This window comes from Streptomyces sp. NPDC005898 (genome assembly GCF_040629635.1).
Taxonomy (GTDB): Bacteria; Actinomycetota; Actinomycetes; order Streptomycetales; family Streptomycetaceae; genus Streptomyces.
Map to the genome: position 1 here is coordinate 56,605 of NZ_JBEXWC010000019.1, position 56,348 is coordinate 112,952.

General features: G+C 73.4%; 49 protein-coding genes and 1 pseudogene (2 of these 50 only partly in view). 26 read left to right on the top strand and 24 right to left on the bottom strand.

The window, feature by feature from the left end; translation table 11 throughout:
* The 3 genes from ABZ385_RS23810 to ABZ385_RS23820 all read left to right on the top strand — a co-directional run.
* Positions 1-683: the 3' portion of an ABC transporter ATP-binding protein gene (locus ABZ385_RS23810; protein WP_358590470.1), read on the top strand. It extends 91 nt beyond the left edge of the window; the window shows 683 of its 774 coding nt (coding positions 92-774); its start codon lies beyond the left edge, outside the window; its stop codon occupies positions 681-683.
* Positions 680-2,284, top strand: coding sequence for a transporter (locus tag ABZ385_RS23815; RefSeq protein WP_358913040.1), 1,605 nt, complete (start codon positions 680-682; stop codon positions 2,282-2,284). The genes ABZ385_RS23810 and ABZ385_RS23815 overlap by 4 nt, the downstream gene beginning before the upstream one ends.
* Before the next feature lie 389 nt (positions 2,285-2,673).
* Positions 2,674-4,047, top strand: coding sequence for a PAS domain-containing protein (locus ABZ385_RS23820; RefSeq protein ID WP_358697904.1), 1,374 nt, complete (start codon positions 2,674-2,676; stop codon positions 4,045-4,047).
* A gap of 37 nt (positions 4,048-4,084) precedes the next feature.
* Here the strand turns inward: ABZ385_RS23820 and ABZ385_RS23825 are convergent, their stop codons facing one another.
* Entirely contained in the window at positions 4,085-4,849 is a 765-nt protein-coding gene (locus ABZ385_RS23825; RefSeq protein WP_358697905.1) for an SIS domain-containing protein, read from the bottom strand.
* 150 nt (positions 4,850-4,999) lie between these two features.
* Here ABZ385_RS23825 and ABZ385_RS23830 point away from each other — a divergent pair, with 150 nt between their 5' ends.
* Both ABZ385_RS23830 and ABZ385_RS23835 read left to right on the top strand, forming a co-directional pair.
* The gene (locus tag ABZ385_RS23830) at positions 5,000-5,692 is read left to right on the top strand and encodes a metal-dependent transcriptional regulator (protein ID WP_358588687.1); all 693 of its coding nucleotides are present in this window, start codon (positions 5,000-5,002) and stop codon (positions 5,690-5,692) included.
* A 508-nt stretch (positions 5,693-6,200) separates the two neighbouring features.
* On the top strand, positions 6,201-7,064 hold the full coding sequence (locus tag ABZ385_RS23835; protein ID WP_358913098.1) for an alpha/beta hydrolase: 864 nt from the start codon (positions 6,201-6,203) through the stop codon (positions 7,062-7,064).
* Positions 7,065-7,176: 112 nt separating this feature from the next.
* Here ABZ385_RS23835 and pdxH read toward each other — a convergent pair whose 3' ends face one another.
* Positions 7,177-7,872 carry a pyridoxamine 5'-phosphate oxidase gene (pdxH, locus tag ABZ385_RS23840; RefSeq protein ID WP_358913042.1) on the bottom strand — a complete coding sequence of 232 codons (696 nt, stop codon included), beginning with the start codon at positions 7,870-7,872 and terminating at the stop codon, positions 7,177-7,179.
* Between the two features lie 326 nt (positions 7,873-8,198).
* On the opposite strand from pdxH, the gene ABZ385_RS23845 reads away from it, so the two are divergent.
* A complete protein-coding gene (locus ABZ385_RS23845) occupies positions 8,199-9,299 on the top strand; it encodes a citrate synthase 2 (RefSeq protein ID WP_358588685.1) in 1,101 nt (366 codons plus the stop codon).
* 94 nt (positions 9,300-9,393) lie between these two features.
* Here the strand turns inward: ABZ385_RS23845 and ABZ385_RS23850 are convergent, their stop codons facing one another.
* The 9 genes from ABZ385_RS23850 to ABZ385_RS23890 form a co-directional block, all read right to left on the bottom strand.
* Positions 9,394-9,984, bottom strand: a complete 591-nt coding sequence (locus tag ABZ385_RS23850; RefSeq protein WP_358588682.1) for a TetR/AcrR family transcriptional regulator — start codon at positions 9,982-9,984, stop codon at positions 9,394-9,396.
* Positions 9,972-10,706 (bottom strand): enoyl-CoA hydratase family protein, encoded by a 735-nt coding sequence (locus ABZ385_RS23855; protein WP_358913044.1) that lies wholly within the window; start codon positions 10,704-10,706, stop codon positions 9,972-9,974. The genes ABZ385_RS23850 and ABZ385_RS23855 overlap by 13 nt, the downstream gene beginning before the upstream one ends.
* 15 nt (positions 10,707-10,721) lie before the next feature.
* Entirely contained in the window at positions 10,722-11,924 is a 1,203-nt protein-coding gene (locus tag ABZ385_RS23860; RefSeq protein WP_358913046.1) for an acyl-CoA dehydrogenase family protein, read from the bottom strand.
* On the bottom strand, positions 11,921-13,795 hold the full coding sequence (locus tag ABZ385_RS23865) for a biotin carboxylase N-terminal domain-containing protein (protein ID WP_358588676.1): 1,875 nt from the start codon (positions 13,793-13,795) through the stop codon (positions 11,921-11,923). Before ABZ385_RS23865 ends, ABZ385_RS23860 begins: the two co-directional genes overlap by 4 nt.
* A gap of 10 nt (positions 13,796-13,805) precedes the next feature.
* Entirely contained in the window at positions 13,806-15,404 is a 1,599-nt protein-coding gene (locus ABZ385_RS23870; protein ID WP_358913048.1) for a carboxyl transferase domain-containing protein, read from the bottom strand.
* Positions 15,401-17,101, bottom strand: a complete 1,701-nt coding sequence (locus tag ABZ385_RS23875) for an acyclic terpene utilization AtuA family protein (RefSeq protein WP_358913050.1) — start codon at positions 17,099-17,101, stop codon at positions 15,401-15,403. The genes ABZ385_RS23870 and ABZ385_RS23875 overlap by 4 nt, the downstream gene beginning before the upstream one ends.
* Positions 17,098-17,991 carry a TIGR03084 family metal-binding protein gene (locus ABZ385_RS23880; RefSeq protein WP_358913052.1) on the bottom strand — a complete coding sequence of 298 codons (894 nt, stop codon included), beginning with the start codon at positions 17,989-17,991 and terminating at the stop codon, positions 17,098-17,100. Before ABZ385_RS23880 ends, ABZ385_RS23875 begins: the two co-directional genes overlap by 4 nt.
* A 275-nt stretch (positions 17,992-18,266) precedes the next feature.
* Positions 18,267-19,337: an EamA family transporter gene (locus ABZ385_RS23885; RefSeq protein WP_358913053.1), complete on the bottom strand. Its 1,071-nt coding sequence runs from the start codon at positions 19,335-19,337 to the stop codon at positions 18,267-18,269.
* 222 nt (positions 19,338-19,559) lie between these two features.
* Positions 19,560-22,334 carry an FAD-binding and (Fe-S)-binding domain-containing protein gene (locus tag ABZ385_RS23890; protein ID WP_358913100.1) on the bottom strand — a complete coding sequence of 925 codons (2,775 nt, stop codon included), beginning with the start codon at positions 22,332-22,334 and terminating at the stop codon, positions 19,560-19,562.
* A gap of 339 nt (positions 22,335-22,673) precedes the next feature.
* On the opposite strand from ABZ385_RS23890, the gene ABZ385_RS23895 reads away from it, so the two are divergent.
* From ABZ385_RS23895 to serC, 7 genes are all read left to right on the top strand, one after another.
* Positions 22,674-24,446, top strand: coding sequence for an ATP-binding protein (locus ABZ385_RS23895; protein ID WP_358913055.1), 1,773 nt, complete (start codon positions 22,674-22,676; stop codon positions 24,444-24,446).
* On the top strand, positions 24,443-24,880 hold the full coding sequence (locus tag ABZ385_RS23900; protein ID WP_358913057.1) for a roadblock/LC7 domain-containing protein: 438 nt from the start codon (positions 24,443-24,445) through the stop codon (positions 24,878-24,880). Before ABZ385_RS23895 ends, ABZ385_RS23900 begins: the two co-directional genes overlap by 4 nt.
* A gap of 2 nt (positions 24,881-24,882) precedes the next feature.
* A complete protein-coding gene (locus tag ABZ385_RS23905) occupies positions 24,883-25,239 on the top strand; it encodes a DUF742 domain-containing protein (protein ID WP_358585849.1) in 357 nt (118 codons plus the stop codon).
* The gene (locus ABZ385_RS23910; RefSeq protein WP_358585841.1) at positions 25,220-25,894 is read left to right on the top strand and encodes an ATP/GTP-binding protein; all 675 of its coding nucleotides are present in this window, start codon (positions 25,220-25,222) and stop codon (positions 25,892-25,894) included. The genes ABZ385_RS23905 and ABZ385_RS23910 overlap by 20 nt, the downstream gene beginning before the upstream one ends.
* On the top strand, positions 25,891-27,252 hold the full coding sequence (locus ABZ385_RS23915) for a cytochrome P450 (RefSeq protein ID WP_358913059.1): 1,362 nt from the start codon (positions 25,891-25,893) through the stop codon (positions 27,250-27,252). The genes ABZ385_RS23910 and ABZ385_RS23915 overlap by 4 nt, the downstream gene beginning before the upstream one ends.
* The gene (locus tag ABZ385_RS23920; protein ID WP_358913061.1) at positions 27,249-28,469 is read left to right on the top strand and encodes a cytochrome P450; all 1,221 of its coding nucleotides are present in this window, start codon (positions 27,249-27,251) and stop codon (positions 28,467-28,469) included. The genes ABZ385_RS23915 and ABZ385_RS23920 overlap by 4 nt, the downstream gene beginning before the upstream one ends.
* Positions 28,470-28,596: 127 nt before the next feature.
* The gene (gene serC / locus ABZ385_RS23925; RefSeq protein ID WP_358698315.1) at positions 28,597-29,715 is read left to right on the top strand and encodes a phosphoserine transaminase; all 1,119 of its coding nucleotides are present in this window, start codon (positions 28,597-28,599) and stop codon (positions 29,713-29,715) included.
* A gap of 70 nt (positions 29,716-29,785) precedes the next feature.
* Here the strand turns inward: serC and ABZ385_RS23930 are convergent.
* Positions 29,786-30,238, bottom strand: a pseudogene (locus tag ABZ385_RS23930) (ABC transporter permease); the annotation flags it as partial.
* A 26-nt stretch (positions 30,239-30,264) separates the two neighbouring features.
* Positions 30,265-31,254, bottom strand: coding sequence for a WD40 repeat domain-containing protein (locus tag ABZ385_RS23935; RefSeq protein ID WP_358913063.1), 990 nt, complete (start codon positions 31,252-31,254; stop codon positions 30,265-30,267).
* An 85-nt stretch (positions 31,255-31,339) separates the two neighbouring features.
* On the opposite strand from ABZ385_RS23935, the gene ABZ385_RS23940 reads away from it, so the two are divergent.
* Positions 31,340-32,059 carry a GDSL-type esterase/lipase family protein gene (locus ABZ385_RS23940; RefSeq protein ID WP_358698318.1) on the top strand — a complete coding sequence of 240 codons (720 nt, stop codon included), beginning with the start codon at positions 31,340-31,342 and terminating at the stop codon, positions 32,057-32,059.
* Here the strand turns inward: ABZ385_RS23940 and ABZ385_RS23945 are convergent.
* A complete protein-coding gene (locus ABZ385_RS23945; RefSeq protein ID WP_358913064.1) occupies positions 32,040-32,918 on the bottom strand; it encodes an MBL fold metallo-hydrolase in 879 nt (292 codons plus the stop codon). The two genes, ABZ385_RS23940 and ABZ385_RS23945, sit on opposite strands and share 20 nt — an antisense overlap.
* 98 nt (positions 32,919-33,016) lie before the next feature.
* Between ABZ385_RS23945 and ABZ385_RS23950 the strand changes: the two genes are divergently transcribed.
* Positions 33,017-33,973, top strand: a complete 957-nt coding sequence (locus tag ABZ385_RS23950) for an AraC family transcriptional regulator (protein ID WP_358913066.1) — start codon at positions 33,017-33,019, stop codon at positions 33,971-33,973.
* A gap of 98 nt (positions 33,974-34,071) precedes the next feature.
* Positions 34,072-34,437, top strand: a complete 366-nt coding sequence (locus ABZ385_RS23955; protein ID WP_358913067.1) for a hypothetical protein — start codon at positions 34,072-34,074, stop codon at positions 34,435-34,437.
* Between the two features lie 54 nt (positions 34,438-34,491).
* Here ABZ385_RS23955 and ABZ385_RS23960 read toward each other — a convergent pair whose 3' ends face one another.
* Positions 34,492-34,902, bottom strand: a complete 411-nt coding sequence (locus ABZ385_RS23960) for a hypothetical protein (protein ID WP_358913069.1) — start codon at positions 34,900-34,902, stop codon at positions 34,492-34,494.
* 83 nt (positions 34,903-34,985) lie between these two features.
* Here ABZ385_RS23960 and ABZ385_RS23965 point away from each other — a divergent pair, with 83 nt between their 5' ends.
* Together ABZ385_RS23965 and ABZ385_RS23970 are read left to right on the top strand one after the other, a co-directional pair.
* Positions 34,986-35,795 carry a helix-turn-helix transcriptional regulator gene (locus ABZ385_RS23965; RefSeq protein WP_358699903.1) on the top strand — a complete coding sequence of 270 codons (810 nt, stop codon included), beginning with the start codon at positions 34,986-34,988 and terminating at the stop codon, positions 35,793-35,795.
* Positions 35,792-36,049 (top strand): DUF397 domain-containing protein, encoded by a 258-nt coding sequence (locus tag ABZ385_RS23970; RefSeq protein WP_358913071.1) that lies wholly within the window; start codon positions 35,792-35,794, stop codon positions 36,047-36,049. Before ABZ385_RS23965 ends, ABZ385_RS23970 begins: the two co-directional genes overlap by 4 nt.
* On the opposite strand, the gene ABZ385_RS23975 is transcribed toward ABZ385_RS23970, so the two are convergent.
* Together ABZ385_RS23975 and ABZ385_RS23980 are read right to left on the bottom strand one after the other, a co-directional pair.
* Positions 36,012-37,142 carry a hypothetical protein gene (locus ABZ385_RS23975; RefSeq protein WP_358913073.1) on the bottom strand — a complete coding sequence of 377 codons (1,131 nt, stop codon included), beginning with the start codon at positions 37,140-37,142 and terminating at the stop codon, positions 36,012-36,014. The two genes, ABZ385_RS23970 and ABZ385_RS23975, sit on opposite strands and share 38 nt — an antisense overlap.
* Before the next feature lie 129 nt (positions 37,143-37,271).
* On the bottom strand, positions 37,272-37,727 hold the full coding sequence (locus ABZ385_RS23980; protein WP_358913101.1) for a carboxymuconolactone decarboxylase family protein: 456 nt from the start codon (positions 37,725-37,727) through the stop codon (positions 37,272-37,274).
* Between the two features lie 75 nt (positions 37,728-37,802).
* Between ABZ385_RS23980 and ABZ385_RS23985 the strand changes: the two genes are divergently transcribed.
* From ABZ385_RS23985 to ABZ385_RS23995, 3 genes are all read left to right on the top strand, one after another.
* Positions 37,803-38,384 carry a MarR family transcriptional regulator gene (locus ABZ385_RS23985; RefSeq protein WP_358913075.1) on the top strand — a complete coding sequence of 194 codons (582 nt, stop codon included), beginning with the start codon at positions 37,803-37,805 and terminating at the stop codon, positions 38,382-38,384.
* Positions 38,385-38,465: 81 nt separating this feature from the next.
* The gene (locus ABZ385_RS23990; RefSeq protein ID WP_358585816.1) at positions 38,466-39,050 is read left to right on the top strand and encodes a Uma2 family endonuclease; all 585 of its coding nucleotides are present in this window, start codon (positions 38,466-38,468) and stop codon (positions 39,048-39,050) included.
* A 49-nt stretch (positions 39,051-39,099) separates the two neighbouring features.
* Positions 39,100-40,089 (top strand): aldo/keto reductase, encoded by a 990-nt coding sequence (locus ABZ385_RS23995; protein ID WP_358913077.1) that lies wholly within the window; start codon positions 39,100-39,102, stop codon positions 40,087-40,089.
* Positions 40,090-40,291: 202 nt separating this feature from the next.
* Here ABZ385_RS23995 and thpR read toward each other — a convergent pair whose 3' ends face one another.
* The 4 genes from thpR to ABZ385_RS24015 form a co-directional block, all read right to left on the bottom strand.
* A complete protein-coding gene (gene thpR / locus ABZ385_RS24000) occupies positions 40,292-40,882 on the bottom strand; it encodes an RNA 2',3'-cyclic phosphodiesterase (protein ID WP_358585813.1) in 591 nt (196 codons plus the stop codon).
* 60 nt (positions 40,883-40,942) lie between these two features.
* Positions 40,943-42,289 carry an MFS transporter gene (locus ABZ385_RS24005; protein WP_358585811.1) on the bottom strand — a complete coding sequence of 449 codons (1,347 nt, stop codon included), beginning with the start codon at positions 42,287-42,289 and terminating at the stop codon, positions 40,943-40,945.
* Positions 42,290-42,419: 130 nt separating this feature from the next.
* Entirely contained in the window at positions 42,420-42,857 is a 438-nt protein-coding gene (locus tag ABZ385_RS24010; protein WP_055532087.1) for a MarR family transcriptional regulator, read from the bottom strand.
* A gap of 185 nt (positions 42,858-43,042) precedes the next feature.
* Positions 43,043-44,491: an NCS2 family permease gene (locus tag ABZ385_RS24015; protein ID WP_358585810.1), complete on the bottom strand. Its 1,449-nt coding sequence runs from the start codon at positions 44,489-44,491 to the stop codon at positions 43,043-43,045.
* Between the two features lie 157 nt (positions 44,492-44,648).
* On the opposite strand from ABZ385_RS24015, the gene ABZ385_RS24020 reads away from it, so the two are divergent.
* Positions 44,649-44,915 (top strand): DUF2530 domain-containing protein, encoded by a 267-nt coding sequence (locus ABZ385_RS24020; protein WP_358585808.1) that lies wholly within the window; start codon positions 44,649-44,651, stop codon positions 44,913-44,915.
* Positions 44,916-45,034: 119 nt separating this feature from the next.
* A complete protein-coding gene (locus ABZ385_RS24025) occupies positions 45,035-47,437 on the top strand; it encodes an HAD-IC family P-type ATPase (protein WP_358913078.1) in 2,403 nt (800 codons plus the stop codon).
* A 17-nt stretch (positions 47,438-47,454) separates the two neighbouring features.
* On the opposite strand, the gene ABZ385_RS24030 is transcribed toward ABZ385_RS24025, so the two are convergent.
* The 3 genes from ABZ385_RS24030 to ABZ385_RS24040 form a co-directional block, all read right to left on the bottom strand.
* Positions 47,455-48,294 (bottom strand): calcium-binding protein, encoded by an 840-nt coding sequence (locus ABZ385_RS24030; protein ID WP_358585804.1) that lies wholly within the window; start codon positions 48,292-48,294, stop codon positions 47,455-47,457.
* 229 nt (positions 48,295-48,523) lie between these two features.
* On the bottom strand, positions 48,524-51,652 hold the full coding sequence (locus ABZ385_RS24035; protein WP_358913080.1) for a molecular chaperone Hsp90: 3,129 nt from the start codon (positions 51,650-51,652) through the stop codon (positions 48,524-48,526).
* An 887-nt stretch (positions 51,653-52,539) separates the two neighbouring features.
* Positions 52,540-53,490 carry a DUF3027 domain-containing protein gene (locus ABZ385_RS24040; RefSeq protein ID WP_358588950.1) on the bottom strand — a complete coding sequence of 317 codons (951 nt, stop codon included), beginning with the start codon at positions 53,488-53,490 and terminating at the stop codon, positions 52,540-52,542.
* Between the two features lie 810 nt (positions 53,491-54,300).
* Here ABZ385_RS24040 and ABZ385_RS24045 point away from each other — a divergent pair.
* From ABZ385_RS24045 to ABZ385_RS24055, 3 genes are all read left to right on the top strand, one after another.
* Positions 54,301-55,710 carry an MFS transporter gene (locus ABZ385_RS24045; protein WP_358588948.1) on the top strand — a complete coding sequence of 470 codons (1,410 nt, stop codon included), beginning with the start codon at positions 54,301-54,303 and terminating at the stop codon, positions 55,708-55,710.
* A 121-nt stretch (positions 55,711-55,831) separates the two neighbouring features.
* Positions 55,832-56,341: a DUF2771 domain-containing protein gene (locus ABZ385_RS24050; RefSeq protein WP_358588946.1), complete on the top strand. Its 510-nt coding sequence runs from the start codon at positions 55,832-55,834 to the stop codon at positions 56,339-56,341.
* Positions 56,311-56,348 carry the 5' portion of a futalosine hydrolase gene (locus ABZ385_RS24055; RefSeq protein ID WP_358588944.1) on the top strand. 673 nt of this gene lie beyond the right edge of the window, so 38 of the gene's 711 nt are visible here — the first part of the coding sequence; the start codon lies at positions 56,311-56,313; its stop codon lies beyond the right edge, outside the window. The genes ABZ385_RS24050 and ABZ385_RS24055 overlap by 31 nt, the downstream gene beginning before the upstream one ends.

A 56,348-nucleotide genomic window follows, 5' to 3' on the forward strand; every position in this document is an offset into this window, starting at 1 on the left:
GCAAGTTCATCGGCCTGGTCGGGCCGAACGGCGCGGGCAAGACCACCACCCTCTCCATGGTCACCGGCCTGCTCAGACCGGACCGGGGCACCGTCGAGGTCGTCGGCCACGACGTGTGGCGCGACCCCGTCCAGGTCAAGGCCCGCATCGGGGTGCTCCCCGAGGGCCTGCGGCTCTTCGAACGCCTCTCGGGGCGCGAACTGCTCGCGTACAACGGCAGACTGCGCGGCCTGCCCGGCGCCGAGGTCGACAAGCGCGCCGCCCAGCTGCTCGACGTACTCGACCTGGCCGGCGCCCGGCACAAGCTCGTCGTCGACTACTCCACCGGCATGCGCAAGAAGATCGGCCTGGCCGCGGCGCTGCTGCACAACCCCGAAGTCCTCTTCCTCGACGAGCCGTTCGAGGGCGTCGACCCCGTCTCCGCCGAGACGATCCGCGGCGTCCTGGAGCGCTACACCGCCTCCGGCGCCACCGTCGTCTTCTCCTCCCACGTCATGGAGCTGGTCGAGTCGCTGTGCGACTGGGTCGCCGTCATGGCCGCGGGCCGCATCCGCGCCCAGGGCACCCTCGCCGAGGTGCGCGGCGCGGCGCCCTCGCTCCAGCGGGCGTTCCTCGAACTCGTCGGCGCGCCCGGCCGGGACGCGGGCTCCGACCTCGACTGGCTGGGCGGCGGCGCCCGATGACGGCCCCCGCTCCGGCCCCGGCGATCACCCCCGTCCTCGTACGGCTGAAGCTCTCCCTGCTGCGCAACGGCCTGCGCCAGTCGGCGGGGCGCCGCGCCGCCTACCTCGCCTCGGCCGTCCTGGCCCTGCTCGTCGCCGCCCTCCAGTTCCTCGGCCTGATCGCGCTGCGCGGCACCGCGCACGCCGCCACCGTCTGCGTCCTGCTCGCCGGGGTCCTCGCCCTCGGCTGGGCCGTCATGCCGCTGTTCTTCCCGAGCGGTGACGAGACGCTGGACCCCACCCGCCTGGTGATGCTGCCGCTGCGCCCGCGCGACCTGGTGCGGGGGCTGCTCGTGGCGTCACTCGTCGGCATCGGGCCCCTCTTCACGCTCTGCCTGGCCCTCGGTGCGGCGATCGCGCTCGCCCACGGCGCCGCGGCCGCCGCCACCGGGGTCCTGGCCTGCGCCCTCACGCTCCTCGTCTGCGTGGCCCTGGCCCGCGCGGTCGCCGCCGCCAACATCCGCCTCCTCACCAGCCGCAGGGGCCGCGATCTCGCGGTGTTGAGCGGCCTGGTCATCGCGGTCGGCGCGCAGGCGGTCAACTTCGGCGCGCAACACCTCGGTTCGGCCGGGCTCGGCACCCTCGACCCGGCGGCGGCCGTCGTGCGCTGGCTCCCCCCGGCGTCGGCACTCGGCGCGATCGACTCGGTGAGCGAGGGCGCGTACGCCGCCGGAGCCGCCCAACTGGCCCTCGCCGCAGCCGCGCTGGCGGCGCTGCTGGCCTTCTGGCAGCACAGCCTGACCCGCCTGATGACCGCGCCGGACGGCTCCACCCTGGCGGCCGCCGCACCGGAGAAGGACGCCTCGCGCCTCACCGGAGCCCTCGGCGGCCTGCTGCCCGCCGGCCGCACCGGCACCGTCATGGCCCGCGGACTGCGCTACATGTGGCGCGACCCCAAGACGAAGGCGGCCTGGGTGACGTCCCTGGCCATCGGCCTGATCGTGCCGGTCCTCAACGCCCTCCAGGGCACCGGCTCGGTGTACCTCGCGTGCTTCGCGGCGGGGATGCTCGGCATCCTGATGTACAACCAGTTCGGCCAGGACACCTCGGCGTTCTGGATGGTCGCGATGACGATCTCCTCGCCCCGTGACGCGTACGTGGAGCTGCGGGGCCGCGCCCTGGCGCTGACGCTGATCACCCTCCCCTACGCCACCCTGGTCACCGTCCTGACCACGGCGCTGCTCGGCGACTGGCCCGTCCTGCCCGAAGCCCTCGGCCTGTCCTTCGCGCTGCTCGGCGCGATGCTGGCGACGGGCGCCTGGGCCTCGGCCCGCTTCCCGTACTCCATCCCGCAGGAGGGCTACAAGAACGTGGCCCCCGGGCAGGCGGGCCTCGCCTGGCTCTCCGTCTTCGGCGGCATGGTGGCGGCGGCCCTGCTGTGCGCCCCGGTGCTCGCCCTCACCATCTGGCTGCACGCCTCCGACGCGGCTTCCTGGACCTGGCTCCTGCTCCCCGTGGGCGCGGCCTACGGCTGGGCGATCGCGGAGGCCGGAACGCGCCTCGCGGCCCCGCGCGTGGCCGACCGCCTCCCGGAGATCCTCACGGCGGTCAGCAGGGGATAGCCCCTCGGGACGCAGACGACCCGCGAGCCGTGGTTCCTGGGAGGCCGGGCGATGCCGGGTCCAGGAAGCCGGCCGGACGTACCGGCGGCTCGCGGGTCGGGTGACTGCTGGGAAATAGGGCCGGCTGCACGCGCTTCACACGTGCCGGTCCGGCGCCGAATTCGATGCGCGACGACGGGCCGCTAGCCCGCAGTCACCTCACGCGTCCGGTTTCGATACATCTGCCGAACCACCTCCCTTCTCGTGTACGTGCCACCCTAGGAACCGCTCCCCGCACCGCACAACCGAATTTCCGGGCAGCACTTTTCCCGCGAGTTCCGGGAACCGGCTGTGGGGTGCGTCACGTTCGAGTTGAATGATCTGAGGACACGGCGGCAGGGGGGTTCGGGGTGAGTGCTTCGCGGCAGAGCGGGACTACTGACGAACTGGGCCCCGACGAGCCCGAGCAGGGCGGCGCCGAGCTGCTCGCGGCGCTGCTGGACGGGATGGACGCGGCGCTGTGCGCGTTCGACGCCGACGGCGTGGTGACGCACTGGAACCGCGAGGCGGAGCGGGTCCTCGGCTGGTCGGCGGCGGAGGCCGTCGGGCGGCGGGGGCTGTCCGGGTGGGCCGTGCGGGCCGCCGACGCCGGGGACGTCGAGGGGCGGCTGCTGTCCGCGATGGACGCGCCGGGGCGCCAGGTGCACGAGTTCGCCCTGGTGACCAAGGGCGGCGGGCGCGTCCTGGTACGGATGCAGTGCGCGTCGGTGCGCGGCGGGGACGGCAAGCCCGCCGGGGTGTACTGCGCCTTCAGCGAGGTCCACGCGCAGATCGACCTGGAGCGGTCCATCGCCCTGAGCGAGGCGCTCTTCGAGGACGCCTCGTGGGGCGTGGTCCTCGTCGACGCCGACCTGCGCCCCGCGGTGGTCAACGAACACGCCGCCCGCGCGCTGGGCCTCGGGCGTACGGCGGTCCTCGGCAGGCCGCTGGCCGATCTGCTCGGGCAGGGCGTGGAGGAGCTGGAGAGCGCGCTGGCCCATGTGCTCGCCGAGGGCGCGCCGCCCGCCCCCGCCGAGCTGTGGGTGTCGGTGCGGGCGGGCGAGGGGCAGGAGGACGGCTTCGAGCGGCGGTGCTGGCGCAGCGGCTTCCTGCGGCTCGCCTCACCGCTCACGGAAGAACCGGTTCCGCTCGGTGTCGGGTGGCTCTTCCAGGACGTGACCGAGGCGAAGCTGACGGAGCAGGAGGCCTCGCAGCTGCGCTTCCGCACCCAGCAGTCGCACCGTGCGGCGCGGGCCGCCGCCGAGTGCGAGGACCCGATGGAGGCGGCCACCGTCCAGCTGGACTTCGCGCTCGCCGGGTTCGCCGACCACGCCCTGGTGGACCTCGTGGCCGGGGAGGACCCGGTGCGCCTGGTGCGGGTCGCCGCGACGCCCGCCGGGGCGCCGGGGCCGTGTCTGCCGGTGGCCATGGCGGGGATACCGGTCCGCTATCCCGAGGGCCATCCGGCTCCGCAGTGCGTGGAGCGGGCCGGCTCGGTGCGGGCGAGCGCGGGCGCGGCGGCCCCCGAGCGGGCCCGGGAGTGGGCGGGCGCCCGGCAGTGGCCCACGGACACGGTGCACGCCCTGTGCGCGGTGCTGCGCAGCCGGGGCCGGACGCTGGGCGTCGTGACGTTCCTGCGGGGGCCGGGGCGCGGCCAGTTCGAGCGGACGGACGCGATGTACGCGGAGAGCGTCGCGGCACGGGTCGCGACAGCGCTGGACCTGGCCGGGGGCCTCGAACACTGACGGCCCCCCCGGGCGCCTCAAGCAGCGTCGGGTGCTTTCAGAAGCGGTAGAAGATTCGGTTGCCGTATTCCTGGAAGACGCGGCCGTTCCAGTCGTGGCCGCCGTCCACGTTGCCGGAGCGGAGCAGCGGGGGCTGGATGCCGCGCTCGGCCAGTTCCGCCACCGCGGCGGCGACCATCGCCTGCATGAGCGCGTTCGTCACCACGCTGGAGGCGGGGCCGAACGGCGCGTCGACCCCGTCGAGGGACAGTTCCGCGTCCCCCACGGCGATCTTGGAGTCGACCACCACGTCGCAGTGGTCCTTCAGGAACGTCCCGGAGGTGTGCCGCGACCTGGTCGCGGTGGCGTAGGCGAGCGAGGTCACGCCGACGACCTTCAGGCCGAGCGCGCGGGCGTTCATCGCCATTTCCACCGGCAGCGGATTGCGCCCGGAGAGCGAGATGATCACCAGGACGTCGCCGGGGCGGGCGGGCGAGGAGTCGAGGACGGCGGCCGCGAGGCCGTCGACGCGCTCCAGGGCGGAGCCCAGGGTCGCGGGCATCACGTCGACGCCGACCACGCCGGGCACGGCGAGGAGGTTCATCAGCGCGAGGCCGCCCGCGCGGTAGACGACGTCCTGCGCGGCGAGCGAGGAGTGTCCGGCGCCGAAGGCGAAAAGCCGCCCGTCGGAGGCGGCCGCGTCGGCCAGCAGCGTGCCCGCGGCCGCGATGTTCCCGGCCTCCTCGTCGCGGACCCGTCGGAGCAGATCGATGGCGGCGTCGAAGTACTGACCGGCCGGTTTGCTCTCGCTCTTGGAGCTCATTCGCCTCACGTTGCGGTCTGGACCTGCGCCCTGTCAACACTGTCTTCGGACGCCCGGGGGCGGGTTTTCCCACGGCGCGGCACGGTTGTCGGTGGTATGCGTCAGAATTGAGGGCAGGGCCAGCGCACGAGCGAATTCTGAGGGGCACCCATGTCGGGGCTGATTGACACCACTGAGATGTATTTGCGCACCATCCTCGAACTGGAGGAGGAAGGTGTGGTCCCCATGCGCGCCCGGATCGCCGAGCGGCTGGACCAGAGCGGACCGACGGTGAGCCAGACCGTGGCGCGCATGGAGCGCGACGGCCTGGTGGCGGTCGCCAGCGACCGCCACCTGGAGCTGACCGAGGAGGGCCGCCGGCTGGCCACCCGCGTGATGCGCAAGCACCGCCTGGCGGAGTGCCTGCTGGTCGACGTGATCGGGCTGGAGTGGGAGCAGGTGCACGCCGAGGCCTGCCGCTGGGAGCACGTGATGAGCGAGGCCGTGGAGCGCCGCGTCCTGGAGCTGCTGCGCCACCCCACCGAGTCGCCGTACGGCAACCCGATCCCGGGCCTCGAGGAGCTGGGCGAGAAGGACGGCGCGGACCCGTTCCTGGACGAGGGCATGGTCTCCCTGACGGAGCTCGACCCGGGCACCGAGGGCAAGACGGTCGTCGTGCGCCGCATCGGCGAGCCGATCCAGACGGACGCCCAGCTGATGTACACGCTGCGGCGGGCCGGCGTGCAGCCGGGCTCCGTGGTGAGCGTGACGCAGTCGGCGGGCGGCGTGCTCGTGGGCAGCAGCGGCGAGGCCGCGGAGCTGTCCGCGGAGATCGCCTCGCATGTCTTCGTCGCCAAGCGCTGAGGACAACTTCCGTTGTCAGAGGGGTAGTTGACAAGCCGCCGCGATCCTCGCGAGATGTCGCGGAGTCCAAGATCCAGTGTGCGGAATCGCAGCGCGCGAGCGTTTCGCGTGCGAGGCTGTCGCGAGAGGCATATGACCTGAAGGCTCTTGACCGTGTCGGCGCCGGGCCTGGCCGCACGGCCGGAGAGGGGGCGGGAGGATGTGCCCGTCCGGTGAGTCCGGAGGTGAGGGTCCCGGCGCCCGAGGGCGCCGGGACCTGTCCTCCCCTGCACTGACCCGGAGCCCCGAGCTCTCGGGGTCAGTTCCCGCGGACCGGTTTCCCCGAGCGGCCCGCCTCCCGATGAAGATCTCCCCTCGGCCGCGCCCGTCAATCCTTGAGCGTGGTCACCCGAACGAGGGGTGTTACCCGCGATCCGCCCGTTCTCGAAAGGGAGTTCGATAGCGTGCGGGGGTGTGGGGCAAGGCCAGGCGTGGATCCCGAGCGGAGTCAAGGGGGGTGCCAGGAATCATGGTGCGGCGCATCGACGTGACGGGCGCGGAGGGCGTACACCTCGCCGCCTGGGAGTTCGCCGATCCTCCCAAGGCGGGAGAGGCCGAGGGGACGCCGGGCGGGGTGCTGCTGCTGCACGGCCTGATGGGCCGGGCCTCGCACTGGGCGGACACCGCCCGCTGGCTCTCCGAGCGGCACCGCGCGGTCGCCCTCGACCAGCGCGGCCACGGCCGCAGCGAGAAGCGGCCCGAGGGCCCCTACACCCGCGAGGCCTACGTGGCCGACGCCGAGGCCGCCCTGGAGCAGCTCGGCCTCGCGCCCGCCGTTCTGATCGGCCACTCCATGGGGGCGCTCACCGCCTGGCAGCTGGCCGCGCGCCGCCCGGACCTGGTGCGGGGCCTTGTCATCTGCGACATGCGGGCCTCGGCGCTCGGCGCGGCCTCGCAGCGCGAGTGGGAGCAGTGGTTCACGTCCTGGCCGGTGCCGTTCGCGACGCTCGCCGACGTCCGCAAGTGGTTCGGCGAGGACGACCCGTGGGTGGAGCGCCCCAACCCCTCGCGCGGCGAGTTCTTCGCCGAGGTGATGGCCGAGGGCCCGGACGGCTGGCGGCCGGTGTTCGACCCCGCCCAGATGCTCAGGTCCCGCGAACCGTGGGTGCACGACGCGCACTGGGAGGAGCTGATGCAGGTCCGCTGCCCCGCGCTCGTCGTGCGCGGCCTGGACGGCGAGCTGGGGCGGGCCGAGTCCCAGGAGATGGTCCGCGTGCTGCCCCGCGGGGAGTACGCCGAGGTGGCCGACGCGGGGCACCTTGTCCACTACGACCAGCCCAGTGCGTGGCGGGCGGCCGTCGAGCCGTTCCTGGACAGGGTCCTGGCCGGGTAGGTCGGTGGGCCGGGGTGTGCGCGGGGTCTGTCGTGGCCTTCGGCCCACTCGTCCTCAAACGCCGGACGGGCTGTCCCTTCCGGCCGAGGCTCGTCTCGAAGGGGCGGCCCGGTCACGGGCTCAGGCGTTCCAGGTGCCAGTCCTTGCCGCCCTTGTCGTCCGGCGTCCGGACGTAGCGCAGGCGGTCGTGCAGGCGGTTCCTGCGGCCCTGCCAGAACTCCACCGCCCGCGGGGTCACCCGGAAGCCGCCCCAGTTCGGGGGCACGGGGACCTGTTCACCCACCGGATAGCGGGCGGCCAAGTCGGCGTACGCGCGGTCCAGTTCGTCCCGGGAGGCGAGCACGGAGGACTGCGCGCTGGCCCAGGCGCCGAGCTGGGAGCCGTGCGGCCGGGTGCGGAAGTAGGCGACGGTCTCCTCGCGCCCGACCCGCGCGGCGGTGCCGGAGACGATGACCTGGCGGGCCACGGGGTGCCAGGGGAAGAGCAGCGAGACGTGGGCGTTGCCGGCCAGTTCCCGGGCCTTGCGGGAGTCGTAGTTGGTGAAGAAGACGAAGCCGCGCTCGTCGAAGCCCTTCAGGAGCACCGTGCGGGAGCTGGGCCTGCCCTCGGCGTCCACCGTCGAGACGATCATGGCGTTCGGCTCGGGCAGGACGTCCTTGGCGCGCGCCGCCTCCTTGAACCAGCGCGCGAACTGCGCCATGGGGTCGGCGGGCAGGTCGGCCTCGACGAGCCCCTCGGTGACGTACTGCTCACGCATGCCGGCCGGCTCGGGGAGAGGTTCGGGGAAGGAGGCACTGGAGTCGGTCACCCGGTCATCTTGCCGTATCGGGGCGGGCGCCCGGCGGGGTGTCCCGCGCCCCGGAGAGGTGACCTGTGGCACTGAGTGCCGCGTTCCATCGCCAAAGGTGACACCAGGGGATATCGTCCTGCTGCCGAATCGGTTGGGTGACCACCAGCCCCACGGGGCATCACCGGGGTGACCGCTTCGGACCGCGAGTCGGCGAACGCGCCGCACAAACGTGAGATCGACCGCGGAACCGGATCGTTTTTCGCCCGATTTTGACGCATGGTCATGAGCTGGTCGCCAACCCATCTCGCACACCATCCTGTCGAACCATCACGAGGAGCCGCCTGATGTCCGACTTCGTACCCGGTCTTGAAGGAGTCGTCGCGTTCGAGACGGAGATCGCCGAACCGGACAAGGAAGGCGGCGCGCTGCGCTACCGCGGCGTCGACATCGAGGACCTGGTCGGCCACGTCTCCTTCGGGAACGTGTGGGGCCTGCTCGTGGACGGCGCGTTCAACCCCGGTCTGCCGCCCGCCGAGCCCTTCCCGATCCCGGTGCACTCCGGGGACATCCGCGTCGACGTCCAGTCCGCGCTCGCGATGCTCGCCCCGGTGTGGGGCCTGCGGCCGCTGCTCGACATCAGCGAGGAGCGGGCCCGCGAGGACCTGGCGCGCGCCGCCGTCATGGCCCTGTCCTACGTCGCCCAGTCCGCCCGCGGCCAGGGCCTGCCGATGGTCCCCCAGCGGGAGATCGACAAGGCCGGGACCGTCGTCGAGCGGTTCATGAAGCGCTGGCGCGGGGAGCCCGACCCCAAGCACGTCCAGGCCGTCGACGCGTACTGGACCTCGGCCGCCGAGCACGGCATGAACGCCTCCACGTTCACCGCGCGCGTCATCGCCTCCACCGGCGCGGACGTGGCGGCGGCACTGAGCGGGGCGGTGGGCGCGATGTCCGGTCCGCTGCACGGCGGGGCGCCCTCCCGGGTCCTCGGCATGATCGAGGAGATCGAGCGCACGGGCGACGCGGTGGCGTACGTCAAGCAGGCGCTGGACAAGGGCGAGCGGCTGATGGGCTTCGGGCACCGCGTGTACCGCGCCGAGGACCCGCGGGCGCGGGTGCTGCGCCGTACCGCCCGCGAGCTGGGGGCGCCGCGCTTCGAGGTCGCCGAGGCGCTGGAGAAGGCGGCCCTGGACGAGCTGCACGCGCGGCGGCCCGACCGGGTCCTCGCCACGAACGTGGAGTTCTGGGCGGCGATCGTCCTGGACTTCGCGGAGGTGCCGGCGCACATGTTCACGTCGATGTTCACCTGTGCGAGGACCGCCGGGTGGTCGGCGCACATTCTTGAGCAGAAGCGGACGGGGCGGTTGGTGCGGCCCTCCGCGCGGTATGTGGGGCCCGGGTCGCGTGGGCCCCAGGAGATCGAGGGGTACGGGGACATCTCCCGCTGAGCCCGGGGGGGCACCGTCTCGGGGGGCCTCGGGGCTACCGCCTCGGGGCTCCGCCCCGGACCCCGCTCCTCAAACGCCGGAGGGGCTGAATCTGTCAGCCGAGCGTCCCCTCCACCAGTGCCGTCCACTGGGCGACGACCCGTTCCCTGCGTGCTCCGTCGTCCGTGAGGAGGTTCGCGAGGCCGAGGCCCCGGGCCATGTCCAGCAGGCCCTGGATGGTCTCGCGGACGCCGGGCACGGACTCGTCGGCGTCGAGGAGCTCCACCGCGATGCGGTGTGTCTCGCGGCCGACGCGGGCCTCCAGCTCCGTCACCCGGGGGCCCAGCTGCGGTTCGTGGGACGCGGCGACCCACAGGTGGAGCGCCGCCCGGAAGAGCGGACCGGTGTAGAGGTCCACCAGGGCGGCGACCACCGGGCCGCGGTCCTGCGCGGGCAGGGAGCGCAGGGCCGTGGAGCGCTGCTCGGCGACGTACTCCACGGCCGCCGTGAAGAGGTCCTCGCGGGTCGGGAAGTGGTGCTGGGCGGCGCCCCGCGAGACCCCGGCCCGCTCGGCGACCACCGAGACCGTCGAGCCCGCCCAGCCGTGCTCGGCGAGGCACGACACGGCGGCCTCAAGCAGTTTTTGCCGCGTCGCGCGGCTGCGGTCCTGCTTGGGCGCCCGGTCGGCGGTGGTCACAGCGCCCATGGGGGCTCCCGTCGTTCGAGGAACGCCCCCATGCCCTCCCGCGCCTCGGTGGAACCGAAGAGCCGCGCGGACAGGGCGACCAGGGCGTCCGAATGCTCGTCGAATGCGTCCAGCACCCTAGCCGTGAGCAGCTTCTTCGTCTCGGCCAGGGCGCCCGGCGCCGCCTTGCGCAGCCCGTCGAGCATCGGTGCGAGACCCGCGTCCACATCGGCGGCGTACGCCGTGACCAGGCCGATCCGCGCCGCCTCCGCCGCCTCGAAGCGCTCCCCGGTGAGGTGGTAGCGGGCGGCGGCGCCCGGGTCGAGACGGGGCAGCAGGGTCAGGGAGATCACGGCGGGCGCCACCCCGAGGCGGACCTCCGTGAGCGCGAACGACGCGCCGGGCCCGGCCACCGCGAGGTCGCACGCGCCGAGCAGCCCGAGCCCGCCCGCCCGCACATGGCCGTCCACCCGCGCGAGCACCGGTTTGGGCAGCTCCACGATCTGCCGCAGCAGCCGCACGAAGTCCCGGGGGTCCGGTGGCTCGCGCAGGTCGGCGCCGGCGCAGAACGTCGTCCCCGTGTGGGTGAGGACGACCGCCCGTACGGCGGGGTCCCCGCCGAGGTCGTGGAGCGCCTCGGCGAGCGCGCCCAGCAGGTCCGCCGAGAGGGCGTTGCGGCGCTCGGGGAAGTCCAGGCGGACGGTGACGATCCCGCGCTGAGGGGAGGAGACGACGAGGCTCATGGGCGGGGCTCCTCCTCAGTAGGACTTGGGCAGGCCGAGGGTCTGGTGGGAGACGTAGTTGAGGATCATCTCCCTGCTGACCGGGGCGATCCGCGCCACCCGGGAGGCGACGATGAGCGAGGCGAGCCCGAACTCCTTGGTCAGGCCGTTGCCGCCGAGGGTGTGGACGGCCTGGTCGACGGCCTTCACGCAGGCGTCGGCGGCGGCCAGCTTGGCCATGTTGGCGGCCTCGCCCGCCGCCATGTCGTCGCCGTCGTCGTAGAGCCTCGCGGCCTTCTGCGTCATCAGGCGGGCCAGTTCGATCTCGATGTGGGACTGGGCGAGGGGGTGCGCGATGGCCTGGTGGGCGCCGATGGGCGTCTTCCAGACGGTGCGCTCCCTCGCGTATCCGACGGCGCGGTCCAGGGCGAAGCGGGCCATGCCGAGCGAGAAGGCGGCCGTCATGATCCGCTCGGGGTTGAGGCCCGCGAAGAGCTGGAGGAGGCCCGCGTCCTGGTCGCCGACAAGCGCGTCGGCGGGCAGCCGTACGTCGTCCAGGACCAGCTCGAACTGCTTCTCGGCCGCCTGGAGCTCCATGGCGATCTGCCGCCGCTCGAAACCGGGGGTGTCGCGCGGGACGATGAACAGGCACGGCTTGAGGCTGCCGGTGCGGGCGTCGTGCGTCCGGCCGACGACGAGGGTGGCGTCGGCGATGTCGACGCCGGAGATGAACACCTTGCGGCCGCTCAGCAGCCAGTCTCCGGTGTCGGGGTCGCGGCGGGCCGTGGTGGTGATGCGGTGGGAGTTGGAGCCCGCGTCCGGCTCGGTGATGCCGAAGGCCATGGTGCGGGAGCCGTCGGCGAGGCCGGGCAGCCAGGTGCGCTTCTGCGCGTCGGTGCCGAAGCGGGCGATGACGGTGCCGCAGATCGCGGGCGAGACGACCAGCATCAGCAGCGGGCAGCCGGCCGCGCCCAGCTCTTCGAGCACGAGGGACAGTTCGCTGATGCCGCCGCCTCCCCCGCCGTACTCCTCGGGCAGGTTCACCCCGAGGTAGCCGAGTCCGGCGGCGTCCGCCCACAGCTCGTCGGGGTGGCCCCCGCCCGCCACGACACGGGTCATGTACTCCCGTCCGTAGCGCTTGCCGAGGGCGGCGACGGCGGCGCGCAGCGCCCGGTGCTCCTCGGTCTCCAGAACGGTGCTGCGTACGGTGCTTCCAGCGGTGCTGCGTGCGGTGCTCATGCGGACTCCTCCGGTTCTGCGGCCTGGACGACGGCGAGCAGCTGGCCGACCTCGACCTGGCGGCCGGGCGCGGCGTGCAGCGCGGTGAGCGTGCCGGAGGCGGGAGCGCAGACGCGGTGCTCCATCTTCATCGCCTCCAGCCAGACGAGGGGCTGCCCGGCCGTGACCGCCGCGCCCTCGGCGAGCCCTTCGGCGACGCGCACGACGGTCCCCGGCATCGGGGCGAGCAGCGAGCCGGGCGCGCGGTGGGCGGTGGGCTCGGGGAGCAGGGGCAGCGCGGTCAGGGCGGTGTCCCCGTGCGCCGTGGTGACGTGCACGCGCTCGCCGTACCGGGTGACGGTGAACTTCCTCCGTACGCCGTCGGCCTCCAGCTCGACGCGGGTCGGCGTCACGGTCAGGACCCGCACTCCCTCGGCGGTCGGGCCGTGCCGGGTGTGGTCGTAGCGGACGTCGTGCTCGGTGCCGTCGGGTTCGGTGCGGTAGCGCTTGCGGTGGGGCTGGGAGGGGAGGTTGCGCCAGCCGCCGAACCGGGAGCGGCCGTGCGCGTCGGCGAGGGCGGCGGCGAGCGGGGCCAGGGGGTCGGGCGCGGCGCCGGTCAGCTGCGCGGCGTGCCGGTCGTAGAAACCGGTGTCCATGCGGGCGCCGGTGAACTCCGGGTGCCGCAGGGAGCGTACGAGCAGGTCGCGGTTGGTGACGGGGCCGTGGACGACGGCCCGCTCCAGGGCGCCGGCCAGTCTGCGCAGGGCCTCGGCGCGGGTGGGCGCGTGCGCGACGGCCTTGGCGAGCATCGCGTCGTAGTGGACGCCGATCGTGTCGCCGTCCGTGTAGCCGGTGTCCAGGCGGACGCCGGGGACGTCCAGGCGGTGCAGGGTGCCGGTCTGCGGGGCCCAGCCGGCCGCCGGGTCCTCGGCGTACAGGCGGGCCTCGACGGCGTGCCCGCGCGCGGGCGGCGGCTCCGCCTCCAGGGCGTGGCCCTCGGCGACGCGGATCTGGAGCGCGACCAGGTCGAGGCCGAACACGGCCTCCGTGACGGGGTGTTCGACCTGGAGACGGGTGTTCATCTCCAGGAAGTGCGCGCGGCCGTCCGCGACGAGGAACTCGACGGTGCCCGCCCCCCGGTACGCGGTCACGCGCGCGGCCCGCACCGCCTGCGTGTGCAGCTCCGCGACCAGGTCCGGTGCGAGGCCCGGCGCAGGGGACTCCTCGATGACCTTCTGGTGCCGGCGCTGGAGGGTGCAGTCGCGGGTGCCGAGCGTCCACACCGTGCCGTGCGCGTCGGCCATGACCTGCACCTCGACGTGCCGGCCGCCTTCGACGAACGGCTCCACGAACACCTCGCCGTCCCCGAAGGCGCCGGCCGCCTCCGCGCGCGCCGCCGCCAACTCCCCCGCCAGGTCGGCGAGGTCGCGGACGACGCGCATGCCGCGTCCGCCGCCCCCGGCCGCCGCCTTCACCAGGAGGGGCAGGTCGGCCTCGGTGGGGTCGCCGAGCGGTGCGACGCCCATCAGCTCCTTGGCGCGCGTCTTGGACGCCATCGCCTCGATGGCCTCGGGCGGCGGGCCGATCCAGACCAGGCCCGCGGCCAGGACCGCGCGGGCGAAGCCGGCGTTCTCGGAGAGGAAGCCGTAGCCGGGGTGGACGGCGTCGGCGCCCGCCGCCCGCGCGGCCCGTACGACGAGGTCGCCGCGCAGATACGTCTCGGCGGGCGCCGCGCCGGGCAGCCGTACGGCCGTGTCGGCCTCCCGTACGTGCAGGGCGTCCGCGTCGGCGTCGGAGTACACGGCGACCGTGGCGATGCCGAGGTCGCGGCAGGTGCGGAAGACGCGGCAGGCGATCTCGCCGCGGTTGGCCACCAGGACTGACTCGATCATCGTCACTGCCTCACATCCGGAAGACACCGAAGCCGCCGCGCGCGCCTTCGTAGGGGGCCGTGTGGATCGCCGACAGGCACAGGCCGAGGACGGTGCGGGTGTCGCGCGGGTCGATGACCCCGTCGTCGTAGAGCCGTCCGGACAGGAACATGGGCAGGGACTCGGCCTCGATCTGCTGCTCCACCATGGCCCGCAGACCGGCGTCGGCCTCGTCGTCGTACGGCTGCCCCTTCGCGGCGGCCGACGCGCGGGCGACGATCGACAGGACCCCGGCGAGCTGCTGCGGGCCCATGACGGCCGACTTGGCGCTCGGCCAGGCGAAAAGGAAGCGGGGGTCGTAGGCGCGCCCGCACATGCCGTAGTGCCCGGCGCCGTAGGAGGCGCCCATGAGGACGGACAGGTGCGGGACACGCGAGTTGCTGACCGCGTTGATCATCATCGCGCCGTGCTTGATGATGCCGCCCTGCTCGTACTCCTTGCCGACCATGTAGCCGGTGGTGTTGTGCAGGAAGAGCAACGGGATGTCGCGCTGGTTGGCCAGTTGGATGAACTGGGCGGCCTTCTGGGACTCCTCGCTGAACAGCACGCCCCGCGCGTTGGCGAGGATGCCGAGGGGGTAGCCGTGCAGGGTGGCCCAGCCAGTGGTGAGGCTGATGCCGTAGAGCGGCTTGAACTCGTCGAAGTCGGAGCCGTCGACGATGCGGGCGATGACCTCGCGCGGGTCGAAGGGGTTCTTCAGGTCGCCGGGGACGATGCCGAGGAGTTCGTCCTCGTCATACTCGGGTGACTCGGCCGGGCCCGGATCAGCGTGCGCCTTGCGCCAGTTGAGGCGCGCGACGACCCTGCGGGCCCGGCGCAGCGCGTCCCGCTCGTCCTCGGCGAGGTGGTCGGCGAGGCCCGAGGTGCGGGCGTGCATCTCGGCGCCGCCGAGCGACTCGTCGTCGCTCTCCTCGCCGGTCGCCATCTTCACCAGCGGCGGTCCGCCGAGGAAGACCTTCGCCCGCTCCTTGACCATGATCACGTGGTCGCTCATGCCGGGGACGTACGCGCCGCCGGCCGTGGAGTTCCCGAAGACGACGGCGATCGTCGGGATGCCGGCCGCCGAGGACTGCGTGAGGTGCTTGAAGAGGGCGCCGCCCGGGATGAAGATCTCCTTCTGGGAGGGCAGGTCGGCGCCCCCGGACTCCACGAGGTGGATCGACGGCAGCCGGTTCGCGTAGGCGATCTCGTGGGCCCGGAAGGCCTTCTTCAACGTCCAGGGGTTGGAGGCGCCGCCCCGGACCGTCGGGTCGTTGGCGGTGATCAGGCACTCGACGCCCTCGACGACACCGATGCCGGTGACCATGGAGGCGCCGACGGGATGGTCGGTGCCCCAGGCGGCCAGCGGCGACAGCTCCAGGAACGGCGTGTCAGGATCGAGGAGCAGTTCGACACGTTCGCGGGCGAGCAACTTGCCGCGTGCCCGGTGCCGTTGGACGTACTTCTCGCCGCCGCCCTCCAGGGCCTTGGCCTGCTCGGCGTCGAGTGCGGCCAGCTTCTCCAGCATGGCCGCGCGGTGCTCGGCGTACTCGGCGCTCGCGGGGTCGAGCGCGGAGGCGAGGACGGTCACAGGAGTACCTCCGGTAGGTCCAGGTGGCGGGCGCGCAGCCACTCGCCGAGGCCCTTGGCCTGCGGGTCGAAGCGGGCCCGCGCGGCCACGCCCGCGCCGAGCAGGCCCCCGACGACGAAGTTCAGGGCGCGCAGGTTGGGCAGGTCGTGGCGTACGACGGTCAGGTCGGCGCACTCCGGCAGCAGCTGCCGCAGGCGGTCCACCGTCAGCTCGTGGGCGAGCCAGCGCCAGGCGTCGTAGGAGCGCACCCACACGCCGATGTTGGCGTCCCCTCCCTTGTCGCCGCTGCGGGCCCCGGCGACGAGCCCGAGCGGGGCGCGGCGGGTGGGGCCCGGTGGCAGGGGTGCGGGCAGGGGCGGCGGCGGCACGTCCTGGAGTACGAGGGTGTCGTGGCCGCCCGGCTCCACCGGACGCCGCTCGCCGTCGGGCAGCACGGCCGTGTGCGGGACGTCGGAGCGGTCCACGTACGCGGCCTCGAAGATCCCGTACGGGTCGCCCTTGCCGGGGGGCGCGGTCACGTGGAAGCCGGGGTAGCTGCCGAGGGCGAGTTCGACCGCGGCGCCGCCGAGGGCGCGGCCCACCGCGTCGGCGTCGGGGTCGCGCACGACGAGGCGCAGCAGGGCGGACGCCGTCTCCTCGGTGGCCGCGTCCGCGTGGTCGGTGCGGGCCAGCTCCCAGCGCAGCTCGGCGGGGCGGGACCCGGCGCGGTGCAGGGCGTCCTCCAGTTGGGCGCGCACGAGCGCGGCCTTGGCCTCGATGTCGAGGCCGGTGAGGACGAAGACGACCTCGTTGCGGTGGCCGCCGAGCCGGGTGAGACCGACCTTCAGGGTGGGCGGCGGGGCCTCGCCGCGCACGCCGTCGACGCGTACCCGGTCGGGGCCCTCCTGGGTGAGCGTGACGGTGTCCAGGCGGGCGGTGACGTCCGGGCCCGCGTACCGGGCGCCCTGGGTCTCGTACAGGAGCTGCGCGGTGACGGTGCCGACGTCGACGAGGCCGCCGGTGCCGTCGTGCTTGGTGATGACGGCGGAACCGTCCTCGTGGATCTCGGCGAGCGGGAAGCCGGGGCGGCGCAGGGCCGCCGGGTCGTGCGCGGCGAAGAAGGCGTAGTTGCCGCCGGTGGCCTGCGTCCCGCACTCCAGGACGTGCCCGGCGACGACCGCCCCCGCGAGCCGGTCGTAGGCGGTGGGCGCCCAGCCGAAGTGGGCGGCGGCGGGCCCGGTGACCAGGGCGGCGTCGGTCACCCGCCCCGTGACGACGACGTCGGCGCCGCCTCGCAGGCAGGCCGCGATGCCGGCGCCGCCGAGGTAGGCGTGGGCGGTGAGCGCGCCGGGAAAGCGGGCGCCGAGGTCGTCGCCCTCGACGTGCGCGACCCGCGTGGGCACCCCGAGCCGCGCGGCCAGGTCCCGCACGGCGCCGGCGAGGCCCGCCGGGTTCAGCCCGCCCGCGTTGACGACGATCTTCACGCCCCGCTCGTGGGCGGTGCCCAGGCACTCCTCCAGCTGCCGCAGGAACGTCTTGGCGTACCCGCGCGCGGGGTCCTTCAGGCGGTCGCGGCCGAGGATCAGCATGGTCAGCTCGGCGAGGTAGTCACCGGTCAGCACGTCGAGGTGCCCGCCGGTCAGCATCTCCCGCAGGGCGTCGAAGCGGTCACCGTAGAACCCGGAGGCGTTCCCGACGCGCAGGGGCGACCGCTTCATGCGCCGGCTCCCGGGGTGCGGTCTCCCGAGGCGACGTGTGCCTGGGACGCGGCTGCCCGCGCCCCGCCTCCCTGCGCCCCGTCTGCCCTCGGCGTGTCTCCTGGCGCCCGGGGTGCGCGACCCGCGCCCGGAGGGCCCGCGAAGGCCTGGGCGATGTCCAGCCAGCGGTCGGCGTCGGCGCCCTCGGCGCGCAGGGACAGGTCGGCGCGGTGCGCGCGGCGCGTCACGAGCAGGCAGAAGTCGAGCGCGGGCCCGGTCACGCGCTGGGCGGCGCCCTCGGGGCCGTACGCCCACGGCTCGCCGGTCACCGGCGCGGTCAGCTCCACCCGGAACTCCTCGCGGGGCGCGCTCTCCCCCCGTACGGCGAACGCGAAGTCCCGCGCCCGTACGCCGATCCGCGCCACGTGCCGCAGCCGCCCGGTCGGTGTCCGCCGCACGCCGAGCGCGTCCGCCACGTCCTGGCCGTGCGCCCAGGTCTCCATGAGCCGCGCGCTCGCCATGGACGGCACCGCCATCGGCGGCCCGTACCAGGGCAGCCGGGCCCCCGGGGGAGCTTCGGCGAGGACCCGGGCCAGCTCGTCGCGCCCGGCACGCCAGCGCGCGAGCAGCTCGGCGGGTGCCAGCGCCGCCCCCTGCTCGGCGCCCTCGTCCACGAACGAGTCGGGCGCCGCGGCCGCCTTGTCGACCTCGGCGGCGAAGGCGCCGGGGTCGGTGGCGGCGAGCAGGGCGGCCCGGTCGGTCCAGGCCAGGTGCGCGATCTGATGGGCGACCGTCCAGCCGGGCGCGGGGGTGGCGAGGGCCCAGCGGTCCTCGCCCAGCTCGGCGACGAGCCGGTCGAGTTCCTCGCTCTCACGGCGCAGGTCGTCGAGCACGGACAGGGCATCGAACACGGAACGCTCCCCTCGGGGCACCAACGGGGTCTCCCCTGCTCGCTCGCCCGGAGCGGAGAGCGTGGGGAGGTGCCTGGGAGCATGGCAGCGCGGCAAGAAACAAGCAAGCGTGCTTGCATGAATTTTGGAGGCGCCGGCGCCACTACGGCGAGCGCGGGCGCCCCGGCCGCCGGGAAAGCCCCGGACGTCAGGGACACCGGCACGCGTCCACCCCCGCGACGAAGGCCGGCGCGCGCAGCCGGGTCCGCCGGGAGGTCGGGACGCGTGCCGACCGCTCAGCCGCGCTCCGGCGTCTTGCGTCGGCCCACCTGCGTGCGCACCGCGCCCATGCTGGCCGCGATGACCAGGGCCACCGCGAGCGCCTCCGTCAGGGAGAGGGCCTGGCTCAGGACGAGGAAACCGGCGAGGGAGGCCAGCGCCGGTTCCAGGCTCATCAGGACCGCGAAGGTGTGCGCGGGGAGGCGTCGCAGCGCGACCAGCTCGAAGGTGTACGGCAGCACGGACGACAGCACGGCGACGACCGCGCCGAGCGCCAGCGTGCCCGGCTCGATCAGCTTCGCCCCGGACTCGGCGATCCCGAGCGGCAGGAACAGCACCGCCGCGACCACCATCGCGAGCGCGAGCCCGTCGGCCTGCGGGAAGCGGCGCCCGGTGCGCGCGCTGAAGACGATGTACGCGGCCCACATGGCGCCGGCGCCGAGCGCGTAGGCGATACCGGCCGGGTCGAGGCCGCCGAAGCCCCCGCCGCCGCCGAGCAGGAAGACGCCGCAGAGCGCGAGCCCGGCCCAGACGAGGTTGACCGCGCGGCGCGAGGCGACGACGGAGAGCACGAGCGGCCCGAGCACTTCGAGGGTGACGGCGGGCCCCATGGGGATGCGGGCGACGGACTGGTAGAAGAGGCCGTTCATCCCCGCCATGGCCACGCCGAAGGCGACGACCGTGCCCCAGTCGGCGCGCGCGTGCCCGCGCAGCTTGGGGCGGCACACGGCGAGCAGCACGAGCGCGGCGAACACCAGGCGCAGCGTCACGATGCCGAGCGCCCCGGCGCGGGGCATCACGCTGACGGCGACCGCGCCGCCGAACTGCACGGAGACGCAGCCGGCGAGGACGAGCCCGATGGGGCCGAACCTGGCGCGCAGGCCGCCCTGAGGCGCCGCGGGAGTACCGGTGGCCCCGGGAGCCCCGGAGACCCCGGGAGCCCCGGGAGCCCCGGGAGCCCCAGAGGCCCCGGAGGCCCCGGAGGCCCCGGAGGCCTCGGCGGTCGTCGCCGCGCCGGCGACTTCCGGCTGCTGGACCAGTACGGAGGCCGCCGCCGGTGCCGCTTCATCACTGCGCGAGACATTCACGCCTGAGCCTTCCTGCCGTTGCCGCCACCCATGATGGAGTCCATCACGTTGGACTCTATCGTCCACTGTAATGGACTCGGACCGGAGGGGCGGAACGGTTTTCGCTGGCTGTCGCCGGGCTCGCCGCCCGCGCCCACACGTCGACGGTACGACCGCGCGCGGGCGGCGGGAAATGCCGATCGGGCGCCGGTTATGCACGGCACGCATAAGCGTGGCCCGTGCTCAACGGGTGGGTCGAAGCGCCTCCGCGAGCACCTCCGCCAGATGCCGCCCCCGTACCCCGCCCAGCTGCTCCAGCTGCGTACGGCACGAGAACCCGTCGGCCAGCACCACCGCGTCGCCCGGTGCCCGGCGCACCGAGGGCAGCAGCTGCTCCTCGGCGCAGGCCGCCGACACCTCGTGATGGCCGCGCTCGAAACCGAAGTTCCCCGCGAGCCCGCAGCAGCCGCCGCTCAGCTCGCCCTCCAGGCCGGCCTTCGCCCGCAGCCGCCGCTCCGCCGCGTCGCCGAGGACCGCGTGCTGGTGGCAGTGCGTCTGACCGACCGCCGGACGGCCGACGCGCGGCGGGTGCCAGCGCGGGGCCAGCTCCTCCAGGGCCTGCGCGAAGGTCCGCACCGACGCGGCGAGCCGCCGGGCGCGCGGGTCGTAGCCCAGCAGTTCCACGAGGTCCGTCCGGAGCGCCGCCGCGCAGCTCGGCTCCAGGACGACGACCGGCGCGCCCGCCTCCAGCAGCGGCGCCATGCGCTCCAGCGTGGCGCGCAGCACCGCCCGAGCGCGATCGAGCTGCCCGGTCGAGACGTACGTGAGCCCGCAGCACACGCCCCTCGGCGGCAGCGTGACGGTGAGCCCGGCCGCCTCCAGGACGTGTACGGCGGCCCGGCCCACGGACGGCGACAGATGCTCGGTGAAGGTGTCGGGCCACAGCACCACCGACGCCCCCGACGCCCCCCGCACCCCCGGCTCCGCATGCCGCGCCCCCACCGCCCCCGGCTCCGCCGTCCCCGCCCCCGACCGCCCCTGCCACCACCGGGTCAGCGTCCGCCGCGCCACCACCGGGACCGGCCGCTCCGGCGCGATGCCCGCGAGCCGCTTGCCGAGCGCCGCCAACGGGCCGATGCGCGCGAGGGCGTTGACGAGCGGGGCGGTGCGGGTGGCGGCGACGGCGCGCAGCCAGCGCGGCAGCCATCCCATCGCGTAGTGGGCGGCGGGCCTGCGCCGGCCCGCGTAGTGGTGGTGCAGGAACTCCGCCTTGTACGTGGCCATGTCGACGCCGACCGGGCAGTCGGAGCGGCAGCCCTTGCAGGACAGGCAGAGGTCCAGCGCGTCCTTGACCTCGGTGGAGCGCCAGCCGTCCGTCACCACCTCGCCCGCCAGCATCTCGTGCAGCAGCCGCGCCCGGCCCCGCGTCGAGTGCGCCTCCTCCCCCGTCACGCGGAACGACGGGCACATGACCTCACCCGGCGAGGTCACCGTCGTCGTACGGCACTTGGCCACGCCGACGCAGCGCCGGACGGCCGCGGTGAAGTCGCCGCCGTCGTGGGGGTAGCCGAAGGCGACGTCGACGGGCTCGCGCGGCAGCGGCGCGAAGCGCAGACCGGCGTCGAGCGGCGCGGGCCGCACCAGGATGCCCGGGTTGAGCAGCCCGGCCGGGTCCCAGGCGTCCTTCACGCGCTCGAAGAGGCGGACGAGTTCGGGCCCGTACATCTTCGGCAGCAGCTCCGCGCGGGCCTGCCCGTCGCCGTGCTCGCCGGACAGCGACCCGCCGTGCGCCACGACGACCTCCGCCAGCTCCTCGGAGAAGCGGCGGAACCGCGCCACGCCCTCGGAACTGATCAGGTCGAAGTCGACGCGTACGTGGATGCAGCCGTCCCCGAAGTGCCCGTACGGGGTGCCGCGCAGGCCGTGTTCGGCGAGCAGCGCCCGGAAGTCCCGCAGGTAGGCGCCAAGACGGGCCGGTGGCACCGCGCAGTCCTCCCAGCCGGGCCACGCCTCGCCCCCGTCGTCCGGCATGCGCGTGGCCGTCCCGGCGGCGTCCTCGCGCACCCGCCACAGCGCCCGCTGCCGCGCCGGGTCGTCGACGACCACGGCGTCGAGGACGTCGGCGGCGCGCACCACCCGGTCCGCACGCGCGCGTGCCTCGGCCGCGCTCGCCCCGCCCGTCTCCACGAACAGCCAGGCACCGCCCCTGGGCAGGGCGCCGCGCTGCGCGGGGTCGCGCACGAGGTCGGCGGCCATGCCCTCCACGGTGAGCGGCCCGTACGGCAGGAGGCCCGCCGCGGCCTCGGCGGCGGCGCTCTCGTCGGCGTACCCGAGGACGGCGAGCGCCCGTGCGCGGGGCGCCTCGACGAGTCGTACGACCGCTTCGGTGACGACGCCGAGCGTGCCCTCCGAGCCGCAGAACGCGCGGGCGAGGTCCACGCCGTGCTCGGGGAGCAGGGCGTCGAGGGCGTAGCCGGAGATGCGGCGGGGCAGGTCGGGGAAGCCGGTGCGCAGCAGGGCCAGGTGCGCCTCGACCAGCGGGCGCAGGGCGTCGGGCGCGCCGTCCCAGCCCCGGCCGAGGCGGACGGGGCCGCGGTGCGGGCCGACGACCGTCAGCCCGTGGATGTTGTCGGCGGTGGTCCCCCAGGCCACGGAGTGCGACCCGCAGGAGTTGTTGCCGATCATCCCGCCGAGCGTGCACCGGCTGTGCGTGGCCGGGTCGGGCCCGAACGTCAGGCCGTACGGGGCCGCGGCGGCCCGCAGGTCGTCCAGGACGACGCCCGGTTCCACGACGGCCGTGCGCGTCCCGGGGTCCAGGGAGACGACGCGGTTCATCCGCCGGGTGAAGTCCAGGACGACGCCGACGCCGGTGGCCTGCCCGGCGATCGAGGTGCCCGCGCCGCGTGCCACGACCGGCACCGCGCGCCGCCGGCACACCTCGAGCGCCGCCGCCACGTCGTCGGCGTCGTGGGGGGCCACCACGGCGGCGGGCACCCGGCGGTAGTTGGAGGCGTCCATGGTGTGCAGGGCGCGCGCCGTCACGGAGAGGTCCACGGGGCCGCGTACGGCCGCGCGCAGCTCCCGCTCCAGGCCTGCGGGATCACCAGGGGCGGCACCGCCGAAATCGCCGCCGGGGTCGCCGCCGAGGTCACCGTCGTGAGGGCTCATGCGGTCCAGGATGCCCCCGCTCCCGGCCGCCGCGGGCGCCCCGCCGCTCCCGATATGTCACGATCCGGAACGGAACATTCCCACTACATGCATCAACTCTCCTATAGTGGCCAGAACTTGAGCAGTGCCCCGGACAAGACCGAGCACGTCCGAGCAGAGTGTGTCGCTTCCGATCGAGGACCCCGATTGATGACCGCGCCAACCCCCCTAGCGCGCCCCGGGACGGAGCGCCCTCCGCTGCGCCCCTCCGTATACGTCCTGCTGGCCTGCCTCCTCGTCACCGCGGTGCTCGCCGGCACGGCCGTCACGCTCGCGCCCGCGTCCGCGCGGACCCCGCTGGCCTGGGGTGCCGGCGCCGCGGCGCTCGCGCTCAGCGCCGCCGTGACCATCGCCTTCCACGCCCTGCGCGGGCAGGCGCTGGCCCGCCGCCGGCTGGCCGCCGAGCGGCAGGAGAGCGCGCGGCTCCAGCGGGAACAGGCGCTTCGGTCGGCCGAGTTCACCCAGGAGCACGCCCGCCTCACGGCCGCGCACGCGCTTGAGGTGACCGACCTCACCGCCGAGAACGCCCGGATACGGGAGGAACTGACCTCCGCGCACGCCCGGGCCCGGGCGGAACTCACCGCCGAGAACACCCGCCTGCGGTCCGAGCTGACCGCCGAGAACACCCGGGTGCGCGCCGAACTCACGCGCCGCGCCCGCGCCGCCGAGTCCGAGCGCGCCGCCGCGCTCGCCGCCTGCGCCAACGCGGCGGGCCGCATGCAGGCGCTGGCCACCGGCATGCTCGCCGACCTGCGCGACATGGAGGGCAGGCACGCCGACGAGGACGTCCTCACCGACCTCCTGCACCTGGACCACAGGACCGCGCAGGCCGGCCGGATCGCGGACTCGGTGGCGGTGCTCACCGGCGCCCGCTCGGGCCGCCGCTGGGCCCGGCCCATCGTCATGGAGTCGATCCTGCGCGGCGCGATGGGCCGCATCGGCGGCTACCAGCGGGTGCGCGTCCACTCGGCCAGCGAGGTCGCGGTCGCCGGCCACGCTGCCGAGGGCGTCATGCACGCCCTGGCCGAGATCCTGGACAACGCGGCGAACTTCTCGCCGCCCACCTCAGAGGTGCACGTCTACATCGAGGACGTCGCGGCCGGCGTCATCGTCTCCGTCGAGGACAGCGGCCTGGTGATGGGCCCGGTGCAGCAACGCCGCGCCGAGCGCGCCGTGTCCGGCGAGGCGACGGGCCTCGGCGGGCTGACCGGTACGCGCCTGGGCCTCGCGGTGGTGGGCAGGCTGGCCCGCAAGTACGGCCTGACGGTGTCGTTCCGCCCGTCGGCGCGCGGCGGCACGGGCGTACTCCTGCTCATCCCGCACGAGCTGCTCTCCCGCCCCTCGGACGCGACCCGTCCCCCCGCCACCACGCCCGCGCAACTCCCCCCGGCGACCCCGGCGACCCCTGTCGCTGCGCCCGCGCAGCCTCCGACCACCCCGGCGACCCCGGGCACCCCCGCACCGGCCCCCGCACAGGTGCCACCCGCCACCGCGCCCGCGACCCCACCCGCGCAGCTCCCGGCGACCCCGGGCACCTCCACACCGGCCCCGGCGCATGCGTCCCCCGCCACCGCGCCCGCGCAGCGCCCGGCGGCCCCGGCCGCCCCCGGCGACGCCGACCCGACGGCGGCCAAGGATCCGGCGGCGGCCCAGGATCCGGTGCCGGAGGCGGTGGTCGCGTCCGAGGCGCCCCTCCCCAAGCGGCGTCGTGGTCGTACCCTCGCCGCCGCCGAGCGGGGCCGGCTCGACAGTGACACCGGGGAGAACCCCCGGCCGCGCCCCGCCGGCGCCGCGAGCACCGCGGCCCGTTTCAGCAGCTTCCGCCAGGCCGTCCGTACCCCCGCCCCGGACACCACCGATCCGTCGGGCGGCCCGGAGACCCCCGCCCCTGCCCAGCACCCGGAAGGCGACATCCCCCGATGACGACCGGCACCACGCCCGCCCCCACCACCGACGACAAGCTCACCTGGCTCCTGGTGGGCCTCCTGGAGCGCACCCCCGGCGCCCGCCACGCCCTCGTGCTCTCCCGGGACGGCCTGAAGCTGTGCCGCACCCCGGAGCTCTCCGTCGACCAGGCCGACCAGCTCGCCGCGATCGCCGCCGGCATCCAGTCCCTGTCGCACGGCGCGTCCGCCGAGTTCGGCGACGGCACCGGCGGGGTCCGCTCGGCGATGGCCGAGTTCTACGGCGGCATCCTCTTCATCGTCGAGGCCGGCGAGGGCGCGCACCTCGCGGTCATCGCCGCCGAGGACGCCGACGCGGGCCTGGTCGGGCACACCATGAGCGAGCTGGTCGAGCAGCTCGGCGAGCATCTGCGCGCGGCGCCCCGCGCCACCGGCGGCCGGCCCACCGCATGAGCGTGGGCCGCCCCGGCAGGGACGACTCCCCCGACCGGCTGTACACCCTCACCCAGGGCCGCAGCCGGTCGGCGCCCGACGCCCCCTTCGACCTGGTGACGCTCGTCGTCGCCGAGTGCGACCCGGTGCCCGGCATGCAGTCGGAGCACGCCGCGATCCTGCGGATGTGCCGCCTGCCGACGGCGGTCGTGGAGATCGCCGCCGATCTCGGCCTGCCGGTGAGCATCACCCGCATCCTGCTGTCCGACCTGCTCGACGCGGGCCGCGTCAGCGCCCGCCACCCCCGCTCGGGCCCCGCCCACAGCCTTCCCGACCCCGAACTCCTGGAGCAGGTGCTCGTTGGACTCCGCAACCTCTGACCGCACACCGGCCGGCACCGGCCGAAGAGCGCCGGCAGCGACCGCCGACAACGGCCTGAAGATCGTCGTGGTCGGCGGTTTCGGCGTCGGCAAGACGACCCTGGTCCGCTCGGTCAGCGAGATCCGCCCCCTCAACACCGAGGAGACGATGACGCAGGCCGGCCGGGGCATCGACGAGACGGGCGGCCTGGCGGGGCTGCGCGCCAAGACGGCCACCACGGTCGCCTTCGACTTCGGCCGCATCACCCTCGACGCGCACAACGTCCTCTACCTCTTCGGCGCCCCCGGCCAGGAGCGCTTCTGGTTCCTGTGGGACCGGCTCTTCGCCGGCACGCTCGGCGCGGTCGTCCTGGTGGACACGCGGCGCCTGGCGGACTCCTGGTACGCCATCGACCGCCTGGAGCGCCACGGCACGCCGTTCATCGTGGCCCGCAACGACTTCGGCGGGCCCGCGCACACCACCGAGCAGCTGCGCGAGGCGCTCGACCTCGACCCGCACGTGCCGCTCGTGGACTGCGACGCGCGTTCGCGCACCTCCAGCAAGAGCGTGCTGATCGCGCTCGTGGAGCACCTGAAGACGCTGTACGCCGCTCAGCGAGATGCCGCGCCGCGGCATGCCGCACCGCAGAACGCCCCTCTGGAGAACGCCCCGTGACCTGCCCCGTGACCGGCGCCGCACCCTCCCCCGTCCCGCTCTCCGGCCCCCGGTTCGCCGCCGAACCCGCCCAGCTGTACCGGGAGATCCGCCGGGACCACGGCCCGGTGGCGCCCGTGCTGCTCGACGGCGACATACCGGCCTGGCTGGTGCTCGGCTACCGCGAGCTGCACCAGGTCACCGGCGACCCGGTGCTGTTCAGCCGCGACTCCGAGCTGTGGAACCAGTGGCCGAACATCCCCGCCGACTGGCCGCTGCTGCCGATGATCGGCCACCGCCAGCCGTCCATCCTCTACACGGTCGGCGAGCGGCACACCCGGCGCGCCGCCGTGATCGCGCACGCCCTCGAAGAGGTCGACCCGAGCGAACTGAAGGCGCACGCCGAGACGTTCGCGGACGAGCTGATCGACCGGTTCTGCGGCAAGGGCGCCGCGGACCTCGTCGCCCAGTACGCGATGCTGCTGCCGGTGCGCGTCCTGGCCCGCGTCTACGGCTTCCCCGACGAGGAGGGCCCCGCCCTCGTCACGGCCATGAACGACATGATCGACGGCCGGGAGCGGGCACTGGCGGGCCAGCAGCATCTGGCGTCGTCGATGGTGCGGCTCATCGCCGACAAGCACGAGGCGCCGGGCGAGGACGTGGCCTCGTACATGCTCCACCACGGGCAACCGAACGCCATCGGGCAACCGAACGCCACCGGCCAGCCGGACGCGACCGGACAACCGGACGTGAGCGGACACCCGGACGCGAACGGGCAGGCGGATACGAACGGGCAGGCGGACGCCTTCAGCGACGAGGAGATCGCCCAGGACCTCATGGTGATGATGGCGGCGGGTCACCAGCCGACGGCCGACTGGATCGGCAACTCGCTGCGGCTGATGCTCACCGACGACCGGTTCGCCGCGTCCCTCTTCGGTGGCCGGCACAGCGTCGCCGAGGCGATGAACGAGGTCCTGTGGGAGGACACCCCGACGCAGAACGTCGCCGGCCGCTGGGCCTCGCGCGACACCCGGCTCGGCGGGCGCCCCATCGGCGCCGGCGACCTGCTCCTGCTCGGCCTCGGCGCCGCCAACAGCGACCCGCTGGTGCGCACCGACGGTTCGGCGCTGACCGGCGGCAACAGCGCCCACTTCGCGTTCGGCCACGGCGAGCACCGCTGCCCCTTCCCGGCCCAGGAGGTCGCGGAGGTCATCGCGCGGACCGGCATCGAGGTGCTCCTCGACCGGCTGCCCGACCTCGACCTGGCCGTCCCGGCCGGCGACCTGACGCGCCGCCCCTCTCCCTGGCTGCGCGGTCTGACCGACCTGCCGGTGCGCTTCACCCCGACCCCGACCTCAGCGTTTGGAGACCTCAGATGACCGCGAGACCCGGCAGGATCGCCCTCGACCCGTTCGTCACCGACCTGGACGGGGAGAGCGCCCGACTGCTCGCGGCGGGCCCGCTCGCCGAGGTGGAACTGCCGGGCGGCGTGCCGGTGTGGGCGGTCACGCACCACGCCGAGGCCCGCCAACTGCTCACCGACAAGCGGCTGGTGAAGGACATCGAGGTGTGGGGCGCGTGGCGGCGCGGCGAGATCCCCGCCGACTGGCCGCTGATCGGTCTCGCCAACCCCGGGCGCTCCATGCTGACGGTGGACGGCGAGGAGCACCGCCGGATGCGCTCGCTGGTCGCGCAGGCGCTGACGCCGCGCCGCGTGGAGCGGATGCGCGAGCGCGTCACCGAGCTGACGCACGGCCTGCTTGACAGGCTGTCCGCGTCGGGTTCCGACGTGGTGGACCTGAAGGCGGAGTTCGCCTACCCCCTGCCCATGTACGTCATCAGCGACCTGATGGGCATCGACGAGGCCGACCACCCCCGCCTCAAGGTCCTGTTCGACAAGTTCTTCTCCACGCAGACGCCGCCGCAGGAGGTCGTGGCGACGCTCGGCGAGCTGGCGGCCATGATGGGCAAGGTCGTGGCGGCCCGCCGGGAGCAGCCGGGCGACGACCTGACGAGCGCGCTGATCCAGGCCTCGGAGGGCGGCGACCACCTCACCGACCAGGAGATCGTCTCCACGCTCCAGCTGATGGTCGCGGCGGGCCACGAGACGACGATCTCCCTCATCGTGAACGCGGTCGTGAACCTCTGCGCGCACCCCGAGCAGCTCGCCCTCGTCCTGTCCGGCCGGGTCGGCTGGGACGCGGTGGTCGAGGAGACGCTGCGCCACTCCACGCCGACCTCGCACGTCCTGATCCGCTTCGCCGCGCAGGACGTCCCGGTCGGGGACAAGGTGATCCCGAAGGGCGACGCCCTGATCGTCTCCTACGGCGCGATAGGCCGCGACGAGCAGGCCCACGGCCCGACGGCCGCCGCCTTCGACATCACCCGCACGTCCCCCACCCGCCACATCTCCTTCGGCCACGGCCCGCACGTGTGCCCCGGCGCGGCGCTCTCCCGCCTGGAGGCGGGCGTGGCCCTCCCGGCGCTCTACGCCCGCTTCCCTCACCTGACCCTGGCGGTCCCGCCCACGGACCTCCACCACAAGCCGGTGGTGACCCAGAACGACCTGTATGCCCTGCCGGTACGACTCGGCTGAGCAGTCCCGGGCCCAAATCCAGCCCCTCCGGCGTTTGAGGAGCGGGGTCCGGGGCAGAGCCCCGAGGCGGAGTCTCAAACGCCGGACTGTTCAAGGCCCCCGTGCCAGAAACCGCTAGGCTCACCTCGTGGCTGAGATCCGGATTCCCGCTGACATGAAGCCCGCCGACGGACGTTTCGGCGCGGGCCCCTCCAAGGTGCGGACGGAGGCGCTGGACGCCCTGGCCGCCACCGGCACCTCCCTCCTCGGTACGTCCCACCGCCAGGCGCCGGTCAAGAACCTGGTCGGCCGGGTGCGCGAGGGCGTCAAGGACCTCTTCTCCCTCCCCGAGGGGTACGAGGTCGTCCTCGGCAACGGCGGTTCCACCGCGTTCTGGGACGTGGCGACGCACGGCCTGATCGAGAACAAGTCGCAGCACCTGAGCTTCGGCGAGTTCTCCTCCAAGTTCGCGAAGGCGGCCAAGCTCGCCCCGTGGCTGGCCGAGCCCACCGTGATCACGAGCGACCCGGGCACGCACCCGGACCCGAAGGCGGAGGCGGGCGTCGACGTCTACGCCTTCACGCACAACGAGACCTCGACCGGTGTCGCCGCTCCCGTCGAGCGCGTCGCGGGCGCCGACGCCGGCTCCCTGGTCCTGGTGGACGCCACGTCCGGCGCGGGCGGCCTGCCGGTCGACATCGCCGAGACGGACGTCTACTACTTCGCCCCGCAGAAGTCGTTCGCCTCGGACGGCGGTCTGTGGATCGGCGTGTTCTCCCCGGCGGCGATCGAGCGCGCCGAGCGCGTCCACGCGTCCGGCCGGCACGTGCCGGAGTTCTTCAGCCTGCCCACGGCGATCGACAACTCCCGCAAGAACCAGACGTACAACACCCCCGCGCTCGCCACGCTCTTCCTGCTCGGCGAGCAGCTGGAGTGGATGAACTCCCAGGGCGGCCTGGAGTTCACGACCGGCCGCACGGCGGCGTCCTCGCGGACGCTGTACGGCTGGGCGGAGGAGTCGAAGTACGCGACGCCGTTCGTCACGGACCCGGCCAAGCGCTCGCAGGTCATCGGCACGATCGACTTCGCGGACGAGATCGACGCGGCGGCGGTCGCCAAGGCCCTGCGGGCCAACGGCATCGTGGACACCGAGCCGTACCGCAAGCTGGGCCGCAACCAGCTGCGGGTCGCGATGTTCCCGGCGATCGACCCGGCGGACATCGAGGCGCTGACCAAGTGCGTCGACTTCGTGATCGAGAAGCTCTAGCACTTCACCGCCCGACCGGCCGCGGATGCGCCGCGGCCGGTCGCGCGGTTCCCCCCGCTCCTGCCGGGGCCTATCGGCTCAGCTGCCGGAACCTCCGTACCGCCAGCGGCAGGAAGACCAGCGAGATCACGATCGGCCACACCACGGCCATCAGCACGGCGTGCCGCTCGACCCAGCTCCCGCCCCCGGCGCCCGGGTTGCCGAACAGCTCCCGGATGGCCGTACCCGTCGAGGAGACGGGGTTCCACGCGGCGACCGGCGCCGGCCAGTCCGGCATCAGCGACGGCGCCACGAACACGCTGGAGATCATCGTGAGCGGGAACGCGACGGCGTAGAGACCGCCCGCGGCTTCCGGTGTCGGCACGACGAGGCCGAGGTAGACCCCGACCCAGATCAGGCTGAACCGCAGGAACAGCAGCAGCCCGAAGGCGAGGGCGGTGTCCAGGGGCCCGGCGCTGGAGCGCCAGCCGATGGCGAGGGCGGTCAGCGCGAGGATGGCGAGTTCCGCGCAGGCCACCACGAGAACCGGGGCCGGGACTGCGGCCCGGGTCAGCGCCTGCGCAGCAACCGCTTCAGCCCGAAGAGGACGAACAGCACGGCACCGGCGGTGAGCGCGCCCTTGGCGAGGTTCCCGCCCAGGTCCCCGCCCCCGGCCCCGCCGCTCGAACTCCCGCCGCCCGACGGCCCGTCGGAGCCGCCCCCGCCCTTGCCGCGCACCTCCACGGGCGTCACCGCGCTCTGCGCGCCCTCGGTGCCGTACATCAGGGTCGTGCCGTCCGGGGTGTACGTCATCGACTCGCCCTGCCGCTGGAAGGGCACGCTCAGCCGCCCCTCCCGCACGGGTTTCCTGCCCGCGCCCCGCCAGGCGAGGTCGACCCCGCCGAAGTAGCCGCGCAGGGACAGCCGGCGGCCGTCGGGCGAGAAGGCGCCGTCGGTGACCCACAGGTCGGTGGCGGCGATCCGCCGGAAGACGTTCGGACCGGCGGTGGACATCGTGGCAGGCCCCTCGTAGAGGCTGCCGCCCTCCTCCTTCTTGTCCGCGATGTAGATCCGTCCGGTCTTCGGGTGCACCATCAGCGCCTCCGCGTCCCGCGCCCCGTCGGCGTACTTCACGACGTACTGCGTGGCGCGGACCGCCTGGTCCTTCAGCGTCTTCGGCTCGGGCAGCTTGTAGATCCACACGTGGGGCCAGGTGCCGCCGAGGTTGTCGCCGATGTCGCCGACGTAGAGGAAGCCGTCGGTCCCCACCGAGATCGCCTCGACGTCCCGGGGCGCGCCGATCCCGGTCATGGTGACCGTGGCGACCGTCCTGCCGGTCCTGGAGTCGACGGCGTACAGGTAGGCGCCCTTGTCCTGGTCGTTGTGCGTCCAGTAGACGCCGGGGTGGGCGCGGGAGGCGGCCAGGCCGCTGGACTCCACGATCCGCGGGTCCTTCATGGTGAACCCGTCGTGCCCGCCGTCGGCCGCGCCGGACCCCGCCGAGGTCAGGAGCAGCACGGCGGCGGCGAGGACGGAGGGGAGAGCCCGAAGCGAACGCATGGGCCCAAGCGTGCCATCCGCGCGACGGCGGGGCGTGTGCGGCCTCACATCGCGGGCGGCGGCGCCCATCCGCGATGATGTGCGGATGCTCAGGTTCATGTTCGTCGGCGACTCGATGACGATCGGGAGCGCCGGTGAACACACCTGGCGCCACCGCATGTGGCAGCACCTGCGCGCCACCCTGGGCGACGGGGGCGTCGCCGTGGTGGGGCCGCGCACCGCGCTCCACGACAAGGCGGCGGGAGCGCCCCTGTCGCACGACTACGCCGACGCCTCCCCCGACTTCCCCCGCCACCACCTGGCGGGCTGGGGCGAGGGCTGGCTGCACATGGCGCCGCGGATCGCGGAGGCGCTGACCCGCGATCCGGCGGACGTCCTGCTGATCTCGCTGGGTCTGATCGACCTCGGGTTCTACACGAACGCGGAGCAGACGGCCGTCAACGTCCGGGCGTTCGTCGCCGGGGCCCGCTCGGCGAATCCGCGCGTGCGGATGGTCCTCCTCCCGGTGATCCCGAACATCCGGGCCGCCACGGACGCGCCGTTCGCCGCCGAGGTCGCCCACTTCAACGAGCTCCTCGCGAAGACGGTCGCCGACCTGGACACCGGCCGCTCGCCCCTGCTCCTTGCCTCGCCGCCGTCCTCGTACGACATCCACGCCGACACCTACGACGGCACCCACCCGAACGCGAGCGGCGAGCACAAGCTGGCCGCCGCCTTCGCCGAGGCGATGGCGCAGGCGTGGGGCATCGGCGGGCCCTACACGGGCCTCCCGGACACCCGGGAGCTCACGCGGCCCACCGCCTGATCGCGAACTTCCCTCCCGCGCGCCGCACTTCGGCCGCGCCCGCCCCTCGCAGGTGCGCCGGAACGACCAGCTCCCGCTCGTCGGCGGCCCGCCCGAGGACGCGCGCCCGGGTCGCGGCGGCCGCACGCGGGTCGAGGCACAGGCAGCTGCTGTGCTCCGGTTCGAGGATCTGCACCGGGGTGTGCAGGAGGTCGCCGACGAAGACCGCCCGGTCGGTTCCCGAGGCGAGCCGCAGGACGGACGAGCCGGGGGTGTGCCCGGGCGCGGCCTCCAGGCTGAGGTGGGCGTCGATGCGGTACGCGCCGCTCCACAGCACTGTCTGCCCGGCGCGGTCGACGGGCGCGACGCTGTCGGCGAAGACGGGGTCGCGGCTGACCCGGTCCGCGCCGCGCGGGCCGAAGTGGGCGTGGTCGGCGGCCGGCATGAGGTAGGTGGCGTTCGGGAAGGTGGGCACCCAGCCGCCGTCGCCGCGGCGGGTGTTCCATCCCACGTGATCGGCGTGCAGGTGGGTGTTGACGACGATGTCGACGTCCTCGGGGCGCACTCCGGCGGCGGCGAGCCGGGCCGGGAAATCGGTGTCCAGGTCCGCGAAGTGCGGGGCGTCCGGCCGGTGGCGTCCATTGCCGACGCCGGTGTCCACCAGGACCGTCTTCCCCTCGCTCCGGAGCACCCAGGTCTGTACGGCGGCCATGACCCGGCCGCTGTCGGGGTCCCAGAAGTCGGGCGCGAGCCAGGACCGGTTCTCGCGCCACCGCTCCTCGGGCACGCCGGGCACGAGCGCGGTGGCGGGCAGGAAGGGCGCCTCCAGGTCCACCACGCGCCGGATCTCGACCTCGCCGACCATCAGGTGTTCGTTCATGCGTACGACCGTAGGCAGCACCGGGTGAGCGCCTCAATGCCCGAACCGCTCGCCCGGATACGCGCATGACTCACCACCCGTTCCTCTACGCTGCCGCCATGGACGTAGTGAGCGACGCGATCGCGGCCGCGCGGGTCGGCCGGCCCGACGCCCACCGGGTCCGGGTCAGCGGCTCCTGGTGCAGCAGGCTGCCCGCGTACGACGGGATGGGGTTCCACGTGGTCCTGGAGGGCGGCTGCTGGCTGCTGCCGGACGGCGGCGGCGCCCCGCTCACCCTCGCGACGGGCGACGCGGTGCTGCTGCCGCGCGGGGCGGGCCACGTCCTCGCGGACGCACCGGCGGACGCCCGCACCGTCGCACGGGCGGCCCCCTTCGAGCATCGGCTCGACGCGGCCGGCCCCTCGCGGGCCCCCTTCCCGCTCCCCGAACAGGACGGCCCGGCCACCGAGTTGCTCTGCGGGAAGTACCGCTTCGACCGCCGGCACGCCCACCCGCTGCTCGCCGAGCTGCCGCAGACCGTGCATCTGCCCCGCCGCGCCGGACACCACCCGGAGCTGCGGGCGGCGATCGACCTGCTCGGCCGGGAGACGGGGGCGGCGCTCCCCGGTGCTGACGTGGCCGTGTCCGGGCTCCTCGACCTGCTGCTGATCTACATGGTGCGGGCGTGGACGACGGACCACACCTCGGGCGCCGGCTGGCCCGCCGCCCTGGCCGACCCCGTGGTCGCCGAGGCCCTGCGGCTCCTGCACGCCTCCCCCGAGGCCGCCTGGACCAGCACCTCGTTGGCCGCCCGCACGGGGGTCTCCCGCGCCACCCTCACCCGCCGCTTCACGACGCTGGTGGGCCGCGCCCCGATGACGTACCTCACCTGGTGGCGCATGTCCCGGGCGGCCACGCTCCTGCGCGACACGGCGCACCCCCTGAAGACAGTGGCCCGCCAGGTGGGCTACGGCTCGCCCTACGCCCTCTCGCACGCGTTCACCCGGACCTTCGGCACCACGCCGGGGCGCTACCGGAACGGTACGAATTCACGTGCCGTCGCACCGGCGCCCTGAGGCGGCCGGCGCGCACTGTGCGGCACTCGGGTCCACGCTGGAAGGGAGGGTGTTTCCCCGTGCCTCTCAGCAGGTGAGCAGGTGAGCAGGGAGGAGCCATGACAGCGATCACGCGGAAGGACACTCCGGTCGCCATCGCGGACGGCGGAGTGGAGCTGCGTTTTCAGGACGTCGGCGGAGACATGTCGGTCGCCTTCGTGAGGTTTCCCGAAGGCACCGACCTGGGACCGGCCCTCAAAGGGCTGGCCGGTGACCTCTGCCCGTGCGCGCACTGGGGCTATCTCTTCAAGGGGCGGCTGAAGATGCGGACGCCGGACGGCGACGAGGTCTACGAGGCGGGTCAGGCCTTCTACTGGCCGCCCGGTCACGCCCCGGTGGCCCTTGAGGACTGCGAGTACGTCGACTTCTCACCGACGAAGGACTTCAACGAGGTGATCGAGCACATCAAGTCACAGGGAGGCTGACGGGCGCGGGGCCTCGCTCCATGGCGGGGCAGGACTCGGCGCGTGATGACGCGGTCACCGTGCCGCGCGTTCAGTCGTCTCGTGCAGCAGATCAACCTCCACGAAGGGGACTTCACTCGTCGGGCGCGACCGCCAGTCCAGCGGCCACGTGTAGCCGTCCAACGCCGGCACGCCCACGTACGCGAGGTTCCCCGAGCGTCGGCTCAGCGCACGCGCGCCGACCGGCCAGGTGCGGGAGTCCGCTGTCTGCGGGGGCAGCAGGAAGTAGAGGTAGCGCCCACCCGTCGCCTCGCGGACGATCGGGCCCGCGCGGAAGTCCGTGAACTGCATCAGGTCGTACGCGACTTGGTCGCCGAGCGCGCCCTCGATCCGTACCGCGTCGAAGTGAATGCCGGCGTGGCGCAGGGCGTGGCCCGTCGCCGGGATCCAGTCGTGGACCCTGAGTGATGAGGTTTCCGAGTTCATGCGTCAGATGTTGTCGGGCGCTCACATACTGTGACCAGGGATTCGTAGGCGTCGTGCTGCGCTGTGCGCTTGGGGAGGTCGCTGTGCACTCCGGTGAACGAGGTTCGGAGACGTTCGGCGCGCTGTTGCGGTTCTACCGCGAGCGGGCCGGGCTCACCCTGGAGGTGCTGGGCACGCATGTCCAGTACTCCAAGTCGCAGGTGGCGATGGTGGAGCGGGGCGAGCGGCCCCCGAAAGGGAAACTGGTCGAGATCGCCGATCAGGTACTGGGTGCACAGGGTGCACTGACGCTGCTCGCGGAGAAGGAGTTCGGGAGCAGCGGGCTACGGCCGTGGACCGAGGATTATCTGGCTGAGGAGAAGAACGCCTCTGCCCTTCACGTGTACCAGAGCCACGTGATTCCTGGTTCGCTCCAGACGGAGGCATACGCCCGGGCGGTCTACGCCTGCAACTGCTACCCGACTCTGGACGACGACGAGGTGGAGAAGCGGGTGGTCGACCGCGTGGGGCGCCAGCGGTTGTTCCAGCGCAAGCCCGCGCCGAACGTCAGTTACGTACTGGAGGAGAGCACTCTCACCCGACCCATCGGCGGCCCACCGGTCCTCAAGGAGCAGCTGCACCACATCCTCGGCATCGGACAGTTACGGCACGTCGAGGTCCAGGTCATGCCGCATGCGCGGCACGTCCACGCGGGGCTGAACGGCTCCATGATCCTGCTGGAGACAGCAGAGCGTCGTCAGCTTGCCTATGTGGAAGGACCGAGTGGCGGCTACTTTGTATGCGAACAGCCCTACCTGGGAGACCTGTTCGGCAAATATGGCATTCTGCGGGCGCAGGCTCTGAACCCGGAAGAGTCAGCGAAGCTGATCGAACAGGTGGCGCAGGGACTATGAGCGTGGACCTCAACTGGTTCAAGAGCAGCTACAGCGGTGGCGAGGGCGAATGCCTGGAGGCGGCCCTCAGCTGGACCAAGTCCACCCACAGTAGCGAGCAAGGCGGCGAATGCCTGGAGGTAGCCGCAACGCCCGCCACCATCCACATCCGCGACTCAAAGCTGAACCCCAGCGGCCCCACCCTCCAGATATCCCCCGCCACCTGGACCGCCTTCCTCAGCGCGCCTGCGCGGCCCGCGCCCGGTCGGACATGAGCTGCGTGGCGAACTGGAGGTCGTCGCTGCCGTACTTGCGGCTCTCCGTGTCCTTGCCGCCCACGACAGTGAGTACCGTCCCCGTGCGTACCAGCGTGTAGTTGGTGGTCTCGGAGACGTATCCGCCGCCTCGGCCCTCGGTCACGGAGAACGCGACGAGTTCGTCACCGATGGCCGGCATGGTCATCCGCTGCGCGCCCTCCTTCGCCGCCTCGCGGCTCTTCTCCTTGAAGGCGGCGACCGCCTTCTTCTCGCTCGGGTACGCGTAGACCAGGAACTGGGTGTCCATGCCGTAGCTCGGGTAGTACACGGCTGAGCCTTCGAAGGTCGAGCCGTCGTCCTGGGAGGCGACGTCCGCGGTGGGCGGGCTGCTCTGGGTCCAGCCGGAGGACAGGCTGGTCGTATCGGGCAGGACGCTCAGGACCGCGTCGGCGTCGGCCAGCGGCACCAGCTTCTGCGATCCACCCGCCCCGTCCACACCGGTTCCCGCACCGGGTGCCGCGTCGCTTCCGCCACCGGTCGCCGAACCGCCCGGCTGGGACCGGCCGCCGGGGACGGACGCCCGGTCCGGGCCCGGCGAGTCCCCGCCGCCGAACAACTGCGTGCCGCCGTAGACCGCGAAGACCACGAGAACGAGGAGTACGGCCAGCGACGCCGCCAGCGCCGTGCGCCCCGCGGGGGTGTTGTTGAAGGTCACGGGGCCCAGCGACAGGGTGCTGCCCCGCACCTTCGCACCGCCGTCGATCACGATGCTGCCCGTGTACTCCCGAGGGGGCTCGGCCGGTGGCGGACCAGCCGTGGGAGGGCCGGCCGGAGGCGGGCCCGCCAGCGCCTCCGCGAGCCGGGCGGCGAACTCCGGGTCCGCCGCGACAAGCTCCCGCACCGCTTCCCGCAGCGCGGCCAGCGCCTGGGGGTCCTGCGGCCTCTCCTCCACGACGTCCAGCGCCGCCTGCCCGGAGGAGGTCCCGCCGATGCGCTGCCGTACGAGATCGGAGACGGTCTGTCCCACCTCCGCCCCCACCGCGCCCGCCGCGCCACCTGCGAACCCCGCCATCACGCGCACCGCTTCCGCGACCACGTCCACGGACCCCACGCCACCACCCCCGAGTCATGGGCATGCCATCGGACTCATGCCGAGACCCCTATTGTCGGTCAACCCCGCGTGTATGTAAGGGCGTTGGTGGTACCGGCACCAAGACCCGGTCCGCCCGAACCGGCTCGGTCAGGACGCCCGCGTCAGTCGGTTCGCCAGCGTCGACATCGTGTACGTACCGATGCCGAGGACGACTTCGAGGGCGTTGCGCTCGGTGTGGCCGTGGGACAGGAACGCCTTCAGCTCGTCGTCGCCGACGCCGCCCACCGTGGCCAGCACCGCCAGCGTGAACTGCCGTACCGCTTCGAGCCGTTCGTCGGGCAGCTCACGCTCCTCGCGCAGGGCCGTGATCAGCTCCGTCCCCGCGCCCAGCTCGCGCAGCTTGCCGGTGTGCATGGTGACGCAGATGTGGCAGTCGTTACGGGTGGCGACCGTCATGATGACGACCTCGCGGGCGACGGGCTCCAGCGTCGTGCGCTCGAAGGCGGCGCTCGACTCCAGGAACTCGTTGAGGAGTTCGGGGGACTCGGCGAGCCGCGCGACGGCGTTCGGGAGCCGCCCGAAGGCCTGGGTCACCCGCTCCATGGCGGGGCGGGACTCGGCCGGTGCGGTCTCCACGGTGTGGTCGGTGAACAAGGTGTACCCCCTACTATCGACAACATGGTTGACGAACAAAAGGTAAACCGGGTTGACGATCTGCACAAGGGGATCCAGGGAAGCGGGGAGGACGGGCGCGCCGGAGCCGACGCGGCCGCCGGAGCCGACGCGGCCGACGGGGCCCACGGCAGGGGCTACGAACTTCCCTTCCTGCTCCTCGCCGGTTTCCGCTCCCTCATCGACCGCGTGCACGCCGAACTCGCCCACCAGGGCCACCCCGACATGCGCCCCGCCCACGGCTTCGCCCTCCAGGCCATCGGCGCCCGGGGCGCCACCGCCAGCGAGATCGGCCGCCGCCTCGGCGTCTCCAAGCAGGCGGCGGGCAAGACGGTCGACCGCCTCGTCGCCCTCGGCTACGCGGCCCGCGCCGACGACCCCGCCGACGCCCGCCGCAAGCTGGTCCGCGTCACCCCGCACGGCATCGACGCGCTGCGCCGCTCGGCGGTCGTCTTCGACGAGCTGCGGGCGGAGTGGGCGGCGTCCCTCGGCGTCGACCGCCTGCGCGACCTCGAATCCGGTCTGCGCGCGGTCGTGCCCCCGGAGGCGTTCCGCCTCGACGCGGCGGGGTGGCTGGGCGGCTCGTGACCGGACGTGACCTTGCCTCCGTGCGTATCGTTGTACTGCGCGGCCGCCTTCGACCGAGGGTGGCCGGGGAGGAGCGCCACGATGACTCTTGTGGACGACAGGATCAAGATGGCCGACAACAACACCGCGCGCCTGGACGAGATGTTCGAGGCGCTCGAGCGGGGGCCCTTCCTCGAGGGATACAAGATCGACATCATCGAGGGGGCCGTCCACATGACTCCGCAGCGGGCCAACCACTGGGACATCATCGCGGGCATCTACGATCAGCTGAGGACCAAGTACCCCCGTCGGCGCACGCTGTCCGACGTCCGCATCGACTACCCCGGTGAGCTGAACGCCTTCTGCAGTGACGTGGCCCTGGTCGCCGAGGGTGCCGAACGCACGAAGCGGGGCGGGTTCCTCTGCGGCGACGTCGAGTTCGTCGCCGAAGTGATCTCCCGGGGCACGGGTCCGAACGACTACGGACCCAAGAAGGCCGGGTACGCCACCGCCGGAGTCGCCGTCTATCTCGTCGTCGACCCCTACCAGGGCAAGTGCCACGCCTACACCCGGCCCAAGGACGGCGACTACCACGTCACAACGACCGTCGACTTCGGCCAGGAGATCGACCTCACCCACACCTTCCTCGGCCTCGCTTTCGACACCTCCGACTTCTCCCGAGAGTGATCCCGAACCCCTTGCCTGGAGCCCACTCCAGCCACTTGGCTAGGGCCTCATGAAGTACACGCAGCTGGGACGCACAGGGCTCAAGGTCAGCCGGCTCACGCTCGGCACCATGAACTTCGGGCCGTTCACCAATGAACCCGACAGCCACTCGCTCATGGACACCGCGCTCGACGCGGGCGTCAACTACTTCGACACGGCCAACGTGTACGGCCAGGGCGCCGGCAAGGGCCGCACCGAGGAGATCATCGGAACCTGGTTCGCCCAGGGCGGCGAGCGCCGCGACAAGGTCGTCCTCGCCACCAAGGTGTACGGGAACATGACGGCGCAGGGCGAGAGCGTCTGGCCGAACCACGACCGGCTCTCCGCGCTCAACATCCGGCGCGCCGTCGAAGCGTCGCTCAAGCGCCTGCAGACCGACTACATCGACATCTACCAGTTCCACCACATCGACCGGCAGACGCCGTTCGAGGAGATCTGGCAGGCCGTCGACGTCCTGGTCCAGCAGGGGAAGATCCTCTACGCCGGGTCCTCCAACTTCCCCGGCTACAAGATCGCCCAGGCCAACGAGGCCGCCGCGCGGCGCGGCAGTCTCGGTCTCGTCAGCGAGCAGTGCCTGTACAACCTCGCGGTGCGCGACGCCGAGACGGAGGTCCTGCCGGCGTCGCTGGACTACGGCGTCGGCGTCATCCCCTGGTCACCGCTGCACGGCGGGCTGCTCGGCGGCGCGCTGAAGAAGCAGGAGGGCGCCCGCCGCAGCGGCGGACGGGCCGCGGCGGAGCTGGCCAAGCCGGAGGTCCGCGCGCGCGTCCAGGCGTACGAGGACCTGGTCGACAAGCACGGCCTGGAACCCGGCGAGGTCGCCCTGGCCTGGCTGCTCACCCGGCCCGGCGTCACCGCGCCGATCGTCGGCCCGCGCACCGCCGAACAGCTCGCCTCCGCGCTGCGCGCCGTCGAACTGGAGCTGTCGCGGGAGCTGCTCGACTCCCTGGACGAGATCTTCCCCGGCCCCGGCCCGGCACCGGAGTCCTTCGCCTGGTAGCCGACGGGCACCAGGGGTACGCGGGGCGGCCCGCTGTCTGTCCCGGCGGGGTCCGGGCGCGGCCGAGCCGGGCCGGGCAGGCCCGGCGGGGTCGAGTAGGTCCTAGCCGCCGAGCGCGGCCGCCACCGCGACCACGACGAACATCATCACGAGCACACCGGCCATGATCCGGTTTCTTGTCTTCGGGTCCACAGCGTCGAGGTTAACCGGCCGGGTCCGCCGGCCGGGCGGCGCCTCCCAGCGGCCAGCGCCCGACCGCCTCGTACCGGGGCCGCTCCCCCGGCACACCGCTCCGGGGCAGTTCACTGCGTACGAGGGTCAGCTCGTCCACCGTCCACGGCGCGCCCGCGAAGGACGCGAGCGCGTCGGCGTACGGCCGAAGGTCCGTGCCCCCGCCCCCGCGCGCCAGCGTCAGGTGCGGGCGGTAGGGCCGGGCCTCCTCCCGCGTAAGGCCCGCCTTGCGCGCCGCCGCCTCCGCCCGCCCGGCCAGCAGCCGCAGCGCGGCCGTCTCCCCCGTGACGCCCGCCCACAGGACGCGGTCCCCGAAGTGGCCGCCGCCGCGCAGGGCAAGGGTGAACGGCGGGGTGCGGTGCGCGGCCCGTGCCAGGCGGGCGGTGAGATCGGGCACGGTCTCCGCCGGCACCTCGGCCAGGAAGGCCAGCGTGAAGTGCCAGTTCGCCGGGGGCGCCCAGCGCAGGGTGTCGGCGCCCGGCAGGCCCTGCGGCCCGGACGCCGCCGCCGCGAGTTCGGCGACGACGGCGTCCGGGGGCAGCACGGCCGCGAAGAGTCTCATGGGTCCGACGATAGGGCGTGCCGGGAGAGTCCCGAGGGGCGGAACCCGCGCGGGCGGGGCTCACGCCGCCGTCGCCAGCTCCCGCTCCCTCGGCACGAACCGCACGTGCTGCCGGCCGCGGCGCAGGTCCACCTTGAGCCGCAGGTTCGCCGCGCGCGCCAGCATCAGGCCGACGCCGACCGCGGCGAGCGCGCAGACCAGGCCGCCGGCGGCCATGCTGACCCGTACACCGTAGGCGTCGGCGAGCCAGCCGAAGAGCGGTCCGCCGAGCGGTGTGCCGCCGGTGAAGACCATCATGAACAGCGACATGACGCGGCCCCGCATCTCGGGGTCGGTGGACATCTGGACCGCCGAGTTGGCGGTGACGTTCACCGTCAGGCCGAGGATGCCGATGGGCACGATCAGCGCGACGAACATCCACAGCTCGGGCGCGAAGGCCGCCACGATCTGCAGCACGCCGAAGGCGAGTGCCGCCCCGGCGAGCAGCCGCAGCCGGGAGGTGCCGCGCCGGGCGGCGAGGAGCGCCCCGGCCAGGGAGCCGATGGCCATCAGGGTGTTGAAGAGCCCGTACATCCCGACGCCGCCGTGGAAGACGTCGTTAGCGAAGGCGCTCAGCCAGATCGGGAAGTTGAACCCGAACGTGCCGACGAAGCCGACGAGGACGATGGGCCAGATCAGCTCGGGGTGCCGGGAGACGTAGGTGAGGCCTTCCCGCAGCTGCCCCTTGCCGCGCGGCTTGCGCGGGGTGGGGTGCAGTTCGGCGGGGCGCATCAGGAGCAGGCCGGTGAGCGGCGCGAGGAAGGACAGGCCGTTGGCGAGGAACGCCCAGCCGGGTCCGACGGCCGCCGTCAGGGCGCTGGCCACGGCGGGGCCGACGAGGCGGGCGGACTGGAAGTTCGCGGAGTTCAGCGAGACGGCGTTGCGGACCTGGTCGGGTCCGACCATCTCGGGCACGAAGGACTGCCGCGTCGGGTTGTCGACGACGGTGACGAGGCCGGTGAAGAAGGCCGCGGCGTAGACGTGCCAGACCTGGACGTGTCCGGTGAGCGTGAGCGCGGCGAGGAAGAGGCCGCTGAGGCTCATCGCGCCCTGGGTGAGAAAGAGCAGGTTCCGCTTGGTGAACCGGTCGGCGATCACGCCGCCGTAGAGGCCGAGGAGCAGCATCGGCAGGAACTGCATGGCGGTGGTGATGCCGACGGCCGCGGAGGACCCGGTGAGGCTGAGCACCAGCCAGTCCTGGGTGATGCGGGCCATCCAGGTGCCGGTGTTGGAGACGACGGCCCCGGTCGCGAAGAGCCGGTAGTTGCGGATCCTCAGCGAGCTGAACATCGAGGACTTACGGGTGTGGCCAGGGGTGTCGTGGGTGGTTGGTGCGGGGGCGGAGGGTGCTCCGGATCCCGTACTCAAAGTGCGTTCGCCTCCTTTGGACGTACGAAGGGTCGATCGGTCGTACGCGGGTCGTGTTCCGCGGGGTGCGGGAGCCGTCTCCCCGCCAGGTGCGGGGCCGTCTCCCGCGGGCGCGAGGACCGGGCGGGGCCTAGAGGTGGGCGAGCTTCTCCAGGACGGGGGCGGCGGCGCGCAGGCGCGCCCACTCGTCCTCGTCGAGATGCTCGACCAGCCCGGCCAGCCAGGCGTTCCGCTTGCGGCGGCTCTCCTCGAGCATGGCCTCGGCGGTCTCGGTCTGGGTGACCACCTTCTGGCGGCGGTCCTCCGGGTGCGGCTCCAGCCGGACCAGGCCCTTGGCCTCGAGCAGGGCGACGATGCGGGTCATCGACGGCGGCTGCACGTGCTCCTTGCGGGCGAGCTCGCCCGGGGTGGCGTGGCCGCAGCGGGCGAGGGTGCCGAGCACCGACATCTCGGTGGGGCTCAGCGACTCGTCGACCCGCTGGTGCTTGAGTCGACGGGACAGGCGCATCACAGCGGAGCGCAAGGCGTTCACGGCGACGGCGTCGTCACCATGGGAGAGGTCCGGCATGGTCGTTAGCATAACTCATTACCCTGGCTAAGGACCACTTGCTTCCCGGACGTCTCCCGCGACGCCTCCCCCACGTCTCCCACGCGTCTGCCGGCGGCCGCCGAAAAACGGATGAGCGCCCGGGACCAGGTGGTCCGGACGCTCATCAGGCACGGCTGCGGGGAACCCCGACCGGGGCCGCGTGATCAGGTGAGTTGCAGCGCCGGCATCAGGTAGTAGAAGGCGAACACCGCCGACACCGCGTACATCGCGGCCGGCACCTCGCGCCCCCGGCCCGCGGCCAGCCGCAGCACGGTGAACGTGATGAAGCCCATGCCGATGCCGTTGGTGATCGAGTACGTGAACGGCATCATCAGCATCGTCACGAACGCGGGGATGGCGATGGTGGGGTCGGCCCAGTCGATCTGCCGGATGGAGCCGGACAGGATCAGGAAGCCCACCGCGAGCAGCGCGGGCGTGGCCGCCTGGGACGGCACCATCGTGGCGAGCGGCGTGAGGAACAGCGCGACGGCGAACAGTCCGCCGGTGACGACGTTCGCGAGGCCGGTGCGCGCGCCCTCGCCGACGCCTGCCGTGGACTCCACGAAGCAGGTGGTGGCCGAGGAGGACGAGGCGCCGCCCGCGGCGACCGCGATGCCGTCGACGAAGAGCACCTTGTTGATGCCGGGCATGTTGCCGCCCGCGTCGGTCAGCCCGGCCTCGTCGCCGATGCCCATGATCGTGCCCATCGCGTCGAAGAAGCACGAGAGCAGCACGGTGAAGACGAACAGGACGCCGGTCAGGACGCCGACCTTCTCGAAGCCGCCGAACAGGCTGATCTCGCCGACGAGCCCGAAGTCGGGCGTCGAGACGGGGTTGCCCGGCCACTTCGGGGTGGTCAGACCCCAGCTGGGCACGGTGGCGACGGCATTGATGACCATCGCGACGACCGTCATGACGACGATGCTGATGAGGATGGCGCCCGGCACCTTGCGCACCAGGAGCGCCAGCGTGAGCAGCACGCCGAGGGCGAAGACCAGGACGGGCCAGCCGTTGAGGTGGCCGTCGCCGCCGAGCTGGAGCGGGACGGTGGTGTGGGCGGCGTCCGGGATGCGCGAGACGAAGCCGGAGTCGACGAGGCCGATCAGCATGATGAACAGGCCGATGCCGATCGCGATGCCCTTGCGCAGCCCGAGCGGCACGGCGCTCATCACGCGCTCCCGCAGCCCGGTGGCGACCAGCAGCATCACGACGAAGCCCGCGAGGACCACCATGCCCATGGCGTCGGGCCACGACATGCGGGGGGCGAGCTGGAGGGCGACGACGGTGTTCACGCCGAGGCCCGCGGCGAGCGCGATCGGGACGTTGCCGATGACGCCCATCAGGAGCGTGGTGAAGGCGGCGGTGAGCACGGTCGCGGTGACCAGCTGCTTGTTGTCGAGCTGGTGCCCGTACATGTCCTTCGCGCTGCCGAGGATGATCGGGTTCAGCACGATGATGTAGGCCATCGCGAAGAAGGTGGCGAAGCCGCCACGGACTTCCCTGGCCAGGGTCGAACCGCGCTCAGTGATCTTGAAGTAGCCGTCGAGACCGCCCTGCGGGGGCTTCGCGGGCTCGTTGCCGGCGTCGACCGGGGCACTGGCCGAGGGGGACATGAAAAACCTCGTGACTTGTATGTTCGTACGAAAGCAACCGGCCATTCATAAGCCGTTTCAGTATGAATACATGAGGAGAAAATCGCTATCTCCGCGCGTAGACCCAGGTGCCGCAACGGGTGTAGGCGGTACTGGACCCGCCTCGTAAGCTGTGCCCATGGCCGCACCTTCTTCGGGATCCCCCCAGCACGAGGCGCCGGAGCCCCTGGAGGGCCCCGTGGTCGCCACCATCACCGGCGGCACGATCCTCTGGTTCGTCCTCTTCCTGGTCCAGCTGCCCTTCTACGGCTGGTTCGACGAGCGCGACACGACCTGGTGGGTGTGGACGTGCCTGGCCGGCGGCGGCCTCGGCCTCATCGGCATCTGGTACGTACGCCGCCGCGACGCCGCCCTCAAGAGGGCGAAGGTCACCGAGTCCCGGTAACAAGGTCCCGCCGCCCCCGGGCCGCGCGTACGACCACAGGACCGGACATGTCCTACCGAGGTCGGATCTTCGCCGCGCTCAAGGGGTGAACCCCCACCGCCCCCCTTACCGTCGAATGCATGACGCATATCGACGCGGGCGCCGAAGCCGAACCGGCCCACCCGGCGGCGCCCTCCGCGCCCCGGGCCACCGGCCTGACGGCCGCCGAGGTGGCCGAGCGGGTGGCCCGCGGCGAGGTCAACGACGTACCGGTGCGCAGCTCCCGGTCCCTGCCCGAGATCGTCCGGGCCAACGTCTTCACCCGCTTCAACGCGATCATCGGCGTGCTCTGGGTGATCATGCTCTTCGTGGCGCCGATCCAGGACAGCCTCTTCGGCTTCGTCATCGTCGCCAACACCGGCATCGGCATCCTCCAGGAGTGGCGCGCCAAGAAGACCCTGGACTCCCTCGCCGTCATCGGCGAGGCGAGACCGACCGTGCGGCGCGACGGCGGGGCCACCGAGATCTCCGCCTCAGAGATCGTCCTCGGTGACCTGGTGGAGCTGGGGCCCGGCGACAAGATCCCGGTGGACGGCGAGACCGTCGAGGCCGACAGCCTGGAGATCGACGAGTCCCTCCTCACCGGTGAGGCCGACCCGGTCGTCAAGAAGCCCGGCGACAAGATGATGTCCGGCTCGTTCGTGGTCGCGGGCGGCGGCGCGTTCACCGCCACCAAGGTCGGCCGGGAGGCGTACGCCGCGCAGCTCGCCGAAGAGGCCTCGCGCTTCACGCTCGTCCACTCCGAGCTGCGCTCGGGCATCTCCACGATCCTCAAGTACGTGACGTGGCTGATGGTGCCGACCTCCATCGGCCTGGTGATCTCCCAGCTCGTCGTCAAGGACGACGACTTCAAGGAGTCCATCGCCTACACCGTCGGCGGGATCGTCCCCATGATCCCGGAGGGGCTCGTGCTGCTGACCTCCGTCGCCTTCGCGATCGGCGTGATCCGGCTCGGCCGCAAGCAGTGCCTCGTCCAGGAACTGCCCGCCATCGAGGGCCTGGCCCGCGTCGACACCGTCTGCCTGGACAAGACCGGCACGCTCACCGAGGGCGGCATGGACGTCACCGAGCTGCGCCCCCTGAACGACAGCGACGAGGCGTACGTACGCAAGGTCCTCGGCGCGCTCGGCGAGTCCGACCCCCGGCCGAACGCCTCGCTCCAGGCGATCATCGACGCCTGCCCCGACAGCGAGGACTGGCGCTGCACCGAGTCGCTGCCGTTCTCCTCGGCCCGCAAGTACAGCGGCGCCTCCTTCAGCGAGGGGGACGGCACCACGTCGGCCTGGCTGCTCGGCGCGCCCGACGTGCTGCTGCCCGACGGCGACCCGGCCCTCGCCGAGATCGAGGAGCTCAACCGGCAGGGCCTGCGCGTGCTGCTCCTGGCCCGCGCGGCCGGCGACCTCGACGCCCCCGACGTGGCCGCCTCGGCGCACGCCACCGCCCTGGTCGTCCTGGAGCAGCGGCTGCGCCCCGACGCCGCCGACACCCTGCGCTACTTCGCGGAGCAGGACGTCGCGGCCAAGGTCATCTCGGGCGACAACGCCGTCTCGGTGGGCGCCGTCGCGGGCAAGCTCGGGCTGCCCGGCGCCGAGAACGCCGTGGACGCGCGCCGGCTGCCGGGCGAACCGGAGGAGATGGGGCGGGCGCTCGACGACAACTCCGTCTTCGGCCGCGTCACCCCGCAGCAGAAGCGCGACATGGTCGGCGCCCTCCAGTCACGCGGGCACACGGTCGCGATGACGGGCGACGGCGTGAACGACGTGCTGGCCCTGAAGGACGCCGACATCGGCGTCTCGATGGGGTCGGGATCGGAGGCGACGCGGGCGGTCGCCCAGATCGTGCTGCTCGACAACAGCTTCGCGACGCTGCCCTCGGTGGTCGCGGAGGGCCGCCGCGTCATCGGCAACATCACGCGCGTGGCCACGCTGTTCCTGGTCAAGACCGTCTACTCGGTGATCATCGCGCTGCTCGTGGTCTGCTCGCAGGTCGAGTACCTCTTCCTGCCCCGGCACCTGACGCTGCTCTCCACCCTGACGATCGGCGTGCCCGCGTTCTTCCTCGCCCTCGCCCCCAACAAGGAGCGCGCCAGGCCGCACTTCGTGCGCAGGGTCATGCGGTACGCGATTCCCGGCGGCGTCATCGCGGGCGTCGCCACCTTCGTGACGTATCTGCTGGCCCGGCACCACTACGCGGGGGCGGGCGCGCGGGAGGCCGAGACCAGCGCGGCGACCCTGGCGCTGTTCCTGATCGCCATGTGGGTCCTCGCCATCATCGCCCGCCCCTACACGTGGTGGCGGGTCGCCCTGATCGGCGCGATGGGTCTCGGCTTCCTGCTCGTGCTGACCGTGCCCTGGCTCCAGGACTTCTTCCAGCTGAGGCTGGTGGGCACGGTGATGCCGTGGGCGGCGGTCGCGATCGCGGCGGTGGCCTCACTGGCCGTCGAGGCCGCCTACCGCGTACTGGACCGCCGCTTTCCGGCGTAGTCCCCTACCCGCGGGATCTACTGGACGTCGACGTAGTCGCTGGTGGCCGTCACCGACGGGGTGGTGGACGTGCCGGCGAAGGAGTAGCGGAAGTAGCCGTCGGCGGAGGCCGTGACGGTCGTCTTCAGCGCGCCCCGGGAGCCCGACTTCACCGTCTTGACGGTGGTGTAGGCGCTGGCGCCCTTCTTCTTGAACTGGAGCTTCACCGACTGGCCGGTGTAGCCCGCGTACGCCTTGGTGTCCCAGTTGGCGCGGGTCAGGGCGCCGGCGACCGTGAGCGTCTTGCCCTTCTTGACGGGCTCCGGGGAGGCGTTGGTGGTGAGCTTGGCGGCGCGCTTCACCGAGACGCTCGCGTACGAGTCGCGGATGATGTAGTCGCCGTCCTTGCCCTGGGCGCCCGCCAGGACCTTCCACTTGCCGGCGAGGATGTTGCCGTAGATGTTCTTCTTGGGGTCGGCGACGACCTTGATGGTGCAGGTGCCCGTGGTGGCGTTGACGGCCTTGCAGTCGGCCTCCTCGTCCTCGCCCGGGACCATGGAGCCGTCAAGGTTCTCCTCGGAGAACTCCGAGCCGTGCCACAGGAGCGCGGCGCCGTCGTTGATGCCCTTGGGGTCCGTGGCGGTGACGCTGATGACGACCGTCTTCTTGACGGAGGTGCCGACCACGATGTCCTTGCCGCCGTTGACGGTGACCTTCGTGATCTTGGTGTCGCCCACGGTCTCGTCGCCCGGGCCGCGCTCGGCGACGGAGGCGAGGTTCGGGACCTTCGGGGCGTCGGCGGCCTGGGCGGCCGGAACAGCCAGTGCGGACAGGGCCAGGGTGCCGGACAGTGCGGCCACGGTGGCGCGGATGCGCATGTGTTTCCCCAAGTGGAGAAGGGGACCTCGCGGTGCAGGTGCCGTCACGCGAGATCCGGGTGATCTAGGAGTCTGTTGACTCGCAAGATCAGACCCCCACCAGGGCCGAACGGTTGTACGACGCGGGCGAATTGGTTCGCTGTCGCCCTGGAATACGAGCCCCCCGCCACGGAATGCCGGGTTCCGCCCCCTTTGGCGGGATGGAACCCGGCGACCGCGACCCCGGAGGTCAGTCGAACCAGCGGTCGCGGGCCAGCTCGGCCGTCCGGGAGGGGTCCTCGAGCAGCGCCGCCACCTCGAAGCGGCGCGGCCACTGCCCCGCCGCCCAGGCGAGAGCGGCCGCGACGCCCTCCAGGGTGGCCGCGTGCACCGTGCCGTCCGGGGTGCGCCGCCAGTCCAGCTCCACACCGCCCGCCACCAGCTCGTCGTGCTCCACGTACGTACGCGGGGTCGCCGCCCCCAGCAGGGTCCGCACCGGCTCCGGCACCGCGCGCTCGACGCCCTGCCCCGCGGGCTCCACGGCCGCCGTCTCGCTCAGCCTGCGCACCTGGAACAGTTCCGCCAGGTCGGCGGCCCGGCGCGGCTCCACGGGCAGCAGCGCCACCCCGCCGGCCAGCGGCAGCAGATCGGGGGCGTCGGCGATCACCGCGTCCGCCGCGTCGACCACCACGACCTCGCCGTCCACCACCGCGCGCAGCTCGTCGGGGAGCGTCACCCGCTCCGGGTCGAGATCGGCCAGCGCGCCGTACAGGGCGTGCAGCTGGGCGGCGGACACGGGCCGCTCCGGGTCCGCGAGCCGGTCCAGCAGCTCGGCCGCGCCGCCCGGCTCCGCGAGCAGCGCGGCCACCGACGTCCGTACGCCGAGGGCCCGCAGCACCTCCTCGTCGCCGAACCCGGACGCGTCCGCCGCGTCGTACAGACCCACCAGGAGCGGATCGCCGCCCGCCGCGCGCAGCCCGGCGGGCCGGCGGCCGTCGAGGACGGGGTGCCCGCGCAGCCACCAGGCGGTGTACGAGCGGACGGTCCGCGTCGTGCCGTCCGGCAGCAGCACCCGCAGCGGCTGCGTCAGCGCGTCCCGCAGCGGGGGGCGCGAGAGCATCGCCAGCGCCTGCGGCCAGTGCTCGTCGTCGACCAGGTCCAGGTCCCGTACGGCGACGATCTCCGTGGCGACCGGCGGCACCGGGGTGTCCGGCAGCCCGTCGAGGAGGTCCTCGCACCACACGTCCACGGCGTCCAGCAGACCGACGTCATCGGGCTCGGCGAAGTCGCCGTCACGCGGCTCCAGTTCGTCGGGGTCGAGCACGACATCGGTGGCGCGTACGAGCGCGAAGGTGGCCAGCACCCCGCAGGCGGCCAGCGGCTGCTCGCCCCAGCGGTCGGCCAGCTCCTGGTCCACCAGCGCCAGTTCGTCGTCCCGCATGACCTCGGCGAAGGCGCTGCCGGGCAGGACCAGCTCACCGGCGGGCGCCGGCTCGCCGTCCTCGTCGGGCAGGGCGAGCGCGCCGAGCCACGGCATCTCGCCCGGCGCGAGATCGGCGTCCCGCACCAGCGTGAGGACGATGTCCGCCAACTCCTCGGCGTCCGGCGCGTCCTCGTCCCACGTGTCGTCGTCCAGGGAGGCGGCGACCGCGGCGCGCACCTGGGGCGTGGTCAGGACCGCGCGGGGCGTCGCGGGCAGCGCGCCGAGCTTTTCGAGCAGCGGATGCACGGCGTCCGGGTGGGCGACCTTCAGGCCGAGCCGGGCCAGCGAGGCGGGGTCGCGTTCGTCGCCGGGGGCGGGCAGCAGCACCTGGCGGGGCCCGATCGTCGTACGCCCGTCGGCCAGCGGCACCGGGAGCCCCGAGAGCCGGTCGGGGTCGACCCCGGCGAGGGCGTCGTACAGCCGCCGCCACCAGCCGGGTTCCCGCTCCAGACCGGCGAGGCGGTCGACCGCCTCGGTCAGCGGGACGCGGGCCACGCCGAGGGTGCGCAGCTCCGCGCGGCGTTCCAGGCCCGCGGGCAGCAGGCTGGGCAGCACCTCGGCGAGGACGCGCACGGTGTCCGCGCCGGCGCCCTCCACGACCTCCGCGTCGCGGGGCCGCAGGGCCTCGGGCAGCTCGTCCTCGTCCTCCCCGCGCCGGGGCAGGGCGGGCGGCAGGAACGCGGCGCGCGGCAGCCGCTCCAGGACGGCCTGGCGCAGGGCGCCGTCCAGCTCGCTCTGCCCGAGCGGGCCGGGGACCAGGCCGATGATCTCCTCGGCCACCGGGCGCCAGGCGGTGAGGAGTTCGACGTACGCGTCCGCCGCGCGCTGCACGAGGAAGTCGGTCAGCGGCCCCGGGGCGGCGTGCCGCCGGGCCGTGTCCAGCGGGAACGAGGCGATGAGCAGCGCGGGCAGGCCGAGCGGTTCGTCGCTGGGGGTGGGGGCGTGCAGGACGGGGGTGGTGCGGGGCCGCGCCGGGGCGCCGGCGTGGTCCGCGGGGACGGCCCAGGTGACCGACCAGTAAGGGCGCAGCCGCTCCTCGACGGGCCGGTCCTTCAGGAGGGCGGGGTCGAGGGGGGCCTGCCGGTCGGCGATGCGCCAGCGGGTCGTGCCGTCGCGGCTGTCCTCCACGACGGTGTACGGGGCCTCGGCGCGGCGGCGCAGGGTGCGGGTGGCGCCGTCCGGGGTCTGGACGGTGACCTCCGCGAGCCCCGGCAGGGCGAGGAGCAGGGCGTCGTCGATGCCGTCGAGGAGCCGGGCGACGAGATCCTCGGCGGCGGCGTCGCGCAGGGGCAGGATGACGACCGTGTCGTATCCCTCGGGGGCGGTGCCCTCGGCGGCGAGGGGGAGCCGCAGGAGCGGTACGTGGCCGTCGCGGCGCCGGATCTCGTCCCCGAGGCCCGGGCTGAACCGGGCGGTCTCCGCGGCGAGCTCGCGGGCCTCGGAGAGCGACCAGCGGACGCCGCCGGTGCGACCGACGACGGCGGGCTCGTCACTGACGGCGAGCACGGCGGCGAAGCCGACGCCGAACCGGCCGACGCTGTGGCCCTGCTGGGCCGCGCTGTCCTCGCGCTTGGCGGAGGCGCGGAGGGTGGCCAGGGACTCCACGCCGGCGGCGTCGAGGGGCGCGCCGCGGTTGGCGGCGGCGAGGACGCCGTCGCGCAGCGTCAGGGCGAGGCGTCCGGGGACGCCGGCGCGGGCGGCGGCGTCGGAGGCGTTCTGGGCCAGCTCGACGACCAGGCGGTCGCGGTAGCCGCCGAGGGCGAGGTCTTCCTCGGCGTTGGCGTCCTCGCGGAAGCGGGCGGGGGCTGCCGCCCAGGCGTCGAGGACTCCGCGGCGGAGGCGGGCGGTACCGAAGGGATCCGTACCTTCGGCCGCCGGCCGCACGGGCTTGCTCACGGGGGCTTTCTCCTCTGCGGGGCGCTGCGCTGGGCTTGGCGGGGTTTGCTGGGCTGGGCTCGACTGGGGGTTCGCCTCTCCACCACTGTCGGGTGGGTTCGGCTCGGGGGCGAACGGTATCGCGTCCTGGTGGGGGGTGGTGGGGGGTGGTTGGTGGGGGGGCTGTTGGCGGGGCGGCCCTCGGTGCGGGGGCCAGTGCTTCGCCGCTGCGCGGCGGGATCTCCCACCCACCCACCCGATTACCCCGCACCGAGCCGCACCGTTCGGGCCCGCTCCTACAGCGGGGGGATCGAGCGACCCCGCGCCCGGCACCGTCCTTCGCCGCTGCGCGGCAGGGCAGACTCCCGCTCTCCACAACGGCCACCCCGTTCCGCCGCTGCGCGGCGGGGTCTCCCACCCACCCACCCGATTGCCCCGCACCAACCCGCACCGTTCTGGGCCGCTCTTGCAACGGGGACGGGTCGGACCCGCGCCCTCCCTCCCGGTCGCCGCTCTGCGGCGGGACCGGCCGGGGCTGGGCCGCCCGTGCGAGTCAGTGTTTCGCCGCTGCGCGGCGGGCCTTCCGGTCCCGCTGGTAATTACCTCCAGGGGGCGACCGTTCTACCCAGCCCGTCAGGCGGCAAGAAAGGGCGGGTGGGTGGGGAGAACGCCGCGAAGCGGCGACGCGGGCACGGGTCGAGCCGGGGTGATCAGGGGCCGGGCTCCCGCCCCTGCACCCCGAGGGCAAGAAGAGGCGGCGGGGTCTTCGCCCGTGCGACCCAGGGAGCCGGGGAGCGTGGCTCAGGGGGCTTTCGTCTGCGCGGCCCCAAGGGCCAGGGGTGCGGCAAGAGGGTGGAGCGGGCGGAGGCCCGGGCGGCAGGTCCGTACGCCGACCACCGCCCCCGGAACTAGCTGTGACCCAGGTCCTCGTCCGGCCCCGCCCCAGGCCCCTCGACCGATACCGACCCCGAATCCGCCGAAGGCCGAAGCGGCAGCACATCCACCCGCGTCTCGTCCAGAACCGGCGGCGCCGGCCGCGGTGGCTTCGGCATGACGGCGGCCTCGGAGTGACCCCCGCAGCCGTACGAGAGGGAGACGACATGCCCGTCCGCGGGCCCGAACTCATTGGCGCACACACCGAACGCCTGCCCGAGCGAGCCACCGATCGCCACCAGGAACCCGCAGCTGACACACGCCGCCGGCGCCGCCTGCGCCATCGCGGTCTTCGCGCCGTGCGTCTCCTCCCAGCGGTCCGCGGCGACATGCAGCCCGTACCGCGACAGGACCCGCGCCCTGCGCATGCCCAGCTCGTCGGCGATCGACGCGATCGAGCCCCGGGCGGGCGCCATCGGCAGCTCGGCGGGCGAGCCCACCGTGACCTCGGCGTCCTCGGCCTCGACGAGCGCCGCCATCTCCTGCGACACGATCGAGTTCGGCGGCGGCTCCTCCTCACCGGTGAAACCCGGCTCCAGGCGGAGATCCTCGGCGTCGGTCGGCAGCAGATCACCGGGGCCCATGTCACCCGGGCGCAGCCGCTCGCTCCACGGCACCCACTCGGGGGCCAGCAGCGCGTCCGGACCCGGCAGCAGGACCGTCTCGTCGAGCGTGACGATCTTCGCCCGCGAGGCCCGGGCGACCGTCACCGCCCAACGCCAGCCGCGGTAGCCGAAGTCCTTGCACTCGAAGAGGTGCGTGACGACGCGGTCGCCCTCGACGACGACCTCGACATGCTCACCGACCACCCCGGGCGCGGCGGCCTCCTCTGCCGCGGCGCGCGCCAAGCCGACCGCCTCGGCGCACAGGCGGTCGGGGGTACGCGGGGTGCGCGGGGTACGGCTTCGCGTTGTCGCTGCGCTCACAGGTATCGCTTCTCTCCTACGCCGTCTCACGAGTGCGCCACCTTTACGCGGGGGGCGGACGGAGCGGACCAGGGGGCCGCGTCAACGTCCGCGCCCGACGTTCTCGGGCGCACCTACGTCACCCATTCTGCGGGATGACCGAGAGGCGCGCGGCCAAGAACAACCGCCGCAGGCGCGCTACGCACGCTACCTTCTCCTGGCCCCTGGGCCTACACCGACGTACGCACGAGCGTCCCTCGCCCTCGTCGGCGCCCCCGTTCCGCACTGGTCTGCGGCCCTTGGACGGTTGGCCGAAACCTGCGCCCCGACGCGCCGAGGCGGTGCCCCTCGTGCCTCGTCCACCCGGCGAAATCCCACCCCCACGCCATGCGCCCGGAAGCCGCACTTCCCCTGGGCCGCACGGGCGAAGACCCCGCCGCCTCTTCTTGCCCTCGGGGTGCAGGGACGGAAGCCCGGCCCCTGATCACCCCGGCTCGACCCGTGACCGCGTCGCCGCTTCGCGGCGTTCTCCCCACCCACCCGCCCTTTCTCACCCGGGGCAATCGGGTGGGTGGGTGGGACAACCGCCGCGAAGCGGCGAAAGACAGCGCCGGGGACCGGGAGCACGAGACCGATCCGTCCCCGTTGCAAGACGGCCTCAAACGGCGCGGCCCAACGCGGGGCAATCGGGCGGGTGGGTGGGAGACCCCGCGGCGAAAGACGGGGCCCGGGACCGACGGCACGAGACCGACCCGCCCCGCTGCGAGGGCGCCCCCAAGGCTCACAGCCAGTTTCCCGCTAGTAACCCCCTCAACAGGGCACTATGACCAAATGGCCCCCACCAGGTCGACGTCCGTAGGAACCGCCGCGCCGGGCCCCGCGCGGCGGACCGTTCGCGCGCTGGGCCGCGCCCTGCACTTCCCCTTCACCGGTACCGCCCGCGGCATCCGCAAGGCCACCCACGCCCACGGAGCGGGCGAGTCGGGTCTCGGCAAGCTGATCGAGCTGCACGCGGTGAACGGCGCGGGCGACGTGATGATCACTGTCGCCCTGGCCTCCACCGTGTTCTTCTCCGTGCCGACGGACGAGGCCCGCGGCCGCGTCGCGCTCTATCTCGCCATCACGATGGCCCCCTTCACCCTCCTCGCCCCCGTCATCGGCCCCCTCCTCGACCGCCTCCCGCACGGCCGCCGCGCCGCGATGGCCGGCTCGATGCTGGCCCGCGCCCTTCTCGCCCTGGTGCTCTCCGGCGCCGTCGCCACCGGCAGCGTCGAGCTGTATCCCGCCGCGCTCGGCGTCCTGGTGGCGTCCAAGGCGTACGGAGTGGTGCGAAGCGCCGTCGTGCCACGCCTGCTGCCACCCGGGTTCTCCCTGGTCAAGGCCAATTCCCGGGTCACCCTCGGCGGTCTCCTCGCGACCGCGGTGGCCGCGCCCGCGGGCGCGGGGCTCCAGGCGCTCGGCCCGCGCTGGCCCCTGTACGGCGCCTTCGTCATCTTCGTGTCGGGGATGTTCCTGTCGTTCTCGCTGCCCCGCAAGGTCGACTCGGCGAAGGGCGAGAGCAAGGCGCTGCTCGCCGCCGACGAGGAGCACCTGCGTCTGCACGCCCGCGCCGAGGCCGCCCACGACACCACCCGCAAGGGCCTGCTCGGGCTGCGGACCGTCGGCCCGGCCGTCACGCACGCCCTGGCCGCCAACGCCGCGCTGCGCATGCTCTCCGGGTTCCTCATCTTCTTCCTGGCGTTCCTGCTGCGCGAGCATCCGCTGGGCGGGCAGAGCGCGGCGGTCTCGCTCGGGATAGTGGGCGTCGCGGCGGGCACCGGCAACGCGCTCGGCACGGCCGTGGGCGCCTGGCTGAAGTCCCGCGCCCCCGAAATGATCATCGTGACCGTCGTCGCCGTGGTCCTGGGCGTGGCGATCACCTCCGCGGTGTTCTTCGGCGCGGTGGGCGTCGCCTGCCTCGGCGCCTGCGCGGGCTTCGCGCAGGCCCTCTCCAAGCTGTCCCTGGACGCGCTGATCCAGCGGGACGTCCCGGAACAGGTCCGCACCTCCGCCTTCGCCCGCTCCGAGACGCTGCTCCAGGTCGCCTGGGTGATCGGCGGCGGCGTCGGCATCGCCCTGCCGCTGAACGGCTCGCTCGGCCTGTCGGTGGCCGCCGGGATCCTCGCCCTCGGCTGGCTCTCGACCGTCCGGGGCCTTCTCGCCGCCGCCCGCCACAGCGGCCCGCGCCCCCGCGTGGAGTGACCCCCGGCCCCCGCCCGCGGCGGCCGGGGCCCCGCCCGAACGGCCCCCGCGACCCAGCGGGGCAACGCGCCCGCGACCCCCGCGTAACAGCACCCCGAGGCCCGCCCGATAGCCTTCGCCCATGACCTCCCTGCTCCGCGGCGGAGCCGCGAATGTGAACAGCGCGGCGCGCCGCCGCCGCACCGTGGCCGCCCTTGGCGCCGTCTCCGCCGGACTCCTCGTCCTCTCGGCCTGTGACAAGCCGACGCCGCTGGCCACCGTGACGGTCGGCGGCGACTCGGTGCACACCGAGGCCTCCTGCTACAACGACGGCAAGGAGCTGAAGAAGTCGCAGCTCAAGTCCTGCCTCCAGGACAAGGACGTGAAGACCGTCAAGATCGACCCCGATGAGAAGGTCCGGTTCGGCGTCGACCCCGAGGTCGCCGACAAGGGCTGGACGCTGCTGATGAACGGTCAGCCGCTGACCGAGGCCAGCAAGAAGACGTACGTCGTCATCCCCGGCAGCGTCTTCTTCAACCAGCAGTACGGCGGCGGCGGCGACAAGTCGACCGTCAGCCTCCTCGAAGGCGGCAAGGGCGGCACGCAGAAGGCCACCGGCCTGTGGTCGTTCAAGTTCAAGAAGGACGCCTGACCTCCGC

What these genes read in the sequence shown, in the direction of transcription:
- ABZ385_RS23950 (WP_358913066.1), top strand. Translation starts at nt 33,017, where the DNA reads ATGGACGTAGTGAGCGACGCGATCGCGGCCGCGCGGGTCGGCCGGCCC.
- ABZ385_RS23850 (WP_358588682.1), bottom strand. Translation starts at nt 9,984, where the DNA reads ATGGGCGCTGTGACCACCGCCGACCGGGCGCCCAAGCAGGACCGCAGC.
- ABZ385_RS23825 (WP_358697905.1), bottom strand. Translation starts at nt 4,849, where the DNA reads ATGAGCTCCAAGAGCGAGAGCAAACCGGCCGGTCAGTACTTCGACGCC.
- ABZ385_RS23865 (WP_358588676.1), bottom strand. Translation starts at nt 13,795, where the DNA reads ATGATCGAGTCAGTCCTGGTGGCCAACCGCGGCGAGATCGCCTGCCGC.
- ABZ385_RS23935 (WP_358913063.1), bottom strand. Translation starts at nt 31,254, where the DNA reads ATGCGTTCGCTTCGGGCTCTCCCCTCCGTCCTCGCCGCCGCCGTGCTG.
- ABZ385_RS23830 (WP_358588687.1), top strand. Translation starts at nt 5,000, where the DNA reads ATGTCGGGGCTGATTGACACCACTGAGATGTATTTGCGCACCATCCTC.
- ABZ385_RS23845 (WP_358588685.1), top strand. Translation starts at nt 8,199, where the DNA reads ATGTCCGACTTCGTACCCGGTCTTGAAGGAGTCGTCGCGTTCGAGACG.
- ABZ385_RS23955 (WP_358913067.1), top strand. Translation starts at nt 34,072, where the DNA reads ATGACAGCGATCACGCGGAAGGACACTCCGGTCGCCATCGCGGACGGC.
- ABZ385_RS24030 (WP_358585804.1), bottom strand. Translation starts at nt 48,294, where the DNA reads ATGCGCATCCGCGCCACCGTGGCCGCACTGTCCGGCACCCTGGCCCTG.
- ABZ385_RS23995 (WP_358913077.1), top strand. Translation starts at nt 39,100, where the DNA reads ATGAAGTACACGCAGCTGGGACGCACAGGGCTCAAGGTCAGCCGGCTC.
- ABZ385_RS23990 (WP_358585816.1), top strand. Translation starts at nt 38,466, where the DNA reads ATGACTCTTGTGGACGACAGGATCAAGATGGCCGACAACAACACCGCG.
- ABZ385_RS24015 (WP_358585810.1), bottom strand. Translation starts at nt 44,491, where the DNA reads ATGTCCCCCTCGGCCAGTGCCCCGGTCGACGCCGGCAACGAGCCCGCG.
- ABZ385_RS24025 (WP_358913078.1), top strand. Translation starts at nt 45,035, where the DNA reads ATGACGCATATCGACGCGGGCGCCGAAGCCGAACCGGCCCACCCGGCG.
- ABZ385_RS24050 (WP_358588946.1), top strand. Translation starts at nt 55,832, where the DNA reads ATGACCTCCCTGCTCCGCGGCGGAGCCGCGAATGTGAACAGCGCGGCG.
- ABZ385_RS23980 (WP_358913101.1), bottom strand. Translation starts at nt 37,727, where the DNA reads ATGGAGCGGGTGACCCAGGCCTTCGGGCGGCTCCCGAACGCCGTCGCG.
- thpR (WP_358585813.1), bottom strand. Translation starts at nt 40,882, where the DNA reads ATGAGACTCTTCGCGGCCGTGCTGCCCCCGGACGCCGTCGTCGCCGAA.
- ABZ385_RS23875 (WP_358913050.1), bottom strand. Translation starts at nt 17,101, where the DNA reads ATGAAGCGGTCGCCCCTGCGCGTCGGGAACGCCTCCGGGTTCTACGGT.
- ABZ385_RS23920 (WP_358913061.1), top strand. Translation starts at nt 27,249, where the DNA reads ATGACCGCGAGACCCGGCAGGATCGCCCTCGACCCGTTCGTCACCGAC.
- ABZ385_RS23945 (WP_358913064.1), bottom strand. Translation starts at nt 32,918, where the DNA reads ATGAACGAACACCTGATGGTCGGCGAGGTCGAGATCCGGCGCGTGGTG.
- ABZ385_RS23855 (WP_358913044.1), bottom strand. Translation starts at nt 10,706, where the DNA reads ATGAGCCTCGTCGTCTCCTCCCCTCAGCGCGGGATCGTCACCGTCCGC.
- ABZ385_RS23895 (WP_358913055.1), top strand. Translation starts at nt 22,674, where the DNA reads ATGACCGCGCCAACCCCCCTAGCGCGCCCCGGGACGGAGCGCCCTCCG.
- ABZ385_RS24010 (WP_055532087.1), bottom strand. Translation starts at nt 42,857, where the DNA reads ATGCCGGACCTCTCCCATGGTGACGACGCCGTCGCCGTGAACGCCTTG.
- ABZ385_RS23835 (WP_358913098.1), top strand. Translation starts at nt 6,201, where the DNA reads ATGGTGCGGCGCATCGACGTGACGGGCGCGGAGGGCGTACACCTCGCC.
- ABZ385_RS23970 (WP_358913071.1), top strand. Translation starts at nt 35,792, where the DNA reads ATGAGCGTGGACCTCAACTGGTTCAAGAGCAGCTACAGCGGTGGCGAG.
- ABZ385_RS23960 (WP_358913069.1), bottom strand. Translation starts at nt 34,902, where the DNA reads ATGAACTCGGAAACCTCATCACTCAGGGTCCACGACTGGATCCCGGCG.
- ABZ385_RS24045 (WP_358588948.1), top strand. Translation starts at nt 54,301, where the DNA reads ATGGCCCCCACCAGGTCGACGTCCGTAGGAACCGCCGCGCCGGGCCCC.
- ABZ385_RS24020 (WP_358585808.1), top strand. Translation starts at nt 44,649, where the DNA reads ATGGCCGCACCTTCTTCGGGATCCCCCCAGCACGAGGCGCCGGAGCCC.
- ABZ385_RS23940 (WP_358698318.1), top strand. Translation starts at nt 31,340, where the DNA reads ATGCTCAGGTTCATGTTCGTCGGCGACTCGATGACGATCGGGAGCGCC.
- ABZ385_RS23985 (WP_358913075.1), top strand. Translation starts at nt 37,803, where the DNA reads ATGGTTGACGAACAAAAGGTAAACCGGGTTGACGATCTGCACAAGGGG.
- ABZ385_RS23815 (WP_358913040.1), top strand. Translation starts at nt 680, where the DNA reads ATGACGGCCCCCGCTCCGGCCCCGGCGATCACCCCCGTCCTCGTACGG.
- ABZ385_RS23860 (WP_358913046.1), bottom strand. Translation starts at nt 11,924, where the DNA reads ATGAGCACCGCACGCAGCACCGCTGGAAGCACCGTACGCAGCACCGTT.
- ABZ385_RS23900 (WP_358913057.1), top strand. Translation starts at nt 24,443, where the DNA reads ATGACGACCGGCACCACGCCCGCCCCCACCACCGACGACAAGCTCACC.
- ABZ385_RS23890 (WP_358913100.1), bottom strand. Translation starts at nt 22,334, where the DNA reads ATGGACGCCTCCAACTACCGCCGGGTGCCCGCCGCCGTGGTGGCCCCC.